Genomic DNA, 57,671 nt, shown 5'->3' with positions numbered 1-57,671 from the left:
CCGGATGATCGGGTACCTCGTGGCGAGCCAGAAGGGGCTCGTGCTCCTCGGGATCGCGTCGATGAACCCGCAGAGCCTGAGCGGCGCGCTGCTCCAGAGCTTCGCCCTGTCGATCGCGGTCACCGGGGTGACGATGGTCGTCTGGGCGATCGAGGCGCGCACGGGCACCGCGGACGTGAGGGAGCTCGGCGGCCTCGTGGCCAGGACGCCGCGCATGGCCGCGTTCTTCCTCCTGCTCGCGTACGCGACGATCGGGCTCCCGGGGGCGCTGACGTTCATCGGCGAGGATCTGCTCCTGCACGGGATCCTGCACGTCCACCCCGTGCTCTCGGTGCTGATGCTGGGCGCGACGGCGCTCAACGGGATCACGATGTTCCGCGCGTTCAAGCGCACCTTCCTGGGCCCGCTCCCCCGCGGGGCGAAGGGCGCCGCCAGCGTGGAGCCGCTCTTGTTCCGCGAGCGCGCGGTGCTGCTCTCGCTGCTGGCGCTGACCGTGACCCTGGGCGTCGCGCCGTCAGGGCTGCTCGCGCTGCACGCGCCGGTGGTCGAGCGGGTGCTCGCCGACGTGCGCCACGGGGCGGGGGGCGCGGCCGGCTGCGATGGCCTCTGCGATCAGGAGGGCGAGGTCGCCCGGCTGGAGCGAATCTCGAGCGTGGCGACGTCGCCCTGAGCTGCCCCGGCCGACCCCTGCGCCACGGGCGCGCGGCCGAGCACCTCGAAGACCTGCACGGGCCCCCTGGCGCCCACGAACGCGCGCTGCCCGCGCGGCGCGCACTGGAAGCCGGCGGCCTTCGTGTTGACCTCGCCGCTCACGAGGATCTCGTTCCGCTCGGCCGCGGCCTGGAGCTGGGCGGCGACGCTCACGACCTCGCCGAGCACCGTGCAGTCGAGCCGGCGGCACGACCTCGATCCGATATCAGCGACGATGATCTCGCCTGTCGCCACGCCGACGGAGATGCCGGGGACGAAGGCCGATGTCTCCCCGGCGCGGCGCGCCAGCGTCTCGAGCTGCGCGCGCACGACCAGGCAGGCGTCGAGCGCGCTCGCGACGTGATTGGGGCCGCGGAAGAGGGCCATGACGCAGTCGCCGAGGAACCTGTCGATCATCCCACCCCGCATCGAGAGCTCGAGCGCGATGACGTCGAGGTTCGCGTTCAGCATCCGCACCGTCTCCTCCGAGCGCTTGCCCCGGGCCGCGTCGTGGAAGCCGGCCAGATCGAGGAAGGCGACCGTGCCCTCCGCGACCTCGCACGCCCCGAAGCCGTCGGGGCAGCGGAGCCGCTCGACGGCGAGCGGGCTGGCGAACGTGCGCAGGAGGTCGTTCTCCCGGGTCGATCGGCTGTTGTCGCGCAGCTCGCGCACCTGCTTCAGCGTCTTCTCGATCGTGAGCTCGAGGTCCTTGAAGTCGATCGGCTTCACCAGGAAATCGAACGCGCCCCGGTTCATCGCGGTGCGGATGTTCTGCATGTCGCCATAGGCGGACACGACCACCGCCCGCGCGTGCGGGGTCACGTCGCCGATGCGGGGCAGCAGCGTGAGACCATCCATGCGGGGCATGTTGATGTCGGTGAGGACAACATCGGTGTCCGGGTGGTTGCGGAGCGCGGCGAGGGCGCTCTCGCCGTCCTCGGCGAAGACGAAGTTGTAGATGCCCTCGCGGATCTGGCGGCGAAAGCACTGCTTGATCAGGGCGGAGACGTCGGGCTCGTCGTCGGCGATCAGGATCTTGGCCGGGCGTCGCTCGTTGCCGGCGGCCAGCGCGGCGAGCGCGGCGGCCATCTCGCGCGCGGACCGGAAGCGCTGGGTCGGGTCCTTGGCCAGCGCGCGCTCGAAGAACCGGTCGAGCTCGGGCGACAGCCCGGGGACGAGGCTCGACGCGGGAGGGAAGGGCTCCGTGCAGATGCCCACGACCAGCCCGCCGAGCGTCTTCGCGGTGAACGGCAGCTCGCCGGTGAGCGCGCAGTAGGCGAGGACGCCCAGCGACCAGAGGTCGCTCCGGTGATCCACGACCGCGCCGCGCATCTGCTCCGGGCTCATGTACGTCGGCGTGCCGATGAGGCCGCCGCCGCCGGTGAGGCGCAGATCGTCGCTCTTCGACAGCATGGTGACCACGCCGAAGTCGAGGAGCTTCACGACCTCCTCGGCCTCGGTCCGGGCGAGGAACACGTTCCCGGGCTTCAGGTCGCGGTGCACGATGCCCGCGGCGTGCGCGGCCGCGAGGCCGCGGGCCGCCTGCGTCACGATCGACGCGACCGCCGGGAGCGGGAGCCGCCTCACGCGATCGAGGCGGCGCTGGAGATCCTCGCCCTCGAGCAGCTCCATCGCGATGTAGGGCCGCTCCTCGTCGAGCCCGTAGTCGATCCCGTAATCGTAGATGTGCACGACGTGCTGATTGCGGAGCTGCGCAATCGACTTGGCCTCGCGATCGAAGCGCGCGCACGACTCCGGCGACTCCACGTGTTCGGCGCTCATCAGCTTGAGCGCGACACGCCGTTGAAGGCGCAAGTCTTGCGACTCCCAGATCTGCCCCATACCGCCGCCGCCGATATGCCGTATCAGCATGTACTTCCCGGCGATGATAGGTTCTGCCATGGCGGCCCCATGCTACAGCGGTGGAGTACGGGAGTCAACGGAGCAGCGTGCGCTCCCCCGTGCGTTCTGCCCTACATCGATCATCCATCCTCCGCGCGGAGGATGCATCGGTGTAGGGGCGGCGCGGCGGCCTGGCCAGGGGTCTACGCGGCGCCGGCTTCCGGTCCGGGCGCGCGCTTCGGGAGCGTCACGATGAACTCGGTGAACTCCCCTTCTTGTGTCTCGAAGGTCAGCGAGCCCCCGTTGCCCTCGACGACGATGTTATGACAGATCGAGAGCCCGAGCCCCGTGCCCTCGCCCGGCGGCTTCGTCGTGAAGAAGGGGTTCATGATCTTGTCCCGGATCCCCGCCGGGATACCGACGCCGTTGTCATGGACGCGGAGCTCGACGCGATCGCCGAGATCGCGTGTCGCGACCCGGATCTGGGGTGAGGACCCCTGTCCGCGCGCCGCGTCTCTCCGGCGTACGGCGTAGCAGGCGTTGTCGACCAGATTGATGACCACGCGGCTGATCTCCTGCGGGACGAGGCTCACCTGGCCGATCGAGGGGGAGAGGTCCAGGTCGATCGCGATCTCGGCGGACTGGGTGCGGACGCGGGCGCCGTGATAACCGATGTTGACGTAGGTCGCGACGAGCGTGTTGAAGTCGACCTCCTGGCGCTCCCCGCGCTCGCCCCGCGAGTGGTCGAGCATCGATCGGATGATGCCCTCCATGCGCCGGCCGTGCTCGCCGATCTTCTTCACGTTGCTCGTCAGGTCGCCGAGCGCCTCGGTGAGGTACTCCTGGCGGCCGTCGTCGAGCTCCTGGGCGAGGGTCGATATGTCACCGCCGATGTCGTCGATGAGGCCGGCCGAGAGCTCGGCGAAGTTGTTGACGAAGTTGAGCGGATTCCGGAGCTCGTGGGCTATGCCGGCCGTGAGCGAGCCGAGCGAGGCGAGCCGGTCTTGCACGATCATGCGGTCCTGGGCCTCGCGCAGGCGCTTCAAGGTGGCCGCGAGCTCCTCGTTCTTCGCCTGCAGCTCTCGAGTGCGCGCCTGGACCCGCTGCTCCAGGGTGTTGTAGAGCGCGGCGTTCTCGAGCGAGATGACCGCCTGCGTCGAGAGCATCTGCAGGATGCGCATGCGGGCCGGGGTGAAGGCGCCTTTGACGAGGCTGTTCTCGAGGTAGACGATGCCGCGCCGGCCGCCCGGGCGGCCGAGCGGGAAGCAGAGCACCGAGCCGACCGCGTGCGCGGCGATGTGGGGGTCGCGCCCGAAGCGCGGGTTCGCGGCGGCGTCGTCGAGCACGACGCTCTCCTGCGTGCGCGCGACGTAATAGACGATCGAGGTGGGCAGGCCCCGGCGCCCCCGGGGCGCGAGATCGGCGATCGGGACCGACTGGAGGACCTTGGCGTCCTCATCGACGGCCTTCTCGCCCTCCACCACCCACTGGCCGCCCTGCTCGAGGAGCAGGTACCCGGCCTCGGCGCCGCTCGTCTCCAGGAGGATCTGCATCAGCCGGGAGAGGAGGCGATCGAGCTCGATCTCGCGCGAGAGGTCCTGCGAGGCGTTGAGGACGCTGATCAGGTCGAGGACGCTGAAGTCGAGCTCGCGGCCGGCCGTCTCCGAGAACTTCGACGCCGCGAGGATGCCCGAGGCGACGTGCGGCACGAGCCCGGGGTGCTGCTTCTCCAGCGCCTTGGCCTTGGCGACCGCGCCCCAGCGCAGGTAGGCCTCGTGCGCGTCGCGCAGGTGCTGCCGCGCGAGCTTCTGGTCGCCCCGCGCGAGGTAGAAGCGCCCGGCGAGCTCGTGGGCGAGGGCGGCCTCGTGCTGGTAGCCGCTCTTCTCCGCGAGCTCCGCGCCGCGCTCGAAGGCGTCGCGGGCCGCGTCGTCCTGGCCGAGCACGCGCGCGCGCTCGGCGCGGATGAGGAGCAGCTTGTGCTCGTAGGTGGCCGGGCAGTGCTCGCGCCACTTCTCGAGCTTGGCGATGTTCCGCTCCACGAGCGCGGAGGTCCGCTCGCGCGCGGCCTCGTCGGCGTGATCGTGGACGGCGAGGTGGGAGAGCGACTCGAGGAGAGCCCACGGGGCGGCCGCTGCAGACGTCTCGGCGGTGACGAAGTAGGGGGCCGCGGCCTCCGCCATGGAGGCTGCCTGCTCGTGATCGCCGAACAGGTAGCAGAGGAGCGTCTTGCAGAAATGGTAGTTGAACAGCGCGCCGACGTCGCCGGCCGCGCGCTGCGCGGGGAGCCGCTCGGACTCGATGTACGCAGGGCCGGCGAGCACGATCTGATCAGCGGCCTTGCCGCGCAGGTTGAGCACCGTCTGGAGGAATATCTGGTGCCAGCCGAGGACCATCGCCTGGCGGAGCTTTGCGATGGCATGCGCGTACTGCTCCATGTCGGAGGCGAGCATCGCGAGGTCGTCCCCGGCGAGGAGTCGCACCACGCAGAGCGTCTCGGCAGCTCCGGCGGCGTGGAACGGGGTGCCTGCCTCCAGCGCGGAGCGGTAGGCGTCCAGGAACATCGGGGAGAGCTCCTGGAGCGGCACCTCGACGTGGAGCGCGTGATAGCCGCCGTAAAGATAGGTCTGCGTGCGAGACTCCTTGTTGTCCATCCGGTCGGCGAGGCGCAGCGCGAGGCGCGCGACGCTCAAGGCCGCGTCGACCTCGCCGCTGCGGAGGAGGAGGAGCGCGTAAAAGACGAACCCGAACGAGGACTGGGGCACGAGCCCGGAGCGCAGCGACATCCGCACCAGGCGGCCAATCGCGACGGGGAACAGGCTCATCCCGGCAATCCCGGAGATGTTCGTCACCTGGTTCAGGATCACCATGCGCGCGCGATCCGCTGGATCGGCGCACTCCTGCAGGCCCGCGAGCTCCTCGAGCGGCCGGCCGTCCAGCGCCGCCGCGGCCTCGCGGAGCTCCCGCTCGACGTCCTCGGGCGCAGGGCTCTCCGGAACCTCGACGTCGAGCCGCCGCAGCGCCTCGATGTACGTCCGGACCGCCTCGGCGAGCCGGTGCTGAGAGTAGTGGGCCTGCCCCTCGAGCCGGAGGAGCTCGACCTCGTCGAGCACGCCGCGCAGCCTCGGCCGGACGGCGTCGCACAGCGTCTTCATCGCCTCGAAGTCGCCGTGTGAGAAGGCCGCCTCTGCCGCGACCAGATGGAGGTCGCGCGCGAGCTCGTAGGCGTCGCTCCACGCGCGCTCGTCGAGGAGCGCGACGCCCGCCCGACCGTAGATCAGCGCCTGCTGCCCCGCGCCTGCCTCGAGCGCCCTCCGCGCCGCCTCCAGGTTGAGCCGCTCGAGCTCGGCGAGCTCCCCGGGCTCCTTGATGGCGGCCCGACCCTGGTTGAGCAGCCCCACGACGTCGAAGAGGCGGCGCTCGTGCTCCTCCGCGGTCGCGCTGCGCAGCAGCCGCAGGCCGACGTCGCGGTAGAGGCGCGGGCCCACGTCGGCGTCCAGCATGGAGATCACGGCCTGCTGGATGCGGTCGTGTGCGAAGCGGCAGCGGATGCCTGATCCACCGGCTGCCATCTCGACCGCGGAGCTCACCGGATCGATCGGGATCAGGAGCCCCTCGGCCGCCGCGCTCCACAGGTCGAGGCCGACCTCCTCCACAGGGCGCCGGGCCACGATCGCGAGCGTGCCGAGATCGAACACGCCGCCGAGGCAGCCGGCCACCTTGAGCAGCTCCTGCGTCACCGGCGGGAGCTGGCGCACCCGGCCCACCATCAGCTCGACCACGTTGTCCGTGATCCCGCGCTGGCGGATGCGATCGAGATCCCACCGGAACCCGTCGGCGCCGTGCTCGATCAGCCCGTCGGCGTACAGCGAAGTCAGGAATGCGCGCACGAAGAACGGGTTGCCCGCGGTGCGCGAGAGCAGCAGATCGGCGAGCGGCGCCGCGTCCGCCGGCGTGGCGTCGAGCGCGTCGGCGACCATCGCCGTGACGTCGCCCGGCCCCAGGGGCGCGAGGGAGAGCCGCTCCACGCGCGTCCCTTGCGCCTCGATCGCCCGGATCGTCAGCGCGACGGGGTGAGCGTCCGTGACCTCGTTGTCCCTGTAGGAGCCGATCACGAAGAGCGGCAGATCCTGCGCCGTGGCGAGGAGCTCTTCGAGCAGCTTCAGCGCGTCGAGGTTGGCCCACTGGAGGTCATCGAAGAAGATGCAGAGAGGGTGGTCCGGCGTGGCGACGGCCGCGATGAAGTCGCGCACCGCCTGGCTGAACCGCTGCCTCGCCTCCGTGGGGGGCAGCGCCGCCACGTCCGGCTGATGCCCCAGCACGAGCTCGAGGCTCGGACACACCTCCACGAGGACACGCGCCCGCTCGCCGAGCGCCTCGTGCGTCCGCGCGCGGAAGGCGGCGAGGCGCTCCTCGCTCTCGGTGAGGAGCTGCTCGACCAGCGCGTGAAGGGCCTGCGCCAGCGCCGCATACGGAGCGTCGCTGTGGTACTGGTCGAACTTGCCGGCGATGAAGCTCCCCCGGCGCGCCGTGAGCGGGCGATACACCTCGTGGATGAGCGAGGATTTGCCGACACCGGCGTAGCCGGACACGAGCATGAGCACCGCGCCCTGGCTCGCGCGCTCGAGGGCGGACATCAGCCGCTCGACCTCGGCGTCGCGGCCATACAGCTTCTGCGGGAGGTGGAAACGCTCGGACCGGTCGTGGCGCGCGAGCGGGAACGCGGCGACCGCGCCGCGCTGGCGGAGCTGCTCGAGGCAGCCGGTGAGGTCGGCGCGGATGCCGCGCGCCGACTGGTAGCGGTCGTCAGCGCTCTTCGCCATCAGCTTGAGCACGATGTCCGCGACGACCTCGGGGACCGCCGCGTTCACCGCGTGCGGCGAGGTGGGCTGCCGTGCGATGTGCGCGTGGACCAGCTCGAGCACGTCGTCCGCCGCGAAGGGCAGGCGGCCGGTGAGCAGCTCGTAGAGGCTCACCCCGAAGGAGTAGTAGTCGGTCCGGTAGTCGACAGGCCGGTTCATCCGGCCTGTCTGCTCCGGGGACATGTACGCCAGCGTGCCCTTGAGCCCGCCGGGGCTCGTGAACGCGGTCGCCTCCTGCGGGAGCGCCGAGGCGAGGCCGAAATCGATGACCTTCACCCGTCCGTCGGCCGGGTTCATCACGATGTTGGACGGGTTGAGATCGCGGTGGACGATGCGCCGCTGGTGGATCGCCTCGAGGACGCTCGTCACGTCGATGGCGAGCGTGAGGATCCGCTCGACCGACAGGCGCGCGGCGCTGTTCAGGGTTCTGAGCGAGGAGCCGCCGAAATCCTCGAGCAAGAGGGCGTGGCGGCCGCCGTCCTCCGCGACGCCGTGGCTGCGGACGACGCCGCTCACCTCGCTCAGATCGCTGAGGATCGCGTGCTCGTGGCGGAGCGAGGCGATCTGCGCCTGCGACGGGTGCTGCTCCTTCAGCACCTTGAGCACCAGCGGAAGCCCGTCCGACCGTCGCTTCGCCCGGTAGGCAGTCGAGCGGGCGCCCTCTCGGAGCCGCTCCAGGATCTCGCAGCCGCAGATCTCCATCATCCTTCTCCCCTGTCGTCTCGTCTCAGATCCGCGCGCGCATACCGGGTCGGCGATCGCGGCAGCCGGATCCGCGCGCCGTAGAGTGCCGGGCTGCCTCGCCAGCGTGAGGGTGCTGGTCCGGGAGGTCGGGCGGGTCCGGATCCTCCTCCGGGTCGGGGCCGGGGTCGAGGAGACCTGCGCATCGGGTCCACGCGCCGCCCGCAATCGCGGCCTGACCCTCGGGCGCACCCGGCTGCCTCAGCGCAGCGCGCTCCTCGTCGGTGAGCAGCTCGTCCTGCCGGTCAGCCATGAACGCGGCCTGCTTGAAGGGGTCGATGCTCAGCTCCGTGAGCAGCTCGAAGAGACGGTCCATGAGTCCTCCTGTCGTTCAGTCGTTGTTGCCTTTTGTGCCTCGCTCGCCCCGCGGGGAGACCGGCAGCTCTCGCATGTCGCGCCACGTGGGATCGAACGCCATGAGGGCGAGCGCCTCGAAGGACAGGCCCTGCTTTAGAATCTCGATCGGATGATCGGTCGCCCCGCCCTCGAGCACGTTCAGGCCGTGAAGCATCGTGTTGATCTCGCTCTTGACGGACTCGAGGACCTTCCGGGTTTGTCTGATGACCTGTGGCGCGAGGGGATCATCGAGGTTTTTCAGACCGACCGCGACGAAGTAACGCGAGAAGACATCCCACGGGTTCTTCTCGACGCCGCTGAGCCCTGCGGCGACGGACTCGGGGAAATGCCCGGCGCAGCTCAGGAGCTCGGCGATGGGGCGGTCGACCAGCAGCCGCTTGTTGACGTCGAGCACAAGCGCCTCGAGCAGGCACGCGCGCGCCTCGAGGAGCCCTGCTTTCATGTCGGGCTGCTCGCGCGCGATGAGCGCCAGGAGGCACGCCTTGAACGCGAACGCCCACGCGTAGCGCGGGTTGAGCTCGCACGCCCTCTCGAAGCTCTTCAGCGCTTGCGTTGCGGCGCAGCGCGCCTCTGTGCCTCGCACGCCGGGCACGTCCGCCCAGCCCCATTCGGGCGCGAAGGCCGACAGCAGCCTGGGCATCACCTCGATCCAGTACTTGTACGTGTACGCCGCGCCTCGGTGCGCGAACGTCCATGCGCTCCCGGGCGACAGGGAGGCAGCTTTGTCGAAGAGGTGGATCGAGCGGTCGATGAGGGTGTGCTGCTCGCGCCAGTCCTCGGGCGTCTTGGCTCCGGCCAGCGTGTAGCTCGCGTGGCTCCGGTGCGCGTCCCCCCAGTGCGCGTAGGCCCATCCGTAGTCTTCTCTCAGCTCCACCGCCCTGCCGAAATCCTCGCAGCAGGCTGTCCAGTCGTCGATCGCCGCACGGGCGGCGCCGCGATGGGCGTAGGCCCACGCGTATTTGTGGTCGATCTTGAGCTGCTCGGCGAGCTCGATCGCCTCGGTAAAGAGCCGGATCGCGGTGGTCTGCTCACCGTACAAGCGGCGTCCCTCCGCCTCCTGGGCGAGGGCCTTGATCCTCTTGCGTTGCTGGTCTGTCATCAGAACTCCTCGTCAGTGAACAAGCATTGAATCCACTCCGGCTCGGCGCCGCCGTCTCAGAGCCTCATCGTCCTCCTCCACGACGCCCCAGGCGCTCTTCCCGCTCAGATCCGCGCGCGACCGCTGTATGGGAGGCGAGATCCGGTCCACGGGTCCTGCGCCTTTCGGCCCGGGGGGTCGGGATCCTCGTCGGGATCGGGGCCTGGATCACCGATCCAGGCGCATCGGCTCCACGCCCCGCCCGCGATCTCGGCCTGCGCCTCGGGCGAGCGCGATCGCACGAGCGCGGCGCGCTCCTCGCCCGTGAGCGCCGCGTCCTGCCCGCCGGCCATGAACGCGGCGTGCTCGAAGGGGTCGACGCTCAGCTCGGTGAACAGCTTGAATAGACGATCCATGAGTCCTCCTCTCTCAATCCTTGGTGGGGCGGGCGAGGTCCGTCGTGCTGCCGCCGGCCTGCGCGGTCAGCGCGTGGGCATCGCTCCACGTGGGGTCGAAGGCGACGAGCCCGATGGCCTCGACCGACAGGCGCTCGCGCGACAGCGTCTCGACCGCGGTGCTCTCGCTGCTGGGCTTGTCGAGCAGGTCCAGCCCGAGGAGCATCACCTGGATCTCGGACCTGGCAAACTCGAGCATCCTTCGCGTCTGCTGGATGACCGCCGGCGCGAGCGGGTCGCCCAGCCGCTTGAGCCCGACGGCGACGAGGTAGCGCGAGACGATATCCTCCGGATCCTTCTGGAGGCCGGACGTCCCGATCGCGACGGAGCGCTCGAAGTCTCCGGCGCGGTGCAGGATCGTCGCGAGCGGGCGATCGAGCACGAGCCGATGGTTGACGTCCAGCAGGAGCGCCGCGAGCAAGGCGTGGCACGCCTCGTCGTAATCCTCCGCCGTCCCCTGCTTCTCGCTGGCGACCAGGCCCAGGAGGATCGCCTTGAAGGCGTGCGCCCACGGGTAACGCCGGTTGATCTGGCACGCCCTGTCGAGGCTCTCCCTCGCCCGCTCCACGGCGCTCTTGTCAGAGCCCGCCGTGGTCAGCGCCGCGCGCGCGGCGCTCATGCCGAGCTTCGGGGCGAGCTTCGGCATGAGCTCGAGCCAGTATTTGAACGTGTACGCCGCGCCGCGGTGGGCGAAGGTCCAGGCGCTCCCCGGCGAGAGCGAGATCGCCGTATCGAACAGCTCGATCGACCTGTTCACGAGGCTGTGCAGCTCATCCCAGCCCTGCCCGGACATGTTGTAGATCGCGTGGGTCCTGAAGGCCTCCGCCCATTGCCCGACGGCCCAACCATATCCCGGTTGTAATTTCAGCGCGGCCTCGAAGTCCTCGCAGCAGCGCTCCCAGTCGTCGATCGCCGCGCGGGCAGCGCCCCGGTGGGCGTAGGCCCACGCGTACTCGTCGTCGACCGCGAGCGCATCGGTGAAGCACTGGATCGCCGCTGTGTACTCGCCGTTCCTGCGGTGCACCTCGCCTTGCTGGGCGAGGCTCTTGCGCTTCGTGCAGTCCTTGTCTGTCATGAACTCCCTCGTCAGTACACAAGCGGTGAATCCACCCCGGCCCCGGCGCCGCCGTGCCAGCCGATGCGCTCCTGCACCGCCGGGGGCGACGCGCGCCCCTGGCGGCTCGATCACCACGCCGCGTGGTGCCGGTCTGCCTGGAGCGCGTGCGGGCTCTGGTTCCGGAGGTCGGCCGGGTCGGAATCCTCGTCCTCTTCCCGTTCCGGGTCAGGACCGGGATCGAGGACGAACGCGCATCGGCTCCACGCGCCGCCCGCGATCGCTGCCTGCACCTCGGGCGAGCCCGGCTGTTCCAGACCGGCCCGCTCCTCATCGGTGAGCAGCTCAGCCGACCGGTCGACCGCCTGCGCGGCCTGCTTGAAGGGGTCGATGCTCAGCTCGGTGAGCAGGTTGAATAGATGATCCATGCATGCTCCTGTGGTTCAGTCGTTCCTGGATCGGGGCTCTCGACGCTCGCGCGGCGAGAGCGGCTTCGTGAGGAGAGCGCTCCACGTGGGATCAAAGGCGACGAGCGCGATGGCCTCGACGGACAGGTTGTTTCGCATGCTCGCGATGGACCAGCCGCCCTCCCGGCCCTGGAGCACGTCCAGGCCGTGAAGCATCGTGTCGAGCTCGCTCCTCGCGGACTCGATCACCTTCCGGGTGTGCTCGATGACCACCGGCGCGAGGGGGTCGTTCAGGTGCTTGAGACCGACAGCGATGAAGTAACGCGAGAAGAAATCCGCCGGATTCTTCTCCACGGCGCGGACCGCCGAGGTGATGGACTCACGGTAAGTCCCGGCGCAGCTCAGGAGCTTTGCGGCGGCGGTGTGGATCGGCAGCCGCTTGTCGACGTCGAGCGCGAGCGCGTCGAGCATGCAGTCGCGCGCCTCGAGGAGCCCGGGCGTCATGTCGGGCTGCTCGCGCGCGACGAGGGCAAGGACGCATGCCTTGAACGCGCAGACCCACGCGTACCTTGGATTGAGCTCGCGGGCCTTGTCGAGGTCCCGCAGCGCCCGCGCAGCGGCGTCGCTGCCCCTGGAGCTCCGCGCCTCCGGCGCCGGGCCGTTGTCCAGCTCCAGGGCCGGCACCAGCCTGGGCATCACCTCGAGCCAGTACTTGTATGTGTACGCCGCGCCCCGGTGGGCGAAGGTCCAGGCGCTCCCCGGCGACAGCTCGGCCGCTCGCTCGAGCAGCTCGATCGCGCGGTCGATGATCGCGTGCTGCTCGCGCCAGTCCGGGGGCGTGCCGGTCCTGCCGAGCCTGTGGCTCGCATGCATCCGATGAGCCTCCCCCCAGCGTGCGTACGCCCATCCGTAATCGGGCTTCAGCTCCACCGCCTTCTTGAAATCTGCGCAGCAGGGCTCCCAGTCGTCGAGCGCAGCGCGGGCGGCGCCCCGGTGGGCGTAGGCCCACGCGTACGCGCCGTCGATCTCGAGCGCCTCGGTGAACAGCCGGATCGCGTCGGTGTACTGGCCGTTCTTGCAGCGTTCCTCGCCCTCGTGCGCGAGGCTCTTGCTTTGCTTGCGCCTCTCTTTCCTGTCTTCGCCTCGATCTGTCATGAGCTCCTCGTCAGTGCACAAGCGGTGAATCCACCCCGGCTCCGGCGCCGCCGTCCCAGCCGATGCGCTCCAGCGCCTCCGGGTCGACGGCCGCCCGTGTGACCGGCGGCACATACAGCGTCGAGATGTCGTCCACCGGAGCCGCCGAGAGCGCCGAGAGCGCCACCCGGTCGAGCCGAGGCGAGGCCAGCGGGTGCGCGGCCGCCTCGTAGATCACGACCTCGTGGGCGGCCGGGTAGGTCTGGCGCAGGCGCTCGCCGAGGGCCTCGAGTCCGCGGCGGATGCGCGCGGCGTCCGAGGGGTCGAACACGCCGGCGCAGCCGACGCCGCCGATCTGGCAGAGCACGAGCGGCGTCCGGGCGTCGACCTCGCGCCCCCGGATGAGGAAATCGGTCGCCTCGAAGAGCTGGAGCCCGTCGCGGCCAGGATCCAGCCCGAGATCGGCGAAGAGGCAGTCGATGGAAGAGACGCCGGGCAGCATCCGGGCCGAGAACCCCTCGTCGCGCGCCTGCCGGACCGCCGCGTGCGCCGGGCTCGCGAGCACGCCCGGGTGCCCGTAGAAGACCGCGCAGACCTTGAGCCCTTTGCGCACCTCGGCGAGGATGCGCTCGACCATCTCCGCGTAGATCGACCGCCGCGGCGTCTTGCCCTTCCCGTAGGGCAGCGACTCGGCCGCCGGGTTCAAGCTGCGCACCCAGCGCGCGGCCCACGCGTCCGCCACGGCAAAGAGCACGCGATCCGCCTGCTGGATGGCGCGCTGGGCGGCGAGGGTCGTCTGGCCGGCCCACTGGATGCCGATTCCCACGACAACGAGAGATCCATCGGTTGACATGCGCTCTGCCCCGTGCCGGCGTCCACGCGTCGGCCGCAGGGGCGATGCATCGCCGTTCCCCCGGCCCCCATGGCTTCATGTCCCTCTTAACGTGACGTCGGCCCCGGATCAATCGAACGTGCGTTGACCCCGCCGGCGCCGCTGGCGCGCTCGGCCCGGCCTGCGCGCCGCTGTCCTCGCGCGCGCCCGCGCCGAACTTGCCTGCCCCGCGATCCGCATCGTCCATGCGGGACGGCCGCGACGGCGGCCCGCATCGCGCGGACGCGGGCGCATCGCGCGCCCGTCACGCGCGCGCCTCGTCGGCGCTTCGTCGGCGCTTCGTCGGCGCTTCGTCGGCGCTTGGTCGGCGCACGAATTGCTCCGGGGCGCACCTGGTGCGCGTGACCACGGCGCGGCGGCCGGGCTCATGGAGAATCGATGCAGCCAACCGGGCCGATTTCGGCCAGAATTACCGCGAGGGCGGGCAGGGCCTGCGCCTTGCTAAGCGCACATGACCCACAAAGCGAGGAGGGTACGCCAGTGTCCGTAGCAGCCAGCCATAGCAGCCAGAACTCGGTCCATTCGGAGCCGCCTCCGCCGATCTCGATCCCCGGCCTGCGAACGGCGATCGCCAACGAGAAGCTCCGGCTGTGGATCGCGGAGGTCGTCGCGCTGTGCCAGCCGGACAACGTGCACGTGTGCGACGGCTCGAAGGAGGAGTACGACGCGCTCTGTGAGCAGATGGTCAAGGCGGGCACGCTGATCCGCCTGAACCCGGAGAAGCGCCCGGACAGCTACCTCGCGCGCTCCGACCCGAGCGACGTGGCCCGCGTCGAGGACCGCACGTTCATCTGCAGCCGGCGCAAGCAGGACGCCGGCCCCACGAACAACTGGGCCGATCCGCAGGAGATGAAGGCGACGCTGCGCCGGCTCTTCGCCGGATCGATGCGGGGCAGGACGCTCTACGTCATCCCGTTCAGCATGGGCCCGGTCGGCTCGCCCTACTCGCACATCGGCGTGGAGCTCAGCGACTCGCCGTACGTCGCCGCGAGCATGCGCATCATGACGCGCATGGGGCGCAAGGTGCTCGATGCGCTCGGAGACGGCGATTTCGTCCCGTGCCTGCACTCGGTCGGCATGCCCCTCGCCCCGGGCCAGAGCGATGTGCCGTGGCCGTGCAACGCGGAGCACAAGTACATCGTCCACTTCCCGGGAGAGCGGCTGATCTGGTCGTTCGGGAGCGGCTATGGCGGCAACGCGCTGCTCGGCAAGAAGTGCTTCGCGCTGCGCATCGCCTCGGTGCTCGGGCGTGAGCAGGGGTGGCTGGCCGAGCACATGCTGATCCTGGGCGTCGAGTCGCCGAAGGGCGAGAAGACGTATGTCGCCGCGGCCTTCCCGAGCGCGTGCGGCAAGACGAACTTCGCCATGCTCATCCCGCCGAAGGCGTTCGCGGGGTGGAAGGTCACGACGGTGGGCGACGACATCGCCTGGATGAAGCCCGGGCGCGACGGCCAGCTCTACGCGATCAACCCGGAGGCGGGATATTTCGGCGTGGCCCCGGGGACGTCGGAGAAGTCGAACGCGAACGCGATGGCGACCATCCGGAAGAACACGATCTTCACGAACGTGGGGCTCACGCCGGACGGCGACGTCTGGTGGGAGGGGATGACGGACGAGCCGCCGCCGGAGCTCATCGACTGGCAGGGGAAGCCCTGGACGCCGGACTGCGGGCGCAAGGCGGCCCACCCGAACGCGCGCTTCACGACGCCGGCGTCGCAGTGTCCGTCGATCGATCCGCGCTGGGACGACCCGAACGGCGTCCCCGTCAGCGCGATCATCTTCGGCGGGCGACGCGCGACGACGGTGCCGCTCGTGTACCAGTCGTTCAACTGGAGCTTCGGCGTCTACATGGCGGCGACGATCGGCTCGGAGATGACGGCCGCGGCCGCCGGCAACATCGGCCAGGTCCGCCGCGACCCGATGGCGATGCTGCCCTTCTGCGGCTACCACATGGGCGATTACTTCAACCACTGGCTGCAGATGGGTCGCCAGATCGTCAATCCGCCCCGCATCTTCTCGGTGAACTGGTTCCGCAAGGACGACCAGGGCAACTTCCTCTGGCCCGGGTTCGGCGAGAACATGCGTGTCCTCAAGTGGATCGTCGATCGCGTGCACGGCCGCGGCTTCGCCGAGGAGAGCCCGCTCGGCTGGATGCCGCGCTACGAGGACCTCGAGTGGCGCGGCATGGAGCGCTTCTCGAAGGAGCAGTTCTATCAGCTCATGGCCGTCGACCGCGAGGCGTGGAAGGTCGAGTTCGGGTCGCACGGCGAGCTCTTCGAGCGGCTCTACGACCGGCTGCCCAAGGAGTTCTTGCTGATGCGCGAGCTGCTCCTGTCCCAGCTCTGGCGCTCTCCGGAGCGCTGGGAGCTCGCGCCCGAGCGCTACCTCGACGAGCACGACGAGCACGACGACGAGGGCGGGGCGAGCGCCTCGTAGCGCCGCTGGGGCGGGCGCCGGCTCCAGAGCGGTCCGACCTGAGATCCAGGGCGCTCGGACCGTAGGAGAGACCCCACAGGACCGTAGGAGAGACCCCACAGGACCGTAGGAGCGACCTCGCCGGACCGTAGGAGCGACCTCGCCGGACCGTAGGAGAGACCTCGCCGGACCGTAGGAGCGACCCGCCGGACCGTAGGAGCGACCTCGCCAGACCGTAGAAGAGACCCCGCCAGACCGTAGAAGAGACCCAGCCCGCCGGCGTGACGTTCCAAGGGCAGCGATGGGTTGTTGTACTATTGCAGGTTCGCTGTTGTTAAGTTGTCTGTAGTTGCGTGCTTTTCTGCCTCTTCAATTCAGCATGTCTGCGTCGGTTCCGACGGGGAGGCGTCCGCCACCGGGGACACGCGGAGCCTTGGGGCTCGTTCGTGTCAATTGTCAAAGGAACCAGGAAAAGCGGAGCAAGAGGCCAGCGAAATGAGCGCGTGCTTGAACAACAGAATCTGGACAGCATCTCTGATGCTCGCAACGATGTCTCTTGCGTGTGTCGCGCAGGAGGACGACATCGCGGCATGGGACGCCGACGGCCTCCTCGATCAGGACCAGCAGGGCGTCACGGGCGTGGACGCGGGGGAGACGCTCCTCGTCGGCACCGCGACGGTCGCCGGCACCACCGTGTCGCTGAACGCCGGCACGGTCGACGCCCACCCGATCGCCGCCGTCGCGTCGGGGGCGGTCGCCAAGCTCAAGGTCTACGTCGACGCGACCAACACGGCGACGACCCTCCGCCTCGGGCTCTACGCGCGGTCGGGCTCCGCGCCGGGGGCGCTCGTCGCCTCGTGCAACGTCACCGGCGTCACGAGCGGGGCCTGGAACGAGTGCGCCGTCTCGGGCAGCCCGAGCGTCACCAGCGGCACCACGTACTACGTGACGGTGCTCGCGCCGTCGGGCGGCAACCCCGTGAAGACGCGCAGGGCCGGCGGCACCACCACGTCCTACTGGAAGGCGGGGCAGAGCACCCTCCCGAACCCCTATGGCACGCCGGGGGGCAGCTTCTCCGCGGGCCTGCTCTCCTTCACGGCCGTGGCGGCGAGCACCACCACCCCCACCGACACGATCAGCTGCCCGCCCGGGTACACCGAGGTCTTCCGGGACGACTTCGACGGCACCAGCGTGGACACCACGAAGTGGACCATCGCGAACCAGAACACCAATGCTGACGCCGAGTACATCCGGCTCACGCACATGCTGGCCTCCAACGTCTCGGCCTCGGGCGGCACCCTGAAGATCGCGTCGAAGCGCCACTGCAGCGACCCGTATCCGACCCTCTCTCCCGAGAACCCGGGGCAGTGCGCCGGGGGGACCAACTACTACTCCGGCGGCTTGATCATGGGGAAGCGAGGCCACGCGGCCGGCAAGGGGATGATGATCTTCCGCGCCAGGATGCCCTCTCCGGTCCAGGGCTACTTCCCGGCGCTCTGGGCCAGGAACACCCATAGCTGGCAGACCAATACCTACGGCGAGCTCGACCTGGTGGAGAAATGGTGGGATCCGCTCACCAAGGGGGTCCACTCGGACGACGACCTGATGGCGCAGACCACGTGGATCTACGACGGGGCGAACAGCCTGCACACGAACGGGAACGTCTTCGGCCCGTACGCCGGGTCCAGCACCGGATTCCACGTGTGGGAGGTCGAGTGGGACGCCACGGTGACGCCGGCGACGATCAAGTACTACTACCGCGACGCGCCCAGCTCCACCCGTCACCACATCCGCACGGTCACGCACAGCTCGGGGTGGAACGGGACGATGACGGACGCGCTGATGAAGGCCGCCATCAACGACACCGGCTGCAGCGCGGGCAACTGCGGCTTCCGGCCGTACGTCGACTTCGCCGTCCAGCCCGACACGCGCTATCACGTGAGCCCGGACGCGGCGACGACGTACGACCCGACCGATCTCGAGGTCGACGCCGTGATCACCTGCGGCGGGTAGGCCCCGTCGCGCGCGGCGGCGCCGCCCTCACGCCGGCTCGTCGCGCTCGACGTCGATGTGCACGAGCACCTCGGCGTCGGGCTCGAGGGCGAGGATCGCGTCGCGCGCGCGGTCGCCCGTCGCGTGCGCGCGGGCGAGGGGGATGTCCCCCGGCAGCTCGATGTGCACGTCCACGAACAGCGTGTGCCCGGCGACCCGCGTGCGCAGCGCGTGGTGGCCGAGGATCTCGCCGGCCACGCGCAGGGCGTCGAGCGCGGCCTCGATGGCGCGGACGCGCTCGTCGGGGGCGCTCGTGTCGATGAGGTCGCGCACGCCGAGGCGGAGGAGGGTCCCCGCCGAGGTGAGGATGTAGACGGCGACAGCGATCGACAGGACGCCGTCGACCCGGGTGAAGCCGGTCGCGTACGTGACCGCGACGCCGACGAAGACCGCGAGGTTCGCCGCGATGTCGGTGCGGTAGTGGACGGCGTCGGCCTGGATGGCGCTCGAGCCGGTGCGCGCGGCGACGCGGCCGAGGTACGCCACGAGCGCCGCGGTGACCAGCGCGGCGGCGGCCATGGCGCCGAGCGTGACCGCGGCGAGGCGGAGCGGCTCGGGCGAGAGCAGCCGCCGGACCCCCTCGACGAGCAGGTAGACCCCCGAGCCGCCGATGAGCAGGCCCTGGCCGGCGGTCGCGAGCGTCTCGATCTTCGCGTGGCCGAACGGGTGCGAGCGATCGGGCGCGGCGTGGGCGAGCTGGATGGCGAGGGCGTTCGCCGAGGAGGCGAAGAGGTCCGTGAGCGAGTCGACGGCGCTCGCGGTGACGGCCATGGAGTGGCCGAGCTGGCCGGCGACGAGCTTGCCGAGGGCGAGGCCGCCGGCGGTCACGGCCGCGATGCGGCCGGCGCGCAGCGCGGCGCGAGCGCGGGCGGCAGGGTCGAGGCGGCCGCCAGGGCCGCGGGCCGCGGCAGGGCCGCCGCGGCCGGCAGGATCGCCGCGGTCGGCAGGATCGCCGCGGCCGGCAGGAGCGCCGCGGCCGGCAGGAGCGCCGCGATCGGCCGGGCCGGGCTCCGCGTCCGGGTCGAGGCGCGCGGCCGCGTCGGGGAGGGCGCCGGGGTCGGGGAGGGCGCCGGGGTCGGCGGCGCGCGCAGCGGGAGACCGTCCGCTCATCGCGGGAAGGCTACCCCGCCGCGCCCGCGCTCGTCATGCCCGCCGCGCGGGTCGCCTCGACCCGGCCGCGCGCCTCACCGCCGAGAGACACGCGCATCGTCCACCGGCGCGAGCGAGAGCCCCATGATCAGGTCGTCCACGAACGCCCCGTCGTCGGCGCGCACGAAGCCGCGGCGCGTCCCCTCGTGCGCGAACCCGACCGACCGGTAGAGCGCGATCGCCCGGGCGTTGTCGGCCCGCACGTAGAGCTCGACCCGCAGCACGCGACCCCCGTCCGCGTCGCGGTGCGCGCGCGCCCACTCGAGCAGCCGCTCGAGCAGCGCCCGGCCCACCCCGAGCCCCTGCGCCTCCGGGTGCACGCCGAGCCCGAGGATGCCCACGTGGCGCACCATCCTCGGCCTGAGCCGCAGCAGCGTCACCTCGCCGGCGAGGCCGACCCCCTCCAGCTCGGCGGCCAGGCACAGCGCCGAGCCGTCCGTCGCCGTGAGCCCGGCGCGGTCCCGCTGCTCGGCATACGCGGCTGCGTCCGCCGGCAGCTCGTCCTCGTGCTTCACGATGCCCTGCCGCGCGCGCACGATCGCCCGCTCGAGCTCGAGCTGAGCGGCGGCGTCCTCGCGCGCGACCTCCCGGATGATGCAGTGACGGCCGCCCCGGAGCGGGGCTCGACGCGGTTCGAAGCGCATGGTGGGCTCCGAGGCTAACGGCCGCCGCGCGCGCTGTTCGAGCGGGAAATTCCCTTTTCGCGCTGGGACGGCCCCCGCCTCGCGATGGCGCCGACGGACGCGCCGGCGCCCGCCGGCTCACCCGAGGCCTGCCCTCGACAGATCGAGCGGGCGCGCACGGGCGGGCACCGCCCCGAGGCAGCTCCGCCCGCGCGTCGCGCGGGGGCTACGCCACGGCGCGGTTCAGGTGGGCGGGCGTGCCCGCCGCCGACGGGCGGAGCTCGACCTTGACCCACCCCGCCTCGCGCCGATCGAAGGCCTTGTACGCGTCGATCGCGGACTCGAGGGGCGCCTGCTTCGTGATGATCGTGGTGGGATCGACCTGGCCGGTCTGCACGAGGTCGACGAGCTTCGGGATGTACTTCCTGTGGTTGCAGTTGCCCATCTGGAGGGTGAGGTTCTTGTTCATCGCCTCTCCGATGGGGAACGTGCGCGACGTCTGCGGATAGACCCCGATCACCGAGATCGTCCCCGCCTTGGCCACGCACCGGACGGCCCACTGCAGCACCTGCGACGGGCCGTCGCCGGCGCGGAAGGTATCGCCCTTGGTCCGCGCGTCCGGGGAGATCTGCTTGACCTCGAGGTCGAACGCCTTGGCCTGCTGCTTCGCCTCCTTGTGGGCGGGGCCGTCGTGCGGCCGCTCGGCGTCGACGCCCACGGCGTCGATCGCCCGGTCCACGCCGATGCCGCCGGTGAGGCGCATGATCGCCACGAGCGGGTCCTCGGCGGAGAAGTCGATCGTCTCGGCGCCCTGCGCGCGCGCCATCTCGAGGCGATCGGGGACCTGATCGACGGCGATGATGCGCCCCGCGCCCATGAGCTTGGCGCTCGCGATCGTGAACAGGCCGACGGGGCCGCAGCCGAAGACGGCGACGGTGTCGCCGGGCTTGATCTCGGCGAGCTCGGCGCCGAAGTACGCTGTCGGGAAGATGTCGGAGAGCAGGATCGCCTGGTCGTCGCTGACGCCGTTCGGCAGCTTCACGAGGCCGACGTTGGCGAAGGGGATGCGCGCGAACTCCGCCTGGAGCCCGTCGAACGGCCCGGACATCTTGGGTCCGCCGAAGAACGCCGTGCCCGCGTGCTTGCCGTTCGGGTTCGCGTTGTCGCACTGCGCGTAGTACGCGGCGCGACAGTACGAGCAGTAGCCGCACGCGATCGTCGACGGCACGACCACCCGGTCGCCCTTGCTCAGGTTCCTGACGTCGGCGCCGAGCTCCTCGACGACGCCGACCGCCTCGTGGCCGAGCACGGTGCCCGGCACCATCCCCGGCATCGTGCCGCGGATGAAGTGGAGATCGGTCCCGCAGATGGCGCTCGCCGTGATCCGGATGATCGCGTCGGTCGACTCCTTGATCTTCGGCTCCTTGATGTCGTCCATCCGGATGTCGCCGATGCCGTGAAAGACTACCGCCTTCATGAGTGCTCGCTTTCTCCCTTCAGGGGGGCTCGGCGCGCCGGCGGGCCGAGGCGCAGCCCGGCGCGCGACCGCAGAGAGGTCCGAGGTTCCTGGACGCCGCCTTGCCTGTGCCGATCCCGTGCCAGGTCGCGCGTGGACCTGCGCGACGCGTGGTCACAGCAACCGAGCTGCCAGGTGGAACATCGCGAGAGCGGCCCCGACACCGGAGAATCGCTCCTCTCGGTGGCGCGCTGCTCCGTGGACGACGAGCACGTCGTGACAATTTGCCTCGTCTGTGTCCGGATACCGCAGAGCAGCTCACCTGCTGTTCGAGCTCATCCGTGTTGCTGCTCGAGCACATCCGCAGTGCACCGACAGCAGCTCAGCAGCTTCGCGGGCCGGGCGAGCGAACCCGCCGGATCGCGCCTCGGGTCCGTGGCGCCGTGCGCGTCCTATCCCGGTTCGCCGGCCCTGACGCGGACCACCTTGCCGTCGAACGCGACGGCCAGCGCATGCACCGGCGCCGCGCCGCCGATCGCCGAGAGGAGCGCCTCGACCGGGATCGCGTCCTTGAACGCGTCCGCCGCCTCGATCACCGCCCTTCGCGCCGCAGACTCCCTGTCTGCGCCCGCGCCGGCGACGCCGCGTACGCCGCGAGCGCGCGCCGGACCGGGCCGCGATCGCGGCCGCCCGCCCGCACCGGGTCGGCCTCGCCGACCAGCACCGACAGGGCGCGCGCCTGCGTCCTCGCGGCGGCGGCCAGGGCGGAATCGCCGGCCTGCGCGGCGAGCGCCGTGAGCCGCCGCGCCACGCCGAGCGCCGCCGGCAGCGCGCCGGCCGCGACGTACGCGGCCGCGAGCTCCTGCAGCAGCCCCGCGTCGTCGCCCCGGAGCGCCACGGCCGCCTCCAGGTCGGCGATCGCCTCGTCGCGCCGCCCCTCGCGCGCACGGAGCGCCGCCCGGGCGCGGTGGCCCTCGACGAAGCCGCGCACGTGGTCCAGCCCCACCGTGTACGTGCGCTCCGCCTCACGCACATCGCCCGCCCGCTCGTACAGCGCGCCGAGCCCGAGGTACGCCGGGCCGTAGGTGGCGTCGAAGCGGACCGCCTCGAGGTACCGCGACAGCGCCACGTCGGCCTCCCCGGCGGCGGCGCGCGCCCCGGCCTGGCGCGTCAGCTCGGCCGCCTGCGCCGTCGCCCAGCCGACCGCCTGCGCCGTCGCCCCGCCGACCGCCTGCGCCGTCGCCCCGCCGACGGCCTCCGACGCGCGGGCCGGCCCGGCCCCGTGGAGCAGCGCCGCGGCGAGCGCGATGGCGACGGCGCGCGCTCGCCACACCGCGCCCGCCGCTCCGCCGCACCGCACTGCGCACACCGCCCCGATCGTACCGGCGGCCGACCGGCCGGGCAATCGCGCGCCCGCGCGGCGCGCTCCGCCGCGCCGCCGCGTGGTCCCCGCCACGCCGCAGCGCGCCGCTGAACGCCGCGCGCCGCGCGCCTGTCCGGAAGGCAGCCGCCCGGCGCGAGTTCGCGTAGGATGCGGGGTCATGGGTGACGATCTGCGCTTCCCGGACGCGTTCCTGTTCGGCACCGCCGGCTCGGCCACGCAGGTCGAGGGGCACTGCGCGCAGAGCGACTGGGCCGCGTTCGCGCGCGAGCCGGGGCGCGTCCGCGGCGGGGACACGCCGGACGCCGCGTGCGACCAGCTCCACCGCTTCCGCGAGGACGTCGCGCTCCAGGCGCGGCTCTGCATGGGGGCCCACCGGCTCTCCATCGAGTGGGCGCGGATCGAGCGGGAGCCGGGCGAGTTCGATCCGGCCGTGTGGGACCACTACCGCGACGTCCTCGGGGCGCACCGCGAGGCGGGGATCACCCCCATGGTCACCGTGCACCACTTCACCCTGCCGCGCTGGGTCGCGCTGCGCGGCGGGCTGCTCTCGCAGGAGCTGCCGGCGCTCCTCTCGCGCTTCGCCGAGCGCGCCGTCGAGGCGCTCGGCGATCTCTGCCAGCTCTGGGTCACCGTCAACGAGCCCAACATGCTCGCCCTCCAGGCGCACCTGCTCGGCGTCTGGCCGCCGGCGCGGAGCTCGCCGGTCGAGGCGGTGCGCGCCCACCAGAACCTCTTCCGCGCCCACGCCGCCATGTACCGCGCCATGCACGAGGCCGCGGGCCGCCGCGGCCACTCCATCGAGGTCGGCGTCGCGCACCACCTGCGCGTCATCGAGCCGGAGCGGTTCGGGCGCCTCGCCGACCGCATGTGGGCGGCGCTCTTCGAGCGGCTGTTCAACGACGCGTTCGCGCGCGCCGTGTGCGACAGCGGCCTGCACGACTTCTTCGGGGTGAACTACTACAGCCGCGATCTGGTCCGCTTCTCGGCCGCGCACGCGCGCGCCGGGTTCCTCCGGCGCCTCGTCCCCGAGGGCTCCGAGGTGAGCGATCTCGGCTGGGAGATCTACCCGGAGGGGCTCGGTCACGTGCTCGACGCCTGGTGGCCGCGCGCGCGCGTGCCCATCTACATCACCGAGAACGGCATCGCCGACGCCGACGACGACCAGCGCCCGCGGTTCCTCGTGCGGCACCTCGCCGAGGTCGCGCGGGCGATCGAGCGCGGCGTCGACGTGCGCGGGTACATGCACTGGTCGCTGCTCGACAGCTTCGAGTGGGCCGAGGGCTACGCCCCGCGCTTCGGGCTGGTCGAGGTCGACCACGTGACCCAGGAGCGCAGCCCGCGGCCGAGCGCCGAGCTGTACGCGCGGATCGCGCGCGCGCGCCGCATCGACGCCGGCGGCGTGGGCGGCGCGTTGATGGAGGGCGGCGCCGCGCCCGCGTGACGGACAGCACCCGAGAGGCACGACCCATGCGCATCGCGCTGCTCTACCCACCGCCCTGGAAGATCCCCGCGCCCGGGGAGGCGCCCGACACGAGCGGCGACGGCCCGCCGGCCGATTACCGCGACGGCGACCTCGACCCGGACTTCCACCAGACCCCGTACGGGCTCTTCTCGCTGGGCGCGCAGGCGATCCGGGCGGGCCACCAGGTGAAGGTGCTGAACCTCTCGTCGTACCCGTTCTCGCAGGTCGAGCGGATCGTGCGCGAGCTCGACGCCGACGTCTTCGGCCTGTCGTGCTGGACCGCCAACCGGCGCGGCGTGGCGCTCACCGCGCGCTGCGTCCGGCGGCTCCACCCCGCGGCGCACATCGTCGTCGGCGGCCCGCACGCCACCCCGCTCGCGGCCGAGATGCTGCGCCATCACCCCGAGATCGACACGGTGGCGCTCGGGGAGAGCGAGCACTCGTTCCTGGAGCTCCTCGACCGCCTCGAGGCCGGCCGGCCCGCGCTCGGCATCGCCGGCACGGCCTACCGGGTCGACGGCCGCGTCGAGCTCGGCCCGCCCCGGGCCGCGATCGAGGACCTCGACGCGCTCGAGTCGCCGCACGACCACTTCGCCACGCACATCGTGATGACCTCGCGCGGCTGCGCCTGGGCCTGCACCTTCTGCGGCGCCGAGGCGACCTGGGGCCGCGGCTTCCGCGGCCAGTCGGTGCCCTACGTGCTCGACTCGCTCGAGGCGGCCGTGAACAAGCTCCCCGTGAAGATGGTCCAGGTCAAGGACGACACCTTCACGACGAACAGGAAGCGCGTCATCGAGATCTGCCGTGGCATCCGCGAGCGCAAGATCTCGTTTCTGTGGAGCTGCGACACGCGCGTCGACGTGCTCGGCGAGGACCTGCTCCGGGAGATGCGCCTCGCCGGCTGTCAGCGCCTGAGCCTCGGCGTCGAGTCGGGCTCTCCGTCGATCCTGAAGAACATCGACAAGAAGATCACGGTCAAGAAGATCATCGAGTCGACCGAGCTCGCGAAGAAATACGGGATCCAGGTCCGCTACTACATGATGCTGGGCAATCGCGGCGAGACGGCGGAGACGTTCCGGGAGACGCTCGCGTTCCTGGAGGAGGCGAGGCCGCACCAGTACATCTTCTCGTGCCTGTCCATCTACCCAGGGACGCGCGATTTCGACGACGCCGAGGCGGCCGGCTGGCTCGAGCGCGACGTCTATTTCCGCGGCGACTTCCAGGAGCTCAAGACGCCGTTCGACGCCTCGGAGGAGGACACGGCGCTGATGAGCGCCTGGTTCGCGAAGAACAAGGGGCTCCGCGAGCTCTACCGCGAGGGGGTGGAGGAGCGCCGGGCGATCCTCGCGCGGCTCGGCGATCACCACGCGGCGCACCTGGAGCTCGGGGTCGCCTACCTCGACGCGGGGCAGCTCGACCTCGCGGAGCGCCACGCCGCGCGCGCGCTGGAGCTCGGCCATCCGCTGCCGGGGCTCGCGTACAACGCGCTCGCGTGCGTCGCGGCGGCCCGGCGCGACTGGCAGGCAATGCAGGATCACTTCACGGCGGCGGCGAAGCGCGATCCGCAGCACGCGGTGCTCATCCGCAACGTGCAGGCGGCGCGGGCGTGGTACGCGAAGGGCGGTCCGGACCGGGGACTGCCGCTCGACCTTGTCGCGCGCTGCGACTTCCAGCTCCTCGAGCGGACGGCGCAACCCGCGCTCCCGGGGCCGCTGCCGGAGGACTTCGCGGCGTGGCCGCCGGCCGCGGCCCGGCCCGCGCGCGCGGCCGAGGCGGGCGGCCGCGAGGCGTCAACGCAGCGCGGGCGGCTCCGCGTCGTGCCCTCGTAGCGACGCGGGGGAGCGGCGAGCGCGGAACGCGAGCGACGCGCGGAACGCGAGCGACGCGCGGAACGCGAGCGACGCGCGGAACGCGAGCGACGCGCGGAACGCGAGCGACGCGCGGAACGCGAGCGAACGACTGTTTCCGTCGGGACGCGATATCGGCGTTTCCACAGGACTGCTTCCGTCGACGCGCGACACCGGCGTTTCCACACCGGACCACGGGATCACGGGATCAAGGGATCTCATGTCGACTTCGTGCGGCGCCTCGAGTCGCTCATTGACACCGCGTTGTGGGCCTTGATACGCACAATGTCGCCGCTCTGTGTTCCGTTCGCGAACCTCGGCAGTCGAGGTCGCGCGACGTCGTTGGGTGGTCCGCGTCGGGGGGCAGGCAGCGGCATCAGGGGACGGATCCGCCTTTGGGCGAAGGAGCGCTGTGATGAAAAAGACTGTCAAGGTCACAATCCTCGGGGCGATTTCGACGCTGAGCCTCGCCGCGTGCGATGCGGGCCCCGTGGGTCAAACGGGGGATTTCGGCGGTGAGAGCGGCGAGCGCGTCGGCCGGGCGACGCAGGCGCTGTCGGTGTGCGTGGACGTCCAGCGCGGCCTGCCCGGCAGCGCTGTCGAGGACACGTTCCTCGACGCGGCGGCGCCGACCCACGCGAGCGGCGGCAGCCTGCTCCTGTACACCGGCCTGTGGAGCGGCGGCGAGAAGCGCTCGCTCCTCAAGTTCGATCTGGGCTTCATCCCGGCGGGCTCGGTCATCGACTCGGCCACGTTGAAGCTCTACCAGGTCTGGAGGACCGGCGAGAGCACGGTGCGCGTGCACAAGGTGACCTCGCCCTGGTCGGAGGCGACGGCGACGTGGGCGAGCTCGGCCAGCAGCTATGACGCGGCCGTCGCGAGCACGATCGCGGCGCCCAGCCAGCTCGCCGGCTTCGTCACGGCCGATCTGACGGCGCTCGTCCAGGGCTGGTCCGACGCAGGGGACAACCAGGGCATCGCGCTCGAGGAGGATCTGGTCCTTAAGACGGAGTTCAAGAGCAGCGAGGAGGCGAACGCGGCGAGGCGGCCGATGCTGAGCGTCTGTTACACGGCACCGACCTGTGACGACGGCGTCCAGAACCAGGGCGAGTCCGGCATCGATTGCGGGGGTCCCTGCGATGCATGTCCCCCGGAGGGCGTGAGGATCACCGCGCCAGGGGAGGCCTACGGGCACCACGGCGCCTGCGAGGGCTGGAACGGCTGCGGCGACGCGGCCACGTGTGCGCTCTGGGCGTGTGAGATCAACGGCTACCCATCGGTCGTGTCGTACGGCGCGGATGCGCCGTGTACCGAGTTCGACAATTGCAACCTGTTCTTCTCCCGGGGGGACATCGAGTGGAACTGGGGCAACTGGTGCGAGGTCCGCGGCGTCACCGACATCGTCTGCGGCGGGGCGGTGCCCCCGCCGGACCCGACCTGCGACGATGGCGTGCAGAACCAGGGTGAAGAGCGCGTCGACTGCGGCGGCCCCTGCGCCCCTTGCCCGGACGGCGTGCTGATCACCGCGCCGGGGGAGGCCTACGGGCATCACGGCATGTGTGAAGGCTGGAACGAATGCGGCGATGCGGCCACGTGCGCGCTCTGGGCGTGTGAGGTCAACGGCTATTCCCAGCTCGTGTCGTACGGCGCGGACGCGCCGTGCACCGAGTTCGACAACTGCCACCTGTTCTACTCCCAGGGGAGCATCGAGTGGAACTGGGGCAACAGCTGCGAGGTCCGCGGCGTCACCGGCGTCGTCTGCGCGAACTAGGTACCGCTTAGGTACCGCTCACGGTCGAGCCCGCCGAGCAGGCGCGGGGCGCGCGCCGCCGGGGTTCCGGCGGGGTTCGGGGCATGCTACCCGCCCTCCATGTCGTCGATCACAGACCACGGCCGGCCCGGCGCCATCGCGGGGCCGGACGCGGAGCACCCTGCCCAGAGCGCGCGGGCGCCCAGCCACGCCGAGCGCTGCCGCACCCTGGCGGAGCGCGCCCGCGCCGCGACGCTGTGCACGCAGGCGCGGGATCCGGCGGGCTATCCCTATGGATCGCTCGTCACGGTCGCCGTGGACGCGCACGGGCGCCCGTTGCTGCTGCTCTCGGCGCTCGCCGAGCACACGGGCAACCTCAAGGCGCGCGCCGAGGCGTCGCTGCTCCTCGCCGAGCCCGCCGAGGGGCGGGCAGACCCGCTCGCGCTCGGGCGCATGACGCTGATCGGCCCGTGTCGCCCGCTGGAGGGCGCCGAGGCGGCCGCCGCCCGGACGAGGTTCCTCGCGGCGCACCCGCGCGCGTCGTACTACGTGGATTTCACTGACTTTTCCTTCTATCGGCTCGACCCCGTGTCGATCCGCTATGTCGGCGGCTTCGGCCGGATGTCGTGGGTCGAGGCCGCCGAGTACGCCGCCGCCGAGCCCGATCCGCTCGCGTCCGACGCCGCGCGCATCCTCGAGCACATGAACGCCGATCACTCCGACGCCGTCCTCGCGTATGCCAAGGCGCTCGCCGGGATCAGGGACGCCACGGGCGCCACGATGACGTCGGTCGACCGTTACGGCTTCGAGCTGGACGTCATCACGCCGGCGGGGCCGAAGGCGGCGCGGCTCGCGTTCGCCGCGCCGGTCACGACGACCGACGAGGTGCGGAAGGCCATGGTGGCGCTGGTGCGCGAGGCGCGCGGCCGCAGCGCCTGAGCGACGACATCCGCCGGTGACGCGCCTCCCGGAAGCGTGGGGCGAGCGCGATCACGACCCGCGGAGGCGGCGAAGATCCTGAACGAACACCCCGCGAGGCGCCCGTCACGCGTCGCGGCGCCGCGGGCCGCTCGGCCCCCTCCCGCGGCGCGCGCGCGCCAGCGCGTGGTGGAGCCCGCTCTGGAGCGAGCTCAGCGTGACGATCTCCCGCAGATCGATGCCGATGCCCACCATCGTCTGCGCGACCTCGGGGCGGACGCCCGTCAGGATGACCTCCGCGCCGAGCAGCCTGACCGCCTGAGCCGCCCTGAGCAGCGAGTCCGCGACCTCGGCGTCCACCACCGGCACGCCGGTGACATCGAGGATCACCGTGGCCGCGCGCTGCGCCACCACCCCGTGCAGCAGCCGCTCCAGGAGCTGCTCGATGCGCACCCGGTCGAGCCGGCCGACGAGGGGCATCACGAGGATCCCCGCGTCGAGCGGGATGAGCGGCGTCGAGAGCTCCCGGATCGTCGCCTCCTGCGCGTGGATCATCTGCTCCTGGAGCGCGCCCCGCTCCGCCTCGGCCCGACGGAGCTCGGTCACGTCGTACCCCTCGGCGATCACGAGGACGCTCTCCCCCGACGCGCCGAGGATCGGCTTCATCTTCAGCTCGATCGTGGCCGCGCGCCCGCCCGGCCCGTGAATCTGCACCTCGCACGAGGAAGGTGCGCCCGACGCGGCCTTCTGGACGCACGCCTCGATGTGCTCCTCCGCGCCGGGCACGCCGCCCCAGAACGGCGCCCGCCAGAGCGGCTCGCCGCGGCCGTCGCCCGGCCGAGCCCCGGTGAAGTCGGCCATCGTCCTGTTGACCTCGAGCAGGTCCCCCTTCGGGGTGAGCAGGCCGATGAACATCGAGGTCTCGTCGAAGATCGCGCGGAACTTCTGCTCGCTCTCGCGGAGCGCCTGCTCGCGCCGGAGCTGCTCCGTGATGGGGCGCGAGAAGGCCGAGAAGAACTGCTCATCACCGTTCTGGACGAGGTGAGAGCTGACCTCGACGTCGATCACGTGACCGTCCTTGTGGACGTGCCTGGCGAGGAAGCGGAGCGCCCCCTTGGCCCTGATCTCCTCGATGACGGCGGCGACCTCGTGCGGCGGTCGCGCGTCGATCTGGCCGATGTGCATCGTCAGGAGCTCGCTCCGATCGTATCCCACGATGCTGGCGAAGGATGGATTGCAGTCGAGGATCTCGCCGTTCATCCCGACAACGTGGAATCCCTCGATGGCCGCCTGCAGGATCAGCCGCGTCCGCTCCTCGCGGCGGCCGAGCTGCTCGTGCAGTCTCTCGATCTCCTTGCGCAGCCCGGCGTTCTCCGCCCGGAGCCGCTCGATGCTGTCCTGGTCTGTCGCCACCTTCGGTCTTCCTTCCGCCACCCCGCCGCTGCGCCCGGTCGGCGCCGCGGCCGCTCTGCCGCGCGCGGCGAGACCTCATGACGATAGCCGATCCTGGCGCGGGGCTACGCGCTCGTCGCAGCGAGCCCGCCCTTTCGCCCGCGCTCGCCCGCGCTCGCCCGCGAACGGACAACCTCTGCTGATGGAGGGAGATCTGCGCGGACCCGCCGACGGCTTGACCCCAGGCACGGCGCCTCTGCACGCTCGCGCTCCGCCGCGCTGCGCCGCGAGACGAGCGCCGCCGGCGCATGACCCGGACAGGGCGGGCCCGGGGCCCGCGCCGATCTCGCCCGCAGCGCCACGGCGCTGTATCTGATGTATTCTGGATTACAGCTATTGAGTTTGAGTCAACTGGATGGATGTGGCTGCGATCACGCTCGTTGTTGACACCTCTCGTGACAGCGAGTCCAATGTTTGCCGCGAAGCGCGACGTTCAGGAAACGCGACGTTCAGGAAACGCGAGGCATGGGATCCCGTGACAGCACCCCTCGATGTGATCGCGCCGAGCTCGTGGAGCTCCTGGGTCGGACGCTCGGCAGCGCCGCGGCGGCGGAGGTCGTCGACCGCGAGGGGAAGAGGCTCGGGTTGAAGGACGACAGCATGCCGCTCGACACGGCGTACGCGGTGCTCGACGCGCTGGCGGCGATGCCCGGCGTGATCGGCACCGCGGCCAGCGTCGCGCGGACCGAGCTGCGCGTCGCGGCGGTCCGGCGCCGGCTCGGGGAGCGGCATCGGCGGTAGACCCCGGGGGCCCGCGGCCGGGCCGGAGTGACGTGAGAGGATCTTCATGGTTTCGGAACCGACCAGTCGACCCATCCTCGTCGTGGACGATAATCCGGACATCCATGTGCTCATGGAGCGGATGCTCGTGCCCAGGTCGATCCACGATCCGGAGATGGTCCGTGGGCTCCACGCCCTCGAGTCGCGCCTGTTCGGCGCCGAGCCGCCCGAGGAGGCCCCCGATGTCCTCCACGGGCTCAGGTTCTCCATCGACTCGGCCCACTCGGGCAAGGATGGAATCGCCCTCGTCGAGGCGAACCCGAGCAGGTATTTCCTTGCGTTCGTCGACATGCGGATGCCGCCGGGCATCGACGGTATCCAGACGATCAAGGGGATCTGGCGCGTCGCGCCGGACATCTACACGGTCATCTGCACCGCCTATTCCGACTATAGCTGGGACGAGATCGCGAACGAGCTCGGGTGCGCGCCCAACCTGCTGATCCTCCGCAAGCCGTTCGAGGCCATGGAGGTCCGGCAGATCGCCGCGACGGTCGCGCGGATGTACGACTCGCTGTCTCGCGTGAAGGCGTCGGTGAGCAAGCTCGAGGAAGAGCTCGTGATCGCCATGGAGAGCGTGTCGCAGCTCGAGGAGCGGTCGAAGGCGCTCCTCGCCGAGATCGCCGACCCGTGCCTCCTGCTCGATCGCGAGGGCGAGATCCTCGGCGCGAACCCGACCGCCCACGACCTGTTCGGCGTGGACGAGAAGCTGCTTTACGGGCGCGACGTTGCGTCGGTGCTCGTCGACGTCCAGGCCCCGCTCCCGGGCGCGCGCGCGGTCGCGCGGAGCCGGCTCGTCTGCCCTCACAGCCGCGCGCTCGAGGCCAGCGTCACGCTGACCCCCGTCGGGTCGCATCCCGGCGCTGCCGGCGAGTTCATCGCGCGGATCCGGGTGACCCCTCCGGCGTGAGCGCGCCAGTCTCCCGGCGGCCTGACGGCGCTCGATGACTCGAGCGTGGCTTTCGCGCGGCAGCCGCGCCGCCGCGCGGGGGTGTCGCGGCGGAGTTGCGCGCGTGTCATGAGGTCGAGACGGGCATGGGCGATACGAGCACCCGCCCGGGCAGCGGCCCGAGCGCGGTGGTGCGATGATCGTCCTTGCCAGCGACAAGCCGCCTTCCGGGGCCAGGGAGCGCTCCGGCGCGCGAGCCAGAGCGCGCTCCGGCGCGGGCGGCGTCGCGCTGAAGTGGCTCGGGGTCGCCGTGGCCGCGGCCGCGCTGTGGAGCACGCTCCGCGGCGCCGACTTCCCCGGCGTCGGGGCGCTGATCGCCTCGGTGGGGGCGCCGATGATGGCGCTCGCCCTGCTCCCGAACCTCGTCGCGCGGCTGTTCCAGGCCGAGGCGAGCCGGCGCGTCTTCGACGCGCTCGGCCGGCCCGCGCCGTTCGCGCGGTACCTCTCGCTCACGCTGTCGACCGAGGCGCTGGGCATGAGCGTCCCGGCCGGCGCCGCGCTCTCCGAGTCGGTCACCTTCTACCTGCTGCACCGGTGGTGCGGGGTCCCGGGGCCGCAGGGCGTCGCCGGCATCGCCGCGCGACGATCGCTCATCCTGCTCGCCAACGCGGCCTACGTGGCGATCGCCCTCGCGCTCGGCTTCGGCCACCTGGAGCGCGCCTCGCGGCCCCTGCTCGGCGCGCCGTGGCTCCCGTGGCTCGTCGTCCTCTCGGGGCTCGGCCTGCTCGCCGGGGCGCTCGCGCTCGCGGGCGCGCTCCTCTCGGGCAACGTGGCGTCGCGGGTCTTCGCGCGGCTCCGGCGGCTCCCCGGCCGGCGCGTGAGGGCCTACGTCGACGCGCGGGCGGCGGGCTTCGCCGCGACCGACCGGCATGCGGCCGCGCTCGGCGAGCGGCGCGGCGCGCTCGCGGCGGCGGCGCTCCTCCTGCTCGGGATGTGGCTCGCCGAGGGGCTGGAGACGCTGTTTCTCCTACGGCTCCTCGGGGTCGACATCTCGCTCGCCGAGGTCCTGTCGTTCGAGGTCGTCCTCGCGATGCTCCGCGCGGCCGCCTTCATGGTCCCGTCCGGGCTCGGCGTGCAGGACGCCGGCTATGTCGCCTTCCTCGGCGCGCTCGGCGTGCCAGGCGCCGTCACGGTGGGCGCCGCGTTCGTCCTGATCAAGCGGGCCAAGGAGATCGTGTGGATCGCGCTCGGGCTGCTGGTCTTCTTCGGCGGCCGGGTGGTCTACCGCGAGGCGCCCGAGAGGGCCTGAGCCCGGGGGACAGCGACCTGCGACAACGCGTCGTCGCCCACGCGCGCCGCGCGGGTCGGGATCGTCCCCGGCTGCGCGCCGACGGCGGGCGAGCCGGCGCGAGGGACGCCTCATGCGCCCGTGGATTTGCCCGTGGCGAAGCGCAGTGATTCTGACAGCATCAGCGGCGAACACGCCGTGCGTTGGGAGCCGCTCCGGCAACCTCCAGAGCTCCTGGTATGCTGGCCACTTCACGTTATGTCGACCTGGAGCTCCTGCACGAAGGGGCCGATACGGTCCTGTACCGAGCCCGGCGTCGAGATGACGGCGAACCGGTGGTGCTCAAGGTCCTGCGACGCGACCACGCGACCCCCCAGGCCCTCTGGCGCCTGCGCCGCGAGCACGAGATCGCCGGCGCGGTCGAGGCGTCGGCCGCCGTCGTCCGGCCGCACGCGATCGAGCGGCTCGGCGATCAGGTGGCGCTGGTCCTGGAGGACTTCGGCGGCAGCTCGCTCGAACGGCTCCTCGGAGGGCCGATGCCGCTCGATCGCTTCTTCCCTCTCGCCCTCCGCCTGACCGACGCGCTCGCCGATCTGCACCGCCACCACATCATCCACAAGGACATCAAGCCCCATAACCTGCTCTACAATCCCGAGACCGGGCAGGTGAAGATCACCGATCTCGGGATCGCCTGCCTCGCGCAGCGCGAGCACCAGCACCTCGCGCCCGTCGGGCTCATCGAGGGGACCCTGGCGTACATGGCGCCCGAGCAGACAGGCCGGATGAACCGCTGGATCGACGAGCGGACCGATCTCTACTCCCTCGGCGTCACCTTTCACCAGATGCTGACTGGCACCCTGCCGTTCGAGGCCGGCGATCCCGTCGAGTGGGTCCACTGCCATGTCGCGCGGATGCCGCCGCCGGCGCACGGGCTCATCCCCTCGATTCCCCCGCTCCTGTCCGCGGTCGTGCTCAAGCTGCTCTCCAAGGCCGCCGAGGAGCGATACCAGAGCGCGGCCGGCCTGCGGCGCGACCTGGACGAGTGCTTCGCCCGGTGGCGGGCGAGCGGCACGATCGACGCCTTCCCTCTTGGCCAGCGCGACCTCTCGGACCGGTTCCAGATCCCGCAGCGGCTGTACGGGCGCGAGCGAGAGGTCGAGGCGCTGCGCGCCGCGTTCGAGCGCGTGGTGGCGCAGGGCCGGCCAGAGCTCGTGACCGTGGCGGGCTACGCGGGTATCGGCAAGTCGACGCTCGTCGCCGAGCTGCACACGCCGGTGGTGCGGGAGCGAGGCTCCTTCCTCTGCGGCAAGTTCGAGCAAGCCGCGCGGGACGTCCCCTACCGCGCTTTCCTTCAGGCGTTCCGGGCGCTCTTGCGGGAGATCCTCTGCGCGACCGAGGAGCAGGTCGAGCGCTGGAGAGGGCACCTGCAGGAGGCCCTCGGCCCTGACGGGAGGTTGCTCGCCGACGTGCTCCCCGAGGTCGAGCTGCTCCTCGGCCCACAGCCGCCCGTGCCCGAGCTCCCGCCCACCGAGGCCCAGAGCCGGCTGCTCGCGACGCTCCAGCGCTTCGTCGCGGCGACGGCGCGGAAAGAGCACCCCGTGGCGCTCTTCCTCGACGATCTACAGTGGGCCGACGCGGCCAGCCTCCTCTTGCTCGATCAGCTCGCCACCTACGGCGGGCCCGAGCACCTGCTGCTGATCGGCGCCTACCGAGACAACGAGGTCGGCCCCGCGCACCCGCTGCGGCTCGCGCTGGCCGAGGCGCGGAAGCGCGGCGCCGAGATCTCCGAGCTCGTCCTCGAGCCGCTCTCCGCCGCCCACGTCACCGCGCTGGTCGCCGAGGCCGTCCACACGCCCGAAGCGCAGGCCGAGCCGCTCTCGCGGCTGATCCACGAGAAGGCGGGCGGCAACCCGTTCTTCGTGCTCCAGTTCCTGATGGAGCTGCACCAGGAGCGGCTCATCGCCTTCGACGCGGCGGAGGGCCGGTGGCGATGGAACATCGCCGCGATCCGCGACAAGGGGTTCACCGACAACGTCGTCGAGCTGCTGGCGGGCAAGCTGAAGCGGCTCCCGGCCTCGACGCAGGATGCGCTCAAGCTCGCCGCGTGCCTCGGCAGCAGCGTGGACCTCGACACCCTCGCGGTGGTCGCGAACCGCCCGGCGGAGGAGCTTCGCGAGGCGCTCGAGGAGGCCGTGCGCGAGGGGCTGCTCCTCCGCCGGAACGACAGCTACCGGTTCCTCCACGACCGCGTGCAGCAGGCCGCCCACGCCCTCATCCCGGCGGCGCAGCTCGCCGAGGTGCACCTCTGCATCGGTCGGCTGCTCCTGAAGGGGCGGAGCGCGGAAGAGGGCGAGGAGGCGCTCTTCGACGTCGTGGGCCACCTCAACCGCGGCGCCGCGCTCATCCGCTCCCCGGCGGAGCGGGGCGACCTCGCCGCGCTGAACCTCCGCGCTGGCAGGCGAGCCCGGGCGGCGGCGGCCCACGAGTCCGCCGCCGCCCTCTTCGCCGCTGGCATGGCCCTCCTCGGCGAGGATCGCTGGGAGACGCAGTACGAGCTGACCTACCACCTGAGCCTCGAGCGCGCGCGCTCCGCGTACGTCACCGGCAGCTTCGAGGAAGCCGAGCGGCTCCTGGAAGAGCTCATGGATCGCGCGAGGACAAAGATCGAGACGGCCGCCGTCGTCGAGCTCGCCGTCGCCCTGTCCCAGACCCGCGGGCGATGCGCCCGCGCGGTGGAGATCGGGCGCTCGTGGCTCCGCGCCTGCGACATGGATCTTCCGCTTCACCCCACCGACACGCAGATCGAAGAAGAGACGAAGAGCGTCTGGCAGGCCCTGCGCGACCGACCGATCGAGGACCTGATCCGCCTGCCACCCATGACGCACCCGGAGATCAAGGCCGTTATGGACGTGCTGCAGGGGGTGACGGGCCCTGCGATCTTCGTGGATCACAACCTGCACTATCTGCTCGTCATGCGCATGGTCAAGCTCAGCCTGCACCATGGCAACGCCGAGAGCTCCGCCCTCGCCTACGCCGCCTTCGCGAGGCTGATCGGCCCGAGGTTCGGGCGACACCAGGACGCTTACCGGTTCGGAAAGCTCGGAGTTGACCTGGCAGACAGGAGCGGCTCTCTCACCACGAAATCGCTGGTGTTCACCCTCTTCGGACAGATCGTCGTCTTCTGGACACGCCACTATAGAGAGACGTATCCGTATACGCGCGCCGGCTTCAGCGCCGCGGTCGAGTCCGGCAATCTGACCATGGCGTGCCTCAACTGCGTCTGGGCCGCGCTGTTCCCGCTGCTCTGCGGCGAGCCGCTGGAGGATGTGCTTCACGAGGTCGAAGAGCGCCTCGGCTTCGTGCGCAGGGCCGATTATGCGTTCGCGCACAGCGCCCTCGTCGGCAGCCACGCCGTGATCCAGATGCTGCGAGGCAGGCCGGTCCACTTCCCGACGCTGGACGGCTCCGAGCTGGATGGGTCGGCCTTCGAGGCGCGGCTGAAGGAGGGGGATCTCCAGGGCGCTCGCGGTCTCTATCACAGCCTGAGGGCCCAGGCGCTCTTCGTGCTCGGCTCTCCCGGAGAGGCGCTGGCGGCAGCGACCCTCGTGACGACCGAGCACCCCTGGAGGACCGAGCCGTACGCGCCCATCGCCGAGAACGTCTATTACCTCGCGCTCGCGCTCGCGGCCCTCGGCGACGAGGCGCAGCCGTCCCCGATCGAGGCGCTCCCCGCGCAGCTCCTCGATTGCGAGCGGCAGCTCGGCGCGTGGGCCAGGAGCTGCCCCGACAATTTCCTCCACAAGCACGCGCTGGTCCGCGCCGAGATCGCCCGGCTCCGAGGGCACGATCCGGAGGCCGGCCGGCTCTACGAGCAGGCCATCGCGTCGGCGCGGGAGGGCGGCTTCGTCCAGCACGAGGCCATCGCCTGCGAGCTCGCCGCCGGGTTCTTCCGCGCGCGCGGCCTGTCCACGCCCGCCGACGCTTACCTGCGGAACGCCCGCGCCAGCTATTTCCGCTGGGGCGCCCACGCCAAGGTCGAGCAGCTCGATCAGCGTTATCCCTTCCTCGTCGAGCGCAAGCCGCTCGCGCCCACCCTCACCTTCGCGGTGCGGGCCGAGCAGTTCGACGTCCTGTCCGTGGTCAAGGCCTCGCAGAGCATCTCCTGCGAGCTCAGGCTCCCGCGCCTGCTCGAGATGCTGCTGCGCATCGTGGTCGGGCACGCGGGCGCCGAGGAGGGGTACGTCCTCCTGGTCCGGGAGGAGCGCCTGTCGATCGCGGCGATCGAGGCGCCCGGGGGCGCGGTACGGCTGCTCGGCGCGGGCGAGGCGTCAGCGGCCGCGCTGCCGCAGTCCGTCCTCAACTATGTTCGCCGGAGCCACGAGCGCGTGCTGCTCGACGACGCCGCCGCCAGACACCCTTTCGTGGAGGACGAGTATTTCAGGTGGAAGCGTCCGAGATCGGTGCTGTGCCTCCCCATCATGCGACAGGACCGGCTGCTCGGCCTGCTCTACCTCGAGAACAACCTCGTGACCGGGGCCTTCACCCCCGGGCGGCTCAGCGTGGTCGAGCTGCTCGCCTCGCAATCGGCCATCTCGCTGGAGAACGCCATGCTCTATTCCGAGCTCGAGCAGGAGAACGCCGAGCGGCAGCGGGCGGAGCAGGCGCTGAAGGCCAACCAGCAGACCCTCCAGGCCATCATCGACAACTCGGCGGCGTCCATCTACCTCAAGGATCATCAAGGCCGACATCTGCTCATCAACCGGCACGTGAGCAACATCTTGCGCCTGCCGCCCGAGAAGATCCTCGGCAAGACTGTCGCCGATCTGTTTCCAGCTCCGCTCGCCGCTGTCGTGGAAGAGCACGACCGGCGGGTGCTCGCCGCGGGCGTGGCGATGGAGTGGGAGGAGGAGGTGCCGCTGGAGGACGGGCTGCACACCTTCCTGTCGGTCAAGGTCCCGCTGGGCGATGATGGGCCCGCGCCCCGCGCGATCTGCGGCATCTCCACCGACATCACCGAGCGCAAGCGGGCCGAGCAGGCCGAGCGCTTCCTGGCCGAGGCGAGCCGGAAGCTGATGATGCTGGGCTATGGCGCCACCTTCGAGAGCGTGGCGCAGCTCGCGGTGCCTGAGCTCGCCGACCAGTGCGTCGTCGATATCGCCCTGAACAACCACGCGCCGGGCGGCGCGGTCGTCGCCGGGGTGCCCGGCGAGCAGGTGGAAGCGTTGAGGGAGGCGCTGCGTCTTGCAGGGGCGCCATCGGCCGCGTCTGGCGGCGAGACGGGCCCCACCGCGCCCCTCTCCCAGCAGGTGCACCAACTCGACCCGCCCGTCAGGCACCTCCTGGAGCAGCTCGACATCCACGCATGGCTCCGGGTCCCGCTCCTCGCGCGCGACCGGTGCCTCGGGGTGATGACCCTGCTGGCGACCACGCCTCGGCGCCGGTACGGCCCCGACGAGCTGCGGCTCGCCGAGGAGCTGGGGCGCCGCGCGGCGCTCGCGCTCGAGACAGCCCGCCTGTACGCCGAGGCCCAGGAGGCGATCCAGCGGCGGGACGAGTTCCTCCTCGTCGCGTCGCACGAGCTCAAGACCCCGCTGACCTCGCTGCAGATGCAGGCGTACCTCGTCGGGCGGCTGCTGGGTCGTTACCAGCGCGCGGAGGTCGCCCCGGAGCGGATCGACGCCTCGCTCCAGGTCCTCAATCGCCAGGTCGCGCGACTCGGGCGCCTGGTCGACGAGCTGCTCGACGCGACGCAGCTGCACGCCGGGCGGATGACGCTCGTGCGCGCGCCCGTCGATCTGGCGGCGCTGGCGCGCGAGGTCGTCGAGCGGATGGGCCAGCAGCTCACGAGCGCGCGCTGTCGCGTCCAGCTCGAGATGGATGAGCCCGTGGTCGGGCGCTGGGATCCGTCGCGCCTCGATCAGGTCCTCGTCAACCTGCTGTCCAACGCGATCAAGTACGGCGCCGGTGGCCTCATTCACGTCGTCGTGCGCCGGCACGAAGGGCGCGCGCTGCTCTCGGTCCGGGATCACGGGATCGGCATCGCCGAGGCGGATCACGCCAGGATCTTCGAGCGCTTCGAGCGCGCGGTGTCGGTCCGGAACTTCGGCGGACTCGGCCTCGGGCTCTACATCGTCCGCTGGATCGTGGCCTCCCACGGCGGCACCATCTGCGTGGACAGCAGGCCGGGCGCCGGCGCCACGTTCCTCGTGGAGCTCCCGCTGGAGCCGGCGGAGACCGAGGCGGAGGCGGAACGAGCACACCTACCGGCCGGCCGAGGGACGTCGTAGAAGCGATCTCGATGACCCGCTCGGACGTGCTGCGCCCGGATGTGCTGATCGTGACAGCGCTCCAGGATGAGCTGGAGGCGGTGCTGGCGGCGGGAGGGGCGCCGGGCGAGGAGACCGCGCCGGCCGGGGAGATCGCGGCACAGGACGTCGGGGCGCGGTTCGGATGGGAGGAGAAGCGCGACAGGCCGAGGTTCCGTTACCACGCGCGGACGATCCCCAATGATCGCGGCGAACCGCTGGTGATCGCGGCGGCGTGGATCGGGGAGATGGGGCCGGCGGCGACGGCGGCGCGCGCGCAGCAGCTCCTCGGCGATCTTGAGCCGGCGGTCCTGGCGATGTGCGGGATCTGCGCCGGACACCGCAAGGAGGTGTCGCTGGGCGACGTGATCGTCGCGGACCGGGTGTACCTCTACGATGACGGCAAGGCGGTCTCCGGCGCCGGCGGCGACGACTTCTGGCAGGACATCACCACGTACAACCTCGAGGCGACGTGGCGCCACGACGCGGCGTTCTTCGCGCGCGAGTTCGCGGCCGCGGCGGAGCCGCTGCGGCGCAGCCGGCCGGTGCCGAAGGAGGCCCAGCGGCGCTGGTTGCTGCACGCGCTCGACGCGCACGAGCGGCGCGGCGGCCCTGCGCCGCTGGAGCACCCGGAGCGCCGCGCCCGCTGCCCGCGGTGGAGCGAGCTGGTGGAGGAGCTCGAGGGCGGGCCCGAGGGCGAGCCCGGGTCGAGGGCGCTGATCCGGCTCGACCACGAGCGCGGCGCCTACGCGCTGACGGACGCCGGGCGCGCGTGGGTGACGCGCGATCGCAACGTCTACCCGGACGAGGCGCCGGACGCGCCGGCCTTCCGCGTGCACGTGGGGCCGATCGCGACGGGCAGCGCGGTCCGCGAGGATCCAGAGCTCTTCAAGCGGCTGCGGCGGTCGGCGCGGAAGACGCTCGGGGTGGAGATGGAGGCCGCGGCGGTCGGGGCCGTGGCCGAGCGGGAGGGGATCCGGTCGATCATCGCGAAGGCGGTGTCGGACCACGCCGACCACGAGAAGGACGACAGCTTCCGCGAGTTCGCCTGTCGGGCGTCGGCGGAGCTGCTCCTCGCGTTCCTGCGGCGGCAGCTCCGGCCGCGGCCCCAGCTCGCGGTGGAGCGCGAGGACGCCGAGGTCCCCTCGGTGCGGCGGGGGCCGATGTCGACGCGGGCGCGGCCGCAGAACGAGCTGCTCGGGCGGGTGGAGCGGGCCTGCCGGCTGCGCGAGGAGGGGGCCACCCTCGTCGAGCTGGAGGCGCGGCACCCGCTCGCGGGGCTGCTGGAGGTGTCGCGCCCCAAGCAGGGGAGCCCGTGGCGGTTCCCGCTCGGCGTCGTCGACCGGCCGCTCGACGAGGAGGCGCTCGAGGTGTTCGGCGGCGTGCTCGAGACCTACCGCGCCGAGAACCCCTACGTGCAAGGGAAGCTGATCCACGTGGGGGAGCGCGCCCCGGAGGCGCTCGGCCGGAAGGCGCGGGCGCGCGGGATCGAGATCGCGAGCTTCGGCGAGTACCAGCGCCTGCTCGACCTGTCGCGGTACGCCGAGCGGCAGCTCGCACGGGTCGAGGCCGACGACCGGTACCCCGCGTCGCTCTACGTGGAGCAGCGGGCGAAGCACCGGCTCGGCCGGGCGCCGTGGGAGCCCACCGGGGACGTGCTGCAGGAGATGCTGTCGGTGCTCGACTCCGAGCACGGTCGGTTCTTGCTCGTGCTCGGTGACTTCGGGACGGGCAAGACGTTCCTGATGCGCGAGCTCTGCCGGCGGCTGACCGCCGCCGGCGGCCGGACGCCGGTGCTGGTGGAGATGCGGGCGCTGGAGAAGCGGCGCTCGCTGAACGAGCTGCTCGCGCAGCACTTCGCCGCCGCGGGGATGGGCAAGATCGACCTCGACGGGTTCCGCTACCTGCTCGCCGAGGGGCGCGTGATCCTGCTGTTCGATGGGTTCGACGAGCTGGCGCTCCGGGTGAGCTACGACCGGGTGCTGGAGCACTTCGCCACGGTGCTGGAGGCCGCGTCGGAGCGCGCCAAGGTGGTGGTCACCAGCAGGACCGGGCACTTCCTCACGGACGGGGAGGCGAACAAGGAGCTCGTCGATCGCGCGGAGCAGACGGGGCACGCGCGGCTGTTCAAGCTGGAGCCGTTCGGGGAGGACCAGATCCAGCGCTTCCTCGGGAAGCTGCTCGGCGATGACGGCGCGGCGAAGGCGAGGTTCGAGCTGCTGCGCGACGTGGAGGATCTGCTGGGGCTCTCGGCGAACCCGCGGATGCTGAGCTTCATCGCGGAGATCGACGCGGAGGAGCTCAAGGCCGCGCGATCGCTGGCGGGCAAGATCACGTCGGCGGCGCTGTACGAGCTCCTGCTGCGGCGCTGGCTGCGCGGCGATCTGAAGCTGGCGACGGACACGGCCGAAGATCCTGCGCTGGGGGAAGCGCAGCTCTGGAGGGCGGTGACGGATCTGGCGCTCTTGCTCTGGCCGAAGGTGGACCGGGGGGTGGGCATCGAGGAGATCCCGCGCGAGCTGATCGCGGCCGCGCAGGCGCTGGATCCGAGCCGGAAGCCCGCGGAGGAGGGGCTGGTGCGGCACCAGCTCGGGTCGCGGTCGCTGCTGGTGCGGGACGAGACGGGCACCTTCTCGTTCCTGCACCAGTCGATCATGGAGTGGCTGGTCGCCGACGCGGCGGCCGCGGAGGTGAAGGCGTCCGGCGAGGCGCCGGTGCTCGCGCAGCGGGAGATGAGCGACCTGATGGCCGACTTCTTCATCGCGCGGGCGGGGCGCCAGGCGGCGTCGCGGTGGGCGGCGTGGAAGCTGGGCGCGCCGGGGCAGGAGGTCGCGGGGAAGAACGCGCTGCGGGTCGAGCGGCGGCTCCGGGTGGGGGCGCTGGAGGAGGACATCATCCCCGTCGACGTGGTGCTGGACTTCGAGGGGGACAACCTGTCCGGGCAAGACTTCTCCGGGCAGGACCTGCGCGCGGCCAATTTCCAGCGGGCGAACCTCGCCGGCGCGACGCTGATCGGCGCGGATCTGCGCGGGGCGAAGCTCGGCGGGGCGAGGCTCCTGCGCGCGGATCTGCGGCGGGCGCTGCTGCAGGGGGCGGACCTCAGCGCGGCGGACCTGTCGTGGGGCAACCTGAGCGAGGCGGACCTCACCGCGGCGAAGCTCTTCGCCACGACGCTGCGGGGCGCGAAGCTGCTCGGCGCGAAGCTGCCCGGGCTGGCGGAGGAAGACGCGCTCGGGGCGGCGTTGACGGCCAGCGACGCGATGCCGATGTGGGGCGCGGGCTCGGTCGTGCTCGCGGTGGCGTTCAGCCCGGATGGGATGTTGCTCGCGACCGGGCACTACGAGGGCACGGTGCGGATCTGGGACGCCGTGACGGGGGCGGCGCTCCGCGTGCTCCAGGGCCATGAGGGCTGGGTCCAGAGCGTGGCGTGGAGCGCGGACGGCAGGACGCTCGCCTCGGGCTCGTCCGACAAGACGGTGCGGCTGTGGCAGGGCAGCACGGGCAAGGCGCTGGGCGTGCTCATGGGCCATGAGGGACCGGTCCTGAGCGTGGCGTGGAGCGCGGACGGCGTGACGCTCGCCTCGGGCTCGGAGGACCAGACCGTGCGGCTGTGGCAGGGCAGCACGGGCAAGGCGCTGGGCGTGCTCCGGGGCCATGAGTACGTGGTCTTCAGCGTGGCGTGGAGCGCGGACGGCGTGACGCTCGCCTCGGGCTCGGGCTACACGGTCCGGCTGTGGCATGGCAGCACGGGCCAGCCGCTGCGCGTGCTCCGCGGTCACGAGGGGCCGGTCCTGAGCGTGGCGTGGAGCGCGGACGGTCGGATCCTGGCCTCGGGCTCGGAGGACAGGACCGTTCGGCTGTGGCATGGCGGCACGGGCGAGGCGCTGGCGGTGCTCCGGGGCCACGACGATCTGATCTGGAGCGTGGCGTGGAGCGCGGACGGCATGACGCTGGCCTCGGGCTCGGAGGACAAGAGCGTGCGGCTGTGGCAGGGCACCACGGGCAAGGAGCTTGGCGTGCTCCAGGGGCACGAGAACACGGTCAAGAGCGTCGCCTGGAGCGCGGACGGCATGCGGCTGGCCTCGGGCTCGCTCGACAAGACCGTCCGGCTCTGGCAGGGCAGCACGGGCAAGGCGCTCGGCGTGCTCACCCACGCGACGCGGGTCGCGAGCGTGGCGTGGAGCGCGGACGGCGTGACGCTGGCCTCGGGCTCGTCGGACGACACCGTGCGGCTGTGGGAGGGCAGCACGGGCAAGCAGCTGGGGGTGCTCCAGGGCCATGACCGCTGGGTCAAGAGCGCCGCCTGGAGCGCGGACGGCGTGACGCTGGCCTCGGGGTCGGGCGACATGACCGTGCGGCTGTGGGAGGGCAGCACGGGCAAGCAGCGGAGCGTGCTCCAGGGCCATCAGGGAGAGGTGCTGAGCGTGGCGTGGAGCGCGGACGGCGCGACGCTGGCCTCGGGCTCGGGCGACAGGACGATACGGTTGTGGCATGGCGGCACGGGCGAGGCGCTGGGCGTGCTCCACGGCCATGAGGGAGAGGTGCTGAGCGTGGCGTGGAGCGCGGGCGGCGCGACGCTGGCGTCGGGCTCGGGCGACAGGACCGTTCGGCTGTGGGATGGCGGCACGGGCGAGGCGCTGGGCGTGCTCCACGGCCATGAGGGAGAGGTGCTGAGCGTGGCGTGGAGCGCGGATGGCGCGACGCTGGCGTCGGGCTCGGGCGACAGGACCGTTCGGCTGTGGCAGGGCAGCACGGGCAAGCCGCTGCGCGTGCTCCAGGGCCATGAGGGAGAGGTGCTGAGCGTGGCGTGGAGCGCGGACGGCGTGACGCTGGCGTCGGGCTCGAGCGACAAGACCGTTCGGCTGTGGCATGGCGGCACGGGCAAGGCGCCGCGCGTGCTCCAGGGCCATCGAGAAGGGGTCCGGAGCGTGGCCTTCCACCCGGACGGCCGCACGCTCGCTTCCGCCTCGTATGACGGCACCATCCGCCTCTGGAACGTCGCGACCAAGCGCTGTCTCGCCATTCTCCTCCCGTTGCCCGAGGGCTGGGTCGCCTTCACGCCCGACGGTCGTTACAAGTTCGGGGGCAACCTCGCCGGCAACTTCTGGCACGCCATCCATCTCTGCCGCTTCGAGCCCGGCGAGCTCGATCCCTATGTCCCCGGGCTCCGCCTCGAGGACGACACGCCGCTCCTCACCGCGGCCCCGCGCCACGCGCCGTCCCTCTGAGCAGGCCGTCCCGCTGCGCTGCCGCACATCACGTCATTCCCGCCTGCCCGCGGCAGCCGTCGTGACGGGGCCCGGCCTCGACGCCGGCCCCTCCGTCATGGCATGAGGGATCCATGCCCGAGCGAGCGCTCTCGATTCCCCTCTCCGACGGCAATGCAGTCTCGGGCGTGCTCCACGCGCCCGCTGCGCGCGCGAAGCGCTCCGGCGTCGCCGTGGTGCTGGGCCATGGGGCCGGCGGCGACATGCACGCGCCGCTGCTGGTCGATGTCGCCAGGGGGCTCAAGGACCGCGGGCACACGGTGCTGCGCTTCAACTTCCCGTACAAGGAGCTCGGCCGGAAGGCGCCAGACAGGCGGGAGAAGCTCGAGGCGGCCTACGAGGCGGCGATCGCGAGGCTGCGGAAGGAGAAGCCGGATCGGCTGGTGATCGGCGGCAAGTCGATGGGGGGGCGGATCGCCTCGCTGCTCGCGGCGCGGGCCGTCCCTTGCGATGGGCTCGTGTTCCTCGGCTACCCGCTGCACCCCGCGGGAAAGCGCGACGCGCTCCGCGACGAGCACCTCTCGGCGATCAAGGCGCCGATGCTCTTCCTCCAGGGGACCCGAGATCCGCTGTGCGATCTCGAGCTCCTCCGGCCGGTGCTGAAGCGCCTCGGCCGCCGGGCGCGCCTGCAGGTGGTGGAGGGGGGCGATCACTCGCTCGAGGTCCTGAAATCTACGGGGCGGACGCGGGAAAGCGTGCTTGACGAGATCGTTGCCGGCGTCGAGGGCTGGCTCGCGAAGCGGGTCGCCGGCACGAAGGCATGACGCCGGGAGGGCGCCACGGGGGCGAGCACACTCGACCCGCGAGCCGCCCCGCTTGCCGGTGGCGGGGAACGCCGGCCCGCGCGTGAAGCGCGCGAGGACGAAGACGTTGTCGAGCATTCCGGCGCAGAACGGCACAAGCTGTCGCGTACGACACTGGCTGTCGCGCAGGAAATCGAGTGGCACGTTTGGTGCCGGTTCGCTGCGCATCTACGGAGGCCATCGATCATGCGCGGGGCGTTGACTACGCGTGTCCTACGGATCCTGAGCGCCGGCATCCTCGCCGGCCTGTCGTTGACGGTTGGGTGCCAGGGCGGTACCAGCGTGGCGCCAGGCACAGGAGGGGCCGGCGGTGCCGGGGGGCAAGGCGGCGCGGGCGGTCAGGGCGCCGGGGGGCAGGGCGGCGCGGGCGGCCAGGGCGGCCAGGGCGGCGCGGGCGGCGCGGGCGGCCAGGGCGGCGCGGGCGCCGTACCGGTGACGTGCGATTCGCAACCGGGCAACCACGACGACGCCTGTCCCGCGGACGCGCCTTGCGCGATCACGCTCGACGTGGAGGTGACCTGCGCCGATCTCGGGTTTGCGGACCTCGGAGCGCTGGCCGTGCCGGCGGCGGGCGCGACGTACCTCGTCACGAGCGGCAGCTACGCAACGCGGCTGTTCGAGCTCCACGGCGAGGGGGCGACGCAACGCGACCTCGACATGGCTGCCAGTACCGTGAGCGTGGCGCTCGCGCCGGATGGGACGGCGTATGTCGCGGCGGATGAGACGCAGGCCTGGCGCGACGGCGACCCCGGCGGTGTCGTGTTCCTGCCGCTCGCCGGCAGCGCGACCGAGAAGCAGCGGGTGTTCGGCCGCGACGACAAGTACGTGCCAGTCTGGGATCTCGCGGTGGACTCCAGGGGCGAGCCGCACATCTGGTTCACCATGGATGCGCCCGACGGCCTCGCCCACGCGACGCGCACGCCGAGCGGCACCTGGGACGTCGTGCCGGCGACCCGACCGGGCGGCGGCGAGTGGACCCGCTTCGCCCTCGCGCCCGACGACGCGCCGCTTGTCTTCGGGTTCGTCCCGGCGGATTCCTCGGCATGGCAGCTCACGGTGCTCGATGGCACCACGGAGCGGAGCCTCGGCGCTCCGACGAGCCCGCTCGAGTACGATCCCATCGCGCCGCCGAAGCCCGCCGGCCAGGCGACGATTCCCCGCTTTGCCGCGGTCGTGCAGCACCCCGACGGGCTGCGGCTGGCGAGCGCCGCCGAGGGTGACGGCTTCGACGAGATCGCGATCCCCGGCACCGCGATGCCGACGTACGGCTGCGAGCTCGGGTTCGGCGGGCCCGCGCAAGACGGCTGTCCGGCCGAGTGCCACGAGGTGACCTCGGGGCTCGAAGGGGCGGCCTTCTCGGCCGCGCGCACGAGCGATGGCGACGTGTGGATCGCGTTCGCGATCAGCCACGTCGACTGGACGGTCGCCTACGAGGTGCAGGACGTCGACGTGACGGCCACCTGCGTCGGCAACATCGCGGCGGACGCCAGCCGCGGCGAGCTACGCCTCGTGCGCGTGCCGGCCGCCGGGGGCGCGCCCGAGGTCGCGCTGGATCTGCCGCTCCCCGCGATCGCGGGCGATAGCCACTCCGCCGATTCGCAATGGGAGCGCCCGCTCGTCCATGTCTCCGCGTTCGGCGCGGAGATCACCGTCGCGGTGCGCACGCGGGCGTCTCGATCCGGGCCCTACACGGTGCGCGCGCTGCGCATCGACACCTCGCTCGTCGACCTTGCCGCGCCAGGTGACTGAGACGCGCGCCCAGACGCGGCCGCGTCATCCGGCGCCGGCAACGCCGCCTGGTTCCCGTAACGCCCCTCGACTCACGCCTGGCCTCGTCCGTTTCGGCGCTCGACGCCAACATCTCCGATCGAGGATCGGTTCGAGGAGGGCATCGATCCCGCGAACAACATCGTCGTGACCGACGACGCCGGTGTCGCGGGCCGCACCCGGCCGATGTGCCTGTGTCCAGTACCCGGAGGCTGCGCAATGCAGCGACCCGAGAGGCCACCGGCAAGCCGTGTGCGGGAAATCCGCACGCGCGATTTGAAAGGGGATCTTGCCCTTGATCACCAGGCTTCACGACCGGGCGGAAGAAAGTAGGATCTACCAATGCGCTCCTGGCACCTCCTCCTTGCGTTGAGTGTTTCAGCGGCCTGCGAATCCTCGAATCTCGGCGCCGAAACGACGGGCGGCGCGGGCGCGGCGGGCGGCTCCGACGGCGTGGGCGCGACGGGCGGCGCGGGCGCGGTGGGCAGTTCCGGGGACGCGGGCATGACGTCCAGCTCCAGCGGCGCCGGCGGGGCGGGCGGCGCGTGTACGCCATGGAGCGATGCCGGCGACATGTGCGCGACGACGGTCCAGTGTGTGGCGTCCAGCGCCGCATGTGCGTGCGATGGCGGCGCCGTGGGGTGTCTCGACGCCGTGACCTTCCAGCCGCTCGAGCTCCGCGGGCCTACGGTGCCGCCGCCGGACGGCGCGTGCTGCGACGCGGAGGGGATGACCTGCGGCGGGTACTCGGACTGCGGGCCGGTCTGTCATTGCCAGGGCGGCGCGTGGTCCTGCGCGAGGCCGGCCGCGTGTCAGCCTCTCGTGTGCCCCACGGACAGCGAGGCGCTGCTCATGCTGGACGGCACGGCGTGTCCGGAGCACGTCGGCCTCGAGTGCCCCGAGGAGCCCGGCTGCACCTCCGTGCGCTGCACGTGCGCGCTGAATCCGGAGACGGGAACTGCCTCGTGGCGATGCCTCATGATCCCCTGCTGAACGCCGCCGGCGGCTCGAGACCCGCGCGCGCAGACGAGATCCGGCCACGTGGTCCTCGTCGACTCGGTGGCTGCGCTGCGGCCTGCCTTCCGGCGGAGGGCGCGGAGGGCTAGACTCGGCGCCCGCGAGGCAATACCCCGTCGATGCGCTGCTCGCTCTGTCATCGCCGGATCGGCGCCGCCGCGGGGTGCCCGCTGCACGGCGGCGCTGCGGCCAGGGCCGAGGTGGTCGCGGCGGATGGCGCGCCGCGCGTGGCGGGGTTCGATGGGCTCCGCCTCCTCGACGAGGGCGGCTTCGCCCGCGTGTTCGCGGCCTCGCGGCGCGAGGACGGCCTCGCGGTGGCGCTCAAGATCGCGCGCGACCGAGGCGATCCGCGCTTCTCGCGCGAGGCAGCCGCGCTCCGGCGGATCGGCCCGCCCGCGGTGCCGCGGCTGCTCGCCGAGGGCGAGGTCGAAGGAGGCTTTCCGTACCTCGTCCTCGAGCTGCTCGAGGGCGAGACGCTGGCGCGGTGGATGGCGGCGCTCCCCGGCGCGGGCGCGGCCGCGCCGGCCGACGCCGCGCGGCTCGTCGACGCGCTCGGCGCCGCCGTCGACCGGATCCATGCGGCCGGCGTCGTGCACCGGGATCTCAAGCCGGAGAACGTGATGGTCCGGCCGGCGGAGGCGCCGGCGCGGGAGGTCGCCCTCCTCGATCTCGGGCTCGCGCGGATGGAGGAGGGGAGCGACGCGACGGGGGAGGGGGGGCAGCCCACACACACGGGGCTCCGGCTCGGCAGCGTCGTGTACATGGCGCCGGAGCAGTGCCTCGACGCGCGCGACGTCGACGCCCGGGCGGACCTTTACTCGCTGGGCGTCATCGCGTTCGAGCTGCTCACGGGGCGTCCGCCCTTCGTGGGAGACGCGTCGGCGGTCGTCCACGCGCACGTCTCCCAGCGCCCCCGGCGGCCATCGGAGCTCGCGCCCGTCCCGCGGGGCGTCGACGACGTCCTGCTGCGCGCCCTGGCCAAGGCGCGGGACGAGCGCTTCGGATCCGCGCGCGCCTTCGCCGAGGCGCTCCGGGCGGCGCTCGCGGGCATCGCGGCCTCTCCGCCGGCGCGTAGGGTCGAACAGCGGCGCGATCCCGCCCCGCCGCAGCGCAGCCCCGTGGCGCTCCTCGCGGTCCGCTCCGCCGCGCCGATGGACCAGGTCGTCGGCTCCGCCGCCTCCTTCGGCGGGCGGCTCGCCCGGGTGCAGGACGGCTTCTACGTCATCGCCTTTCCCGGGGCTGCCCGTCCGCGCGCCCGCGCCGCCCTCGCGGCGGCCCGGCGGCTCGTTGCCGCGTCGGATCACGCGACCTCGGCGGCGGTGCACGTGGCCGAGCTCCAGGTGCGAGAGGGCGCCATGGGGATGGTCTTCGCGGGCCCCGCGCTCGCCCGGCCCGCGAGCTTCTGGCCCCCCGGCGCGGCGCATCCCGTCGCGATCACCCCGGAGGCCGCCGCCCTCCTCGGCGAGGCGGCCGACGACAGCGCCAGCGCGGGCTCGGCCCCGCCGGAGACCCCGGCGGAAAGCCTGCCGCTCCGGGGGCGAGACGAGCTCGTCGCCGAGGTCGTCGCGCACGCGCGCGACGCGTGGCGCGACGGCGCGCCGCTCCTGCTCACCCTGCTCGGCGAGGTCGGCCACGGCAAGACGCGCCTCTGCGAGGCCGTCGCCGCGGCGCTCTCGGCCGAGCCCGGCGCGCAGGTGATCGCCGTCGCCGCGAGCCCGCCCGACGTCGCCGAGCCGGCGGGGCTCGTCCGCGCGCTGCTCTGCGCCTCGCTCGACCTCAGGCCCGGGGCGGGCGCGCCTGCGATCCGCGCGGCGTGCGTCGCGCGGCTCGACCCCGAGCTAGGCCTCGCCTCCTGGCCGGCGATCGCCTTCGCGCAGGGCGCCCTCCCCGAGACCGACCCCGCCGTCGCCGCGGTGCTCGCCGCGCCGGGGGCGCTCCGCCAGACGCTCGCGCGGGCCGCGGGCGAGGCGCTCCAGCGGCTCGCGCAGGAGCGCCCGCTCGCCCTGATCGTCGACGACGCGCAGCACGGCGACCAGGCCGGCCTCGACGCGCTCGACGTCGCGACCCTCTCGGGCGCCCGCGCGCCGCTCGCCGTGCTCGTGGCGGCGACCCCGGCGCTCACCGCGATGCGGCCCGTCCACGGCGAGCGGGCCGCGCGCGCCCTCCTGCGGACGCTCCCGCCGCTCGACCCGAGCGCCGCGCGCGCGCTGCTCCTCGACCGGCTGCACCCTGTCGAGTTCGTGCCGGAGCCGGTCGTCGCCGGCCTGCTCGACGCGGCGCAGGGGGTGCCGCTCTTCCTCGTCGAACTCGCGGCGGCGCTCCGGCAGGCGGGCGCGATCCGGAAGGTCCGCGGCGGTCCGGGGTGGTACCTCGCCGGCGACGAGATCGCGCGCGGCGAGGCCGCGCCGCTCATGAGCCGCCTCGCGCGGCGCGCGCTCGCGGGCCTGCCGCCGCCGCTCGCGGAGCTCGCGCAGGTGTGCGCGGTCGCGGGCGACGCGCTCGCGGTCGACGAGCTCGGAGGCCTCGTCGACGCGGCGGCGGCCGAGGGCGCCGTCGCCGCTTGCAGGGACCTCGATCCGGGCGTCGGCCTGTCGCGCCTCGCGCGCCGCGGCCTGCTGCGCGCCGCGGACGGCGAGCGGTTCGCGTTCGCGCACCCGCTCCTCCGCGAGGCGATCGAGGCGGAGGTGCCCGCGGCGCTGCGGCGGCGGCTGCACGCGATCGCCCTCCGCCGCCTGCTCGCGGCGCCCGCGGAGCGCCGCGCCCGGCTCGCGCAGATCGCGCGGCACGCGGCGGCGGCCGGCGCTCACGCCGAGGCAGCGGCGGCCTGCGTCGAGCTCGCCGAGGACGCCCGCCGGCGCCACCTCTACGTCGATGCCGAGCGGCACTACACCGCGGCGCTCGCGGCGCTCGCGGAGGGCGAGGCGGCGCCCGCGCGCGCAGCGCCGGCGCCCGTGCGCGCCGAGCCGGCAGGCGCGGAGGCCGGGGCAGCGCCGGAGCGCGCGGTGAGCCGGGCCGCCGTGCTGGCCGGCCGGGGGAAGGTCCGCTACCGGATCCAGCGCTTCGACGACGCGGCCGGCGACCTCCGCGCCGCGCGGGCGCTCGCGGAGGCGGCCGCGGACGACCCGAGGGTCGCCGATCTGCTGCTCGAGGAGGCGACCATCCTCGACTGGTGCGACGATTTCGCCGACTCCCAGGCGCTCGTGGACCAGGCGCGGCCGCTCGTGGAGCGGCTCGGGGATGCCGGGATGGAGGTGCGCTGCGAGGTGGCCGTGGGGCGCGGGCACTTCCGCCGGCAGGAGCTCGATGACGCCATCGCGCGCCTCGCGCCGGCGGCCCGCCGCGCCGAGGCGCTCGGCGACCACGAGAGCTGCGTGATCGCCCTGCTCCTGCTCGCGCCCGCGCTCGTCTGCGCCGGGCGCGTCGACGACGCCGAGGCGCGGTTCGAGGAGGTCATCGAGCGCTGCGCGCGCGCGGGCGACCGCCTGCACCTCGGCGTCGCCCTCATGAACCGCCTCGCGGTCCGGCTCATGCGCGAGGACCCGGACGGCGCCCTCAGCGATCTGCGGACCGCGGTCGCGCTCGCGCGCGAGCTCGGCAGCGCGTTCCTCGAGCGCGGCCCGACCCACAACCTCGCCGAGCTGCTCTACTGGAGCGGCGAGCTCGACGAGGCGCTGCCCCTCGCGCTCCGCGCCTGGGAGCTCCAGCAGCGGTTCTTCGGGGCGGGCCTCGCGCCCGACTACGCGCTGCTCGTGGCGCGGATCCACTGCGCGCGCGGCGAGCTCGACGACGCCCGCCGCCACCTCGACTGGGTGCGCGCGCGCGCCGACGTCGACGCCCTGCCGCCGGCTGCGCGGGCGCTGGTCCGCCTCTGCGCGCTGGTCGTGGAGGGCGGGGACGCGCAGGACGACGCGTGGGCGGCGCTCGTGGCCGAGGTGAGCGAGGCCGCGCTCCTGAGCGAGCACATCGAGGCGCTCTGCTTCGCCGCCGCGGCCGCGCTCCGCGGCGGCCGGCTGGACGCGGCGCGCCGCTGGCTCGGCGAGGCGAGGGCGCAGACCGCCGGCTCGCGCTTCTGGAGCGGGCGCCTGGCCCGGCTGACCGCCCAGCTCCACGCGCAGGCGCTCCCGTGATCCTCGGCGGGCCTCGGCGGGACGCGGCCCTCGCGGCCGCCGCGGCTGTCGCGGCCGGAGCGACAGCCGCGCGCCCGCTGTCGCCGCGCCAGCCACGGCCTCCCGACGGCCCCCTGCGCTGCGTGAACGAACTCCTCGGTCCACCGGCGCGGCACGACGCCTGCTCTGGGCCCCTGCGCCCCTGCGAAAGGAGCGATCATGATCCGACGAACCGTCTGCCTCGCCCTCTCCACGCTGTCGCTGACTGCGGGCCTCGTGCTCGCGGCGAGCGCCTCCGGCGCGCCGCTCGCGCCGCCGGCGCCGCTGATGGTGTTCGGCAACAAGCTCAAGCTGGAGCAGCTCGGCTTCAACCTGCTCACGACGAACCGCCACAGCCTCACGGCGCTCATCAACAACCCGCTCAACACGGAGTCCTTCAAGCCGGGGGCGGCCCTCCAGGGCGTCATCCCGGGGACGCTCCAGCGAGGGACGACGCCCCAGCCGGGGCAGCGCGTCGCCCCGGGGACGCTCCACAAGGCGTTGCTGGACCCCGCCGCGCGCGCGGTGATGGCGTACATGGTCGAGTGCGCGCTCGGCAGCCAGCAGAGCGTCTCGTGGACGCTGCCGGAGGGAGCGACGTTGAGCGCGGAGGATCACGAGAACCCGGGAGTCGTCACGACGGGCGGGAAGACCACGATCACGTGGAAGGGCGCTGGCCAGGGGCTCTGCCCCGCGTGGGCCAACGGCGCTCCGGATGCAGCTTGCCAGGAGCGCGTATCGGCCTGCCTCCTCTCGCGGAACAACGCCTTCGGCAAGTCCTACGACATCTCGATCCAAGGCGACGCCGTCCCGCCTCCGCGCGACGAGGCCGAGCGCTTGGCCTACCAGCGCGAGCGCGCCACCTACACGGCGCAGGAGGGCGCGTTCTTCGGCAACATCCTCGACCCGGCCGGGCTGAATTCAGAGGCGCAGAAGACGTATGTCGGCCAGGCCCACCCCAAGACCGCGGACCCGATCTACAAGAAGGCCTTCGTGTGCTCTCCGCCCGACGAACGCGAGCTGATGCGCTTCGGCTGCGACGGCGCGAAGACGCAGTTGTGGGTGTCGTCGCGTGTCTGCGCCGTGCCGGACCGGAACGAGGGGTGCGTCGCGATGAATATCGGCCCGTGCGCCACCCCGGCGCCCGGCACGCCGCCCGCGGTATGCACCGCCGACAGTCCGCAGGCGCCCACGTACCGTAGCTGTACCGGGGGCGGCCGCGCATGGACACAGCCCGTCACGGTGTACCTCCGCGAGGAGGAGTTCAGGAGCAGAGCGGGGATCTGCAAGCCGCAGCCGCAGAGAGAGCTGCTGCGCGACCACGGGCGCGGCCCGGGCCCCGGCCCGGACCAGCACCGCGACAAGCTGGGGCCCAACGCCCCCGACGATCGCGTGCGCACCGTCCCCGGGCGACCCGGCGCGCCGGCGAACCGCGCCAACCCCCGCCAGGCTCCCCAGGCCCAGCCGCGCTGACGCGCCGACCGCGCCCGATCTCGCCGGGCTCCTACCACACCTCCGTCCGCTCGCTCGGCCCGCCAGAGGTCCGCCAGGAAGCCGGACTTCTGCGCCGCTCCGCGGCGGCTGCTCGCGGGCTTCTTTGGCTGGCCAGATTCGTTTCCTCGGAGCTTCCCCGGCTCCGCGCCCCCGCGTCCGGCGCCCGCGAGCTCCGCGCGCCGGCGCGTGGGGTCGCCGGAGCGACAGGTGTCCGGCCCGCTGTCGCCGCGCGCGCCACAGGGACGCCGCGGCGGGGGCTCGGGATGGCGCGCAAACACGGCCGCATGACGCTGGCGCGACGCGTGCAGTTGCGAGGAAGCGAGGAAGCAGGGAATCGTGGGATCGCCCCGACTCCTCCCTGTGAAAGGCGCAACGATGAACCGACAAACTGCTGCTCTCGCCCTCTCTGCGTTCTCCGCCCTGTCTCTCGCGGCGAGCCTCGCGCTCGCGCACACCGGCGCCGACGCCAGCGCCGCCGATCTCGGTCCCGTCGATGGGTCGCTCCTGAGCACCCCGGCGGCCGTGCGGATGATGGTGTTCGGCAACCACCTTCCACTCGAGGTCCTGGGCGGCAACCTGCTCACCACGAACCGGGACAGCCTCGAGGCGCTCATCGAGAGCCCCCTGGCGACCGCGTCGTTCAGGCAGGGCACGCTCCACGAGGCCCTGCTCGATCCGTACGCGCGCGAGGTGATGCAGGCGCTGGTGGAGTGCGCGCTCGCGAGCGACCAGAGCGTCACGTGGGCTCCGACGCCGGAGGAGCGCTCGGCCCTCGCCGAGGCAGCGGGCGCCTCGGGGAGCTTCACGGGCGGCTCCTCGTGGGCGTCGATCGAGGGGGGAGTGCGCGCGCCGAGAAAGGACGTGATCGTATGGCATGGGAGCGCCGGGCTCTGCCCTGACTGGCACACCGACAAGCCTTCAGAGGCGTGCCAGGAGCTCGTCTCTGCCTGCCTGCTCGCGAGGAACAACGCGTTCGGCGTGACCGTCGACATCTCGATGATGTGGCAGGCGCTCGCGCCGGAGGATTCCTCTCATGCGGCCGCGCCGGGCCCGGAGGCGCTGGAGGAGGCCGCGCGCTTTCCGGTGCGGGAGGGCGCGTTCTTCGGCAACCTGCTGGACCCCGAGCAGCTGAACGAGCTGGCGGAGGTGCACCTCGAGAAGGATAAGGGGTACGAGATCGTGCGGCCGTCGCTCGGTGACGACGACGGCGAGGGCGGGGTGGACTTCGTCTATCAAGCCGCCTTTTACTGCCACCTCGCCGAACACTCCGCTGTGTTCTTCGATTTCGTCCGTTACACGAGCGAACGCGCCTGCGTCAATCCCTATGGCGAGACGGCGCCCGGCTGCCTGGCCAGGCATGTCGGCGCATGCGGTGACTACCCGAGCGGCGACAGGGGGCGGATGGGGCCAGCGGGCGTATGCCAGCAGGAGATCAGCGACCCGCTGACGGGCCGGAAATTCTACGGCGACTGCGGGTTCGGCGTGTGGAAGAACCCCATCACCGTGTTCCTGGAGGAGGATTGCCGGATCAATCCCGCCGTCTGTGCGCTCGGGGACGAGGATTTCGAGCTGGAACTCGGCGACTGGTATTCTCATGGCCTCTCCTTCGAGGACAGATGCGATCTCTTTCCGGCCGCGTGCTCGATCGTGAGCGAGCGGTTCCGGGAGGAGATCCATACCCTCTCCCAGCCGCTCACCGCAGCGGCCACGTCCGCCGTCCGCGCCCCCCGCTAGCCCCGAGCGCCGCCTCCTCGCGGCGCGACCCGGGGACCCCCGGAGCGCGAGCCTGCCCGCACCATCGCGCGCTTGCGTTCCGCGACGAGCTCGGGCGATCTCGTCTCAGCATGGCAGCGACAACGAGGCCCCACGAGTTCACCGGCACCCTCGCCGGGGAGGACCCGAGCGCCTCCGACGACCTCGCCCCCGGCACCCTCGCCGGCGATTTCCTGGTCGAGCAGGCGCGCAGCCACGGCGGCTTCGCGGTCGTCTACCTGGCCACGCAGCTCGCGACGGGGCGCCCGGTCGCGCTCAAGGTCCTCCGGCGGCGCCTCGCCGCAAGCTCGCGGATCCTCGAGCGATTTCAGCAGGAGGCCGCCGCCCTCCGGCGCCTCGCCCACCCGCACATCGTCGAGATCCTCGGCGCGGGCGACCTGCCCGACGGCAGGCCCTACATCGCGATGGAGTGGCTCGAGGGCCGCACGCTCCGGCACGAGCTCCGCGCCCGCGGCGCGCTCTCGGTCGCGGAGGCGCTCGCCGTCGTCGAGGAGGTCGGCGGCGCGCTCTCTGCCGCGCACGCGCTCGGGATCGTCCACCGCGACGTCAAGGCGCAGAACATCATGGCGATCCCGCGCGGCGGGTGGTTCACGACGCGGCTGCTCGACTTCGGGATCGCCAAGCTGCTCGAGCCCGAGCGGCTCGACCGCGCGCCGCTCGTCACGCAGAGCAGCGTGCTCGGGACGCCGGGCAGCATGGCCCCCGAGCAGATTACCGGCCGCCCCGTCGACGCGCGGACCGACGTCTACGCGCTCGGCCTGCTGCTGTACGAGCTGCTCACCGGGCAGCCCGCGTTCCAGGCGGACAACCTTGTCGAGCTCGAGGAGCTCCAGCTCTTCGCGCCGCCGCCGCGGGCGGGCGACCTCGTGGTCGTGCCGCCGGCCGTCGACGCCGCGATCGCGCGCTGCCTGCAGAAGTCGCTGGACGCGCGCTACCCGGGCGTGGACGCGCTCCTCGCCGACCTCCGCGCGCCGTCGCTCGCGCCGCGGGAGGAGGCCGCCGTCACCGACGCCGCGGCGCTGCACGTGGGCGTGAGCCTCGACGCGGGGGACGAGCTCGACGAGGCGGCGTTCGACGACGCCGAGGCGGTCCTCGCGCTGGCCCGGCGCGCCGCGGCCGACGCGGGGCTGGTCACGGTCGTCGACGGCGGCGGCGTGCTGGTCGGGGCGACGACGCTCCCCGGCGATCCGGAGGGCGGCCGCGCCGCCCGGGCCCGGCTCGTCCGCGCGGCGCGCGCGCTCGAGGCGACGATCGCCGCGCGGTCCTCGCCGAGCCCGGCGGTCCAGGTCGCGCTGGTGCTGCACGCCGCGCCCGCGCGGGTCCAGGGCGCGAGGGGACAGGAGCGGTTCCAGGGCGGAGAGCTGCTGCGCCTCGACGCGTGGACCGCGGGGTGTTCCCGGAGCGGCCTCGTGATCACGCCCGCGGCGCGCGCCGGGACCGACGAGCGATGAGCGCTGTCGCCCCCTGGCCGGACTCCCGGTGCGTGGAACTAGCCTAGTTCCGCCGGGCAGACATCCTGCCAGGGATCTGCCTCGCGAGAAGAGAGATTCAACGCCGAGGCGCCAAGGCGCAAAGATGCAAAAAGGCATGAAATGATTGCGTCTTTGCGTCTTTGCGTCTTTGCGTTAAAATCTCTGCTGATCCCTGGCCGGACTCCTGGCGGGCGGAACTAGCGGCCGGCTCCCCGGCGCGCGGTGGCGCGGCGCCGCGCCCGACTCCACCATGCGCCGCCCTTCCATGGTCATCTTCCAGCCGATCCCTCGCTGCCGGAGCTCCGCAGTGTAGATGGACTCGCGGCGGAGCCGCCGGGACACGAGCGCCGCGATCGCGGTGGCGAGCACGAGCGGAAGGACGATGGCGTAGTCGCCGGAGAGCTCGAAGACCATCACCGCGGCCATGAGCGGGGCGTGGGTGGTCGCGGCGGTCGCCGCCGCCATCCCGACCAGCGCGTACCCCCCGGCCTCGCCGAGGGGCACGCCGGCACGGGAGAGCGCCCATGCGTAGAGGACGCCGGCTCCTCCTCCGAGCAGGAGGGTCGGCGTGAAGACGCCGCCCGGGCTCCCGGACGACACGGACGCCGTCGTGGCGAAGCACTTGCCGAGCAGCAGCAGCGCCACGAAGCCGACCGA

Annotated in this window: 36 protein-coding genes (2 of these 36 only partly in view); 19 read left to right on the top strand and 17 right to left on the bottom strand. The window is 72.4% G+C overall.

Annotated elements, in window-relative coordinates:
* Positions 1-670: the final stretch of a complex I subunit 4 family protein gene (locus WME96_RS21960; protein ID WP_437292049.1), read on the top strand. It extends 890 nt beyond the left edge of the window; only the last 670 of its 1,560 coding nucleotides appear in the window; its start codon lies beyond the left edge, outside the window; it ends in the stop codon at positions 668-670.
* Here WME96_RS21960 and WME96_RS21955 read toward each other — a convergent pair.
* The 9 genes from WME96_RS21955 to WME96_RS21915 all read right to left on the bottom strand — a co-directional run bounded on the left by WME96_RS21955 (position 613) and on the right by WME96_RS21915 (position 13,443).
* On the bottom strand, positions 613-2,592 hold the full coding sequence (locus WME96_RS21955; protein WP_437292048.1) for a protein kinase domain-containing protein: 1,980 nt from the start codon (positions 2,590-2,592) through the stop codon (positions 613-615). The two genes, WME96_RS21960 and WME96_RS21955, sit on opposite strands and share 58 nt — an antisense overlap.
* A gap of 143 nt (positions 2,593-2,735) precedes the next feature.
* Positions 2,736-8,096, bottom strand: a complete 5,361-nt coding sequence (locus WME96_RS21950; RefSeq protein ID WP_437292047.1) for a trifunctional serine/threonine-protein kinase/ATP-binding protein/sensor histidine kinase — start codon at positions 8,094-8,096, stop codon at positions 2,736-2,738.
* A gap of 22 nt (positions 8,097-8,118) precedes the next feature.
* Complete coding sequence (locus WME96_RS21945) at positions 8,119-8,448, bottom strand: hypothetical protein (protein ID WP_437292046.1); 330 nt, start codon at positions 8,446-8,448, stop codon at positions 8,119-8,121.
* Between the two features lie 15 nt (positions 8,449-8,463).
* Positions 8,464-9,588, bottom strand: a complete 1,125-nt coding sequence (locus WME96_RS21940; protein WP_437292045.1) for a tetratricopeptide repeat protein — start codon at positions 9,586-9,588, stop codon at positions 8,464-8,466.
* A 104-nt stretch (positions 9,589-9,692) separates the two neighbouring features.
* On the bottom strand, positions 9,693-9,983 hold the full coding sequence (locus tag WME96_RS21935; RefSeq protein WP_437292044.1) for a hypothetical protein: 291 nt from the start codon (positions 9,981-9,983) through the stop codon (positions 9,693-9,695).
* Between the two features lie 13 nt (positions 9,984-9,996).
* Entirely contained in the window at positions 9,997-11,097 is a 1,101-nt protein-coding gene (locus tag WME96_RS21930; protein ID WP_437292043.1) for a tetratricopeptide repeat protein, read from the bottom strand.
* Between the two features lie 110 nt (positions 11,098-11,207).
* Entirely contained in the window at positions 11,208-11,504 is a 297-nt protein-coding gene (locus tag WME96_RS21925; protein ID WP_437292042.1) for a hypothetical protein, read from the bottom strand.
* Between the two features lie 15 nt (positions 11,505-11,519).
* Complete coding sequence (locus WME96_RS21920; RefSeq protein WP_437292041.1) at positions 11,520-12,638, bottom strand: tetratricopeptide repeat protein; 1,119 nt, start codon at positions 12,636-12,638, stop codon at positions 11,520-11,522.
* 10 nt (positions 12,639-12,648) lie between these two features.
* Positions 12,649-13,443, bottom strand: a complete 795-nt coding sequence (locus WME96_RS21915; RefSeq protein ID WP_437292040.1) for an SAM-dependent methyltransferase — start codon at positions 13,441-13,443, stop codon at positions 12,649-12,651.
* A 606-nt stretch (positions 13,444-14,049) separates the two neighbouring features.
* Here WME96_RS21915 and WME96_RS21910 point away from each other — a divergent pair.
* Both WME96_RS21910 and WME96_RS21905 read left to right on the top strand, forming a co-directional pair.
* Positions 14,050-15,945, top strand: a complete 1,896-nt coding sequence (locus tag WME96_RS21910; protein ID WP_437292340.1) for a phosphoenolpyruvate carboxykinase (GTP) — start codon at positions 14,050-14,052, stop codon at positions 15,943-15,945.
* Positions 15,946-16,473: 528 nt separating this feature from the next.
* Positions 16,474-17,937: a hypothetical protein gene (locus WME96_RS21905; RefSeq protein WP_437292039.1), complete on the top strand. Its 1,464-nt coding sequence runs from the start codon at positions 16,474-16,476 to the stop codon at positions 17,935-17,937.
* Between the two features lie 27 nt (positions 17,938-17,964).
* Here WME96_RS21905 and WME96_RS21900 read toward each other — a convergent pair whose 3' ends face one another.
* The 5 genes from WME96_RS21900 to WME96_RS21880 all read right to left on the bottom strand — a co-directional run bounded on the left by WME96_RS21900 (position 17,965) and on the right by WME96_RS21880 (position 22,573).
* The gene (locus WME96_RS21900; RefSeq protein WP_437292038.1) at positions 17,965-19,086 is read right to left on the bottom strand and encodes a cation diffusion facilitator family transporter; all 1,122 of its coding nucleotides are present in this window, start codon (positions 19,084-19,086) and stop codon (positions 17,965-17,967) included.
* Between the two features lie 74 nt (positions 19,087-19,160).
* A complete protein-coding gene (locus WME96_RS21895; protein ID WP_437292037.1) occupies positions 19,161-19,769 on the bottom strand; it encodes an N-acetyltransferase family protein in 609 nt (202 codons plus the stop codon).
* 205 nt (positions 19,770-19,974) lie between these two features.
* A complete protein-coding gene (locus WME96_RS21890; RefSeq protein ID WP_437292036.1) occupies positions 19,975-21,225 on the bottom strand; it encodes a zinc-dependent alcohol dehydrogenase in 1,251 nt (416 codons plus the stop codon).
* Between the two features lie 431 nt (positions 21,226-21,656).
* A complete protein-coding gene (locus WME96_RS21885) occupies positions 21,657-21,800 on the bottom strand; it encodes a hypothetical protein (protein ID WP_437292035.1) in 144 nt (47 codons plus the stop codon).
* The gene (locus WME96_RS21880) at positions 21,797-22,573 is read right to left on the bottom strand and encodes a tetratricopeptide repeat protein (protein ID WP_437292034.1); all 777 of its coding nucleotides are present in this window, start codon (positions 22,571-22,573) and stop codon (positions 21,797-21,799) included. The genes WME96_RS21885 and WME96_RS21880 overlap by 4 nt, the downstream gene beginning before the upstream one ends.
* Before the next feature lie 172 nt (positions 22,574-22,745).
* On the opposite strand from WME96_RS21880, the gene WME96_RS21875 reads away from it, so the two are divergent.
* Both WME96_RS21875 and WME96_RS21870 read left to right on the top strand, forming a co-directional pair.
* Positions 22,746-24,029 carry a glycoside hydrolase family 1 protein gene (locus tag WME96_RS21875; RefSeq protein ID WP_437292033.1) on the top strand — a complete coding sequence of 428 codons (1,284 nt, stop codon included), beginning with the start codon at positions 22,746-22,748 and terminating at the stop codon, positions 24,027-24,029.
* A 26-nt stretch (positions 24,030-24,055) separates the two neighbouring features.
* The gene (locus WME96_RS21870) at positions 24,056-25,879 is read left to right on the top strand and encodes a radical SAM protein (protein WP_437292032.1); all 1,824 of its coding nucleotides are present in this window, start codon (positions 24,056-24,058) and stop codon (positions 25,877-25,879) included.
* On the opposite strand, the gene WME96_RS21865 is transcribed toward WME96_RS21870, so the two are convergent.
* Complete coding sequence (locus tag WME96_RS21865; RefSeq protein WP_437292031.1) at positions 25,841-26,101, bottom strand: hypothetical protein; 261 nt, start codon at positions 26,099-26,101, stop codon at positions 25,841-25,843. The two genes, WME96_RS21870 and WME96_RS21865, sit on opposite strands and share 39 nt — an antisense overlap.
* 211 nt (positions 26,102-26,312) lie before the next feature.
* Between WME96_RS21865 and WME96_RS21860 the strand changes: the two genes are divergently transcribed.
* Both WME96_RS21860 and WME96_RS21855 read left to right on the top strand, forming a co-directional pair.
* A complete protein-coding gene (locus WME96_RS21860) occupies positions 26,313-27,668 on the top strand; it encodes a DNRLRE domain-containing protein (protein ID WP_437292030.1) in 1,356 nt (451 codons plus the stop codon).
* Positions 27,669-27,767: 99 nt separating this feature from the next.
* The gene (locus WME96_RS21855; protein WP_437292029.1) at positions 27,768-28,586 is read left to right on the top strand and encodes a HugZ family protein; all 819 of its coding nucleotides are present in this window, start codon (positions 27,768-27,770) and stop codon (positions 28,584-28,586) included.
* A 105-nt stretch (positions 28,587-28,691) separates the two neighbouring features.
* Here the strand turns inward: WME96_RS21855 and WME96_RS21850 are convergent, their stop codons facing one another.
* Positions 28,692-29,978 carry a PAS domain S-box protein gene (locus WME96_RS21850; protein WP_437292028.1) on the bottom strand — a complete coding sequence of 429 codons (1,287 nt, stop codon included), beginning with the start codon at positions 29,976-29,978 and terminating at the stop codon, positions 28,692-28,694.
* 504 nt (positions 29,979-30,482) lie between these two features.
* Here WME96_RS21850 and WME96_RS21845 point away from each other — a divergent pair.
* The 12 genes from WME96_RS21845 (at position 30,483) to WME96_RS21790 (ending at position 56,993) form a co-directional block, all read left to right on the top strand.
* Positions 30,483-30,758, top strand: coding sequence for a hypothetical protein (locus WME96_RS21845; RefSeq protein WP_437292027.1), 276 nt, complete (start codon positions 30,483-30,485; stop codon positions 30,756-30,758).
* 46 nt (positions 30,759-30,804) lie between these two features.
* Positions 30,805-31,704, top strand: coding sequence for a PAS domain-containing protein (locus WME96_RS21840; RefSeq protein ID WP_437292026.1), 900 nt, complete (start codon positions 30,805-30,807; stop codon positions 31,702-31,704).
* 175 nt (positions 31,705-31,879) lie between these two features.
* Positions 31,880-32,992, top strand: a complete 1,113-nt coding sequence (locus WME96_RS21835) for a lysylphosphatidylglycerol synthase transmembrane domain-containing protein (protein ID WP_437292025.1) — start codon at positions 31,880-31,882, stop codon at positions 32,990-32,992.
* 218 nt (positions 32,993-33,210) lie between these two features.
* Complete coding sequence (locus tag WME96_RS21830; RefSeq protein ID WP_437292024.1) at positions 33,211-39,258, top strand: AAA family ATPase; 6,048 nt, start codon at positions 33,211-33,213, stop codon at positions 39,256-39,258.
* Positions 39,259-39,269: 11 nt separating this feature from the next.
* Complete coding sequence (locus WME96_RS21825) at positions 39,270-44,504, top strand: phosphorylase family protein (RefSeq protein WP_437292023.1); 5,235 nt, start codon at positions 39,270-39,272, stop codon at positions 44,502-44,504.
* Between the two features lie 113 nt (positions 44,505-44,617).
* A complete protein-coding gene (locus tag WME96_RS21820) occupies positions 44,618-45,307 on the top strand; it encodes an alpha/beta hydrolase family protein (RefSeq protein WP_437292022.1) in 690 nt (229 codons plus the stop codon).
* Between the two features lie 237 nt (positions 45,308-45,544).
* The gene (locus tag WME96_RS21815; RefSeq protein WP_437292021.1) at positions 45,545-47,095 is read left to right on the top strand and encodes a hypothetical protein; all 1,551 of its coding nucleotides are present in this window, start codon (positions 45,545-45,547) and stop codon (positions 47,093-47,095) included.
* Between the two features lie 360 nt (positions 47,096-47,455).
* Positions 47,456-48,106, top strand: coding sequence for a hypothetical protein (locus WME96_RS21810; protein WP_437292020.1), 651 nt, complete (start codon positions 47,456-47,458; stop codon positions 48,104-48,106).
* A gap of 143 nt (positions 48,107-48,249) precedes the next feature.
* Positions 48,250-52,257 carry a serine/threonine-protein kinase gene (locus WME96_RS21805; protein WP_437292019.1) on the top strand — a complete coding sequence of 1,336 codons (4,008 nt, stop codon included), beginning with the start codon at positions 48,250-48,252 and terminating at the stop codon, positions 52,255-52,257.
* 198 nt (positions 52,258-52,455) lie between these two features.
* Positions 52,456-53,748 carry a hypothetical protein gene (locus tag WME96_RS21800; RefSeq protein WP_437292018.1) on the top strand — a complete coding sequence of 431 codons (1,293 nt, stop codon included), beginning with the start codon at positions 52,456-52,458 and terminating at the stop codon, positions 53,746-53,748.
* 396 nt (positions 53,749-54,144) lie between these two features.
* Positions 54,145-55,503: a hypothetical protein gene (locus WME96_RS21795; RefSeq protein ID WP_437292017.1), complete on the top strand. Its 1,359-nt coding sequence runs from the start codon at positions 54,145-54,147 to the stop codon at positions 55,501-55,503.
* Between the two features lie 110 nt (positions 55,504-55,613).
* Entirely contained in the window at positions 55,614-56,993 is a 1,380-nt protein-coding gene (locus WME96_RS21790; protein WP_437292016.1) for a serine/threonine-protein kinase, read from the top strand.
* A gap of 174 nt (positions 56,994-57,167) precedes the next feature.
* Here WME96_RS21790 and WME96_RS21785 read toward each other — a convergent pair whose 3' ends face one another.
* Positions 57,168-57,671 carry the end of a chloride channel protein gene (locus WME96_RS21785; RefSeq protein WP_437292015.1) on the bottom strand. Its footprint extends 960 nt past the window's final position, so 504 of the gene's 1,464 nt are visible here — the last part of the coding sequence; its start codon lies off the right edge, out of view — the gene reads right to left on this strand; it ends in the stop codon at positions 57,168-57,170.

This window comes from Sorangium sp. So ce406 (genome assembly GCF_051474675.1).
In the GTDB taxonomy this organism is placed as follows: Bacteria; Myxococcota_A; Polyangia; order Polyangiales; family Polyangiaceae; genus Sorangium; species Sorangium cellulosum_G.
The sequence above is the reverse complement of the archived record's forward strand: the minus strand, read 5'-3'. Positions and strand labels throughout refer to the sequence as shown.

Excerpts from the sequence above, each read along its gene's own strand:
- WME96_RS21955 (WP_437292048.1), bottom strand. The coding sequence starts at position 2,592 with ATGGCAGAACCTATCATCGCCGGGAAGTACATGCTGATACGGCATATC.
- WME96_RS21950 (WP_437292047.1), bottom strand. The coding sequence starts at position 8,096 with ATGATGGAGATCTGCGGCTGCGAGATCCTGGAGCGGCTCCGAGAGGGC.
- WME96_RS21945 (WP_437292046.1), bottom strand. The coding sequence starts at position 8,448 with ATGGACCGTCTCTTCGAGCTGCTCACGGAGCTGAGCATCGACCCCTTC.
- WME96_RS21940 (WP_437292045.1), bottom strand. The coding sequence starts at position 9,588 with ATGACAGACCAGCAACGCAAGAGGATCAAGGCCCTCGCCCAGGAGGCG.
- WME96_RS21935 (WP_437292044.1), bottom strand. The coding sequence starts at position 9,983 with ATGGATCGTCTATTCAAGCTGTTCACCGAGCTGAGCGTCGACCCCTTC.
- WME96_RS21930 (WP_437292043.1), bottom strand. The coding sequence starts at position 11,097 with ATGACAGACAAGGACTGCACGAAGCGCAAGAGCCTCGCCCAGCAAGGC.
- WME96_RS21925 (WP_437292042.1), bottom strand. The coding sequence starts at position 11,504 with ATGGATCATCTATTCAACCTGCTCACCGAGCTGAGCATCGACCCCTTC.
- WME96_RS21920 (WP_437292041.1), bottom strand. The coding sequence starts at position 12,638 with ATGACAGATCGAGGCGAAGACAGGAAAGAGAGGCGCAAGCAAAGCAAG.
- WME96_RS21905 (WP_437292039.1), top strand. The coding sequence starts at position 16,474 with ATGTCTCTTGCGTGTGTCGCGCAGGAGGACGACATCGCGGCATGGGAC.
- WME96_RS21900 (WP_437292038.1), bottom strand. The coding sequence starts at position 19,086 with ATGAGCGGACGGTCTCCCGCTGCGCGCGCCGCCGACCCCGGCGCCCTC.
- WME96_RS21895 (WP_437292037.1), bottom strand. The coding sequence starts at position 19,769 with ATGCGCTTCGAACCGCGTCGAGCCCCGCTCCGGGGCGGCCGTCACTGC.
- WME96_RS21890 (WP_437292036.1), bottom strand. The coding sequence starts at position 21,225 with ATGAAGGCGGTAGTCTTTCACGGCATCGGCGACATCCGGATGGACGAC.
- WME96_RS21875 (WP_437292033.1), top strand. The coding sequence starts at position 22,746 with ATGGGTGACGATCTGCGCTTCCCGGACGCGTTCCTGTTCGGCACCGCC.
- WME96_RS21870 (WP_437292032.1), top strand. The coding sequence starts at position 24,056 with ATGCGCATCGCGCTGCTCTACCCACCGCCCTGGAAGATCCCCGCGCCC.
- WME96_RS21860 (WP_437292030.1), top strand. The coding sequence starts at position 26,313 with ATGAAAAAGACTGTCAAGGTCACAATCCTCGGGGCGATTTCGACGCTG.
- WME96_RS21855 (WP_437292029.1), top strand. The coding sequence starts at position 27,768 with ATGTCGTCGATCACAGACCACGGCCGGCCCGGCGCCATCGCGGGGCCG.
- WME96_RS21845 (WP_437292027.1), top strand. The coding sequence starts at position 30,483 with ATGGGATCCCGTGACAGCACCCCTCGATGTGATCGCGCCGAGCTCGTG.
- WME96_RS21840 (WP_437292026.1), top strand. The coding sequence starts at position 30,805 with ATGGTTTCGGAACCGACCAGTCGACCCATCCTCGTCGTGGACGATAAT.
- WME96_RS21835 (WP_437292025.1), top strand. The coding sequence starts at position 31,880 with ATGATCGTCCTTGCCAGCGACAAGCCGCCTTCCGGGGCCAGGGAGCGC.
- WME96_RS21830 (WP_437292024.1), top strand. The coding sequence starts at position 33,211 with ATGCTGGCCACTTCACGTTATGTCGACCTGGAGCTCCTGCACGAAGGG.
- WME96_RS21825 (WP_437292023.1), top strand. The coding sequence starts at position 39,270 with ATGACCCGCTCGGACGTGCTGCGCCCGGATGTGCTGATCGTGACAGCG.
- WME96_RS21820 (WP_437292022.1), top strand. The coding sequence starts at position 44,618 with ATGCCCGAGCGAGCGCTCTCGATTCCCCTCTCCGACGGCAATGCAGTC.
- WME96_RS21810 (WP_437292020.1), top strand. The coding sequence starts at position 47,456 with ATGCGCTCCTGGCACCTCCTCCTTGCGTTGAGTGTTTCAGCGGCCTGC.
- WME96_RS21805 (WP_437292019.1), top strand. The coding sequence starts at position 48,250 with ATGCGCTGCTCGCTCTGTCATCGCCGGATCGGCGCCGCCGCGGGGTGC.
- WME96_RS21800 (WP_437292018.1), top strand. The coding sequence starts at position 52,456 with ATGATCCGACGAACCGTCTGCCTCGCCCTCTCCACGCTGTCGCTGACT.
- WME96_RS21795 (WP_437292017.1), top strand. The coding sequence starts at position 54,145 with ATGAACCGACAAACTGCTGCTCTCGCCCTCTCTGCGTTCTCCGCCCTG.
- WME96_RS21790 (WP_437292016.1), top strand. The coding sequence starts at position 55,614 with ATGGCAGCGACAACGAGGCCCCACGAGTTCACCGGCACCCTCGCCGGG.